This window comes from Mesorhizobium sp. G2-6-1, from assembly GCF_055809095.1.
Window position 1 is genome coordinate 1,953,578 of the sequence record NZ_CM147896.1, and the last position, 55,773, is coordinate 2,009,350.

General features: G+C 56.3%; 60 protein-coding genes, 2 tRNA genes and 2 pseudogenes (2 of these 64 only partly in view). 47 read left to right on the forward strand and 17 right to left on the reverse strand.

Annotated elements, in window-relative coordinates:
• The 3 genes in view from AC0L7S_RS09420 to AC0L7S_RS09430 are tightly spaced (at most 58 nt apart) and all read left to right on the forward strand, a layout consistent with a single transcriptional unit that may run on beyond the window.
• On the forward strand, positions 1-330 hold the final stretch of the coding sequence (locus tag AC0L7S_RS09420) for an HlyD family secretion protein (protein WP_473474076.1). The gene continues 864 nt to the left of window position 1, outside the view; only the last 330 of its 1,194 coding nucleotides appear in the window; the start codon falls outside the window, past its left edge; it ends in the stop codon at positions 328-330.
• Positions 327-1,997, forward strand: coding sequence for a DHA2 family efflux MFS transporter permease subunit (locus tag AC0L7S_RS09425; RefSeq protein ID WP_473474077.1), 1,671 nt, complete (start codon positions 327-329; stop codon positions 1,995-1,997). Before AC0L7S_RS09420 ends, AC0L7S_RS09425 begins: the two co-directional genes overlap by 4 nt.
• A gap of 58 nt (positions 1,998-2,055) precedes the next feature.
• Positions 2,056-2,358: a YciI family protein gene (locus tag AC0L7S_RS09430; protein WP_473474078.1), complete on the forward strand. Its 303-nt coding sequence runs from the start codon at positions 2,056-2,058 to the stop codon at positions 2,356-2,358.
• Between the two features lie 165 nt (positions 2,359-2,523).
• Here AC0L7S_RS09430 and AC0L7S_RS09435 read toward each other — a convergent pair whose 3' ends face one another.
• From AC0L7S_RS09435 to AC0L7S_RS09450, 4 genes are all read right to left on the reverse strand, one after another.
• Entirely contained in the window at positions 2,524-2,772 is a 249-nt protein-coding gene (locus AC0L7S_RS09435) for a hypothetical protein (RefSeq protein WP_473474079.1), read from the reverse strand.
• Between the two features lie 30 nt (positions 2,773-2,802).
• Positions 2,803-3,396, reverse strand: coding sequence for a TetR/AcrR family transcriptional regulator (locus AC0L7S_RS09440; RefSeq protein ID WP_473474080.1), 594 nt, complete (start codon positions 3,394-3,396; stop codon positions 2,803-2,805).
• A 372-nt stretch (positions 3,397-3,768) separates the two neighbouring features.
• Positions 3,769-5,208 carry a hypothetical protein gene (locus tag AC0L7S_RS09445; RefSeq protein WP_473474081.1) on the reverse strand — a complete coding sequence of 480 codons (1,440 nt, stop codon included), beginning with the start codon at positions 5,206-5,208 and terminating at the stop codon, positions 3,769-3,771.
• Positions 5,209-5,329: 121 nt separating this feature from the next.
• A complete protein-coding gene (locus AC0L7S_RS09450) occupies positions 5,330-6,589 on the reverse strand; it encodes a hypothetical protein (RefSeq protein ID WP_473474082.1) in 1,260 nt (419 codons plus the stop codon).
• An 825-nt stretch (positions 6,590-7,414) separates the two neighbouring features.
• Here AC0L7S_RS09450 and AC0L7S_RS09455 point away from each other — a divergent pair.
• The 9 genes from AC0L7S_RS09455 (at position 7,415) to AC0L7S_RS09495 (ending at position 13,608) form a co-directional block, all read left to right on the forward strand.
• Positions 7,415-7,630: a curli assembly protein CsgF gene (locus AC0L7S_RS09455; RefSeq protein WP_473474083.1), complete on the forward strand. Its 216-nt coding sequence runs from the start codon at positions 7,415-7,417 to the stop codon at positions 7,628-7,630.
• A gap of 50 nt (positions 7,631-7,680) precedes the next feature.
• Complete coding sequence (locus AC0L7S_RS09460; protein ID WP_473474085.1) at positions 7,681-7,893, forward strand: curli assembly protein CsgF; 213 nt, start codon at positions 7,681-7,683, stop codon at positions 7,891-7,893.
• Between the two features lie 54 nt (positions 7,894-7,947).
• Entirely contained in the window at positions 7,948-9,129 is a 1,182-nt protein-coding gene (locus tag AC0L7S_RS09465; protein ID WP_473474086.1) for a CsgG/HfaB family protein, read from the forward strand.
• 247 nt (positions 9,130-9,376) lie between these two features.
• The gene (locus AC0L7S_RS09470; protein WP_473474087.1) at positions 9,377-10,933 is read left to right on the forward strand and encodes a hypothetical protein; all 1,557 of its coding nucleotides are present in this window, start codon (positions 9,377-9,379) and stop codon (positions 10,931-10,933) included.
• A 250-nt stretch (positions 10,934-11,183) separates the two neighbouring features.
• Positions 11,184-11,684 carry a hypothetical protein gene (locus tag AC0L7S_RS09475; protein ID WP_473474088.1) on the forward strand — a complete coding sequence of 167 codons (501 nt, stop codon included), beginning with the start codon at positions 11,184-11,186 and terminating at the stop codon, positions 11,682-11,684.
• Positions 11,685-11,728: 44 nt separating this feature from the next.
• The gene (locus AC0L7S_RS09480; protein ID WP_473474089.1) at positions 11,729-12,403 is read left to right on the forward strand and encodes a hypothetical protein; all 675 of its coding nucleotides are present in this window, start codon (positions 11,729-11,731) and stop codon (positions 12,401-12,403) included.
• 57 nt (positions 12,404-12,460) lie between these two features.
• Entirely contained in the window at positions 12,461-12,793 is a 333-nt protein-coding gene (csgH, locus tag AC0L7S_RS09485; RefSeq protein ID WP_473474090.1) for a curli-like amyloid fiber formation chaperone CsgH, read from the forward strand.
• Between the two features lie 84 nt (positions 12,794-12,877).
• Positions 12,878-13,261 carry a hypothetical protein gene (locus AC0L7S_RS09490; RefSeq protein ID WP_473474091.1) on the forward strand — a complete coding sequence of 128 codons (384 nt, stop codon included), beginning with the start codon at positions 12,878-12,880 and terminating at the stop codon, positions 13,259-13,261.
• Positions 13,258-13,608: an SH3 domain-containing protein gene (locus AC0L7S_RS09495; protein WP_473474092.1), complete on the forward strand. Its 351-nt coding sequence runs from the start codon at positions 13,258-13,260 to the stop codon at positions 13,606-13,608. Before AC0L7S_RS09490 ends, AC0L7S_RS09495 begins: the two co-directional genes overlap by 4 nt.
• 454 nt (positions 13,609-14,062) lie before the next feature.
• Here AC0L7S_RS09495 and AC0L7S_RS09500 read toward each other — a convergent pair whose 3' ends face one another.
• From AC0L7S_RS09500 to AC0L7S_RS09510, 3 genes are all read right to left on the reverse strand, one after another.
• Positions 14,063-15,247 carry an MFS transporter gene (locus AC0L7S_RS09500; protein ID WP_473474093.1) on the reverse strand — a complete coding sequence of 395 codons (1,185 nt, stop codon included), beginning with the start codon at positions 15,245-15,247 and terminating at the stop codon, positions 14,063-14,065.
• Positions 15,248-15,401: 154 nt separating this feature from the next.
• Positions 15,402-16,001 carry an enoyl-CoA hydratase/isomerase family protein gene (locus tag AC0L7S_RS09505; RefSeq protein ID WP_473474094.1) on the reverse strand — a complete coding sequence of 200 codons (600 nt, stop codon included), beginning with the start codon at positions 15,999-16,001 and terminating at the stop codon, positions 15,402-15,404.
• Between the two features lie 27 nt (positions 16,002-16,028).
• Positions 16,029-17,345: a phenylacetate--CoA ligase family protein gene (locus AC0L7S_RS09510; protein ID WP_473474095.1), complete on the reverse strand. Its 1,317-nt coding sequence runs from the start codon at positions 17,343-17,345 to the stop codon at positions 16,029-16,031.
• 97 nt (positions 17,346-17,442) lie between these two features.
• Between AC0L7S_RS09510 and AC0L7S_RS09515 the strand changes: the two genes are divergently transcribed.
• Complete coding sequence (locus tag AC0L7S_RS09515; protein WP_473474096.1) at positions 17,443-17,637, forward strand: LysR family transcriptional regulator; 195 nt, start codon at positions 17,443-17,445, stop codon at positions 17,635-17,637.
• A gap of 98 nt (positions 17,638-17,735) precedes the next feature.
• Complete coding sequence (locus AC0L7S_RS09520; RefSeq protein WP_473474097.1) at positions 17,736-18,332, forward strand: LysR substrate-binding domain-containing protein; 597 nt, start codon at positions 17,736-17,738, stop codon at positions 18,330-18,332.
• A 375-nt stretch (positions 18,333-18,707) separates the two neighbouring features.
• Here AC0L7S_RS09520 and AC0L7S_RS09525 read toward each other — a convergent pair.
• Positions 18,708-18,796, reverse strand: a tRNA-Ser gene (locus tag AC0L7S_RS09525).
• A gap of 335 nt (positions 18,797-19,131) precedes the next feature.
• On the opposite strand from AC0L7S_RS09525, the gene AC0L7S_RS09530 reads away from it, so the two are divergent.
• From AC0L7S_RS09530 to AC0L7S_RS09540, 3 genes are all read left to right on the forward strand, one after another.
• Positions 19,132-19,788 carry a 50S ribosomal protein L21 gene (locus AC0L7S_RS09530; RefSeq protein ID WP_473474098.1) on the forward strand — a complete coding sequence of 219 codons (657 nt, stop codon included), beginning with the start codon at positions 19,132-19,134 and terminating at the stop codon, positions 19,786-19,788.
• A gap of 111 nt (positions 19,789-19,899) precedes the next feature.
• Positions 19,900-20,169, forward strand: a complete 270-nt coding sequence (gene rpmA, locus AC0L7S_RS09535) for a 50S ribosomal protein L27 (protein WP_473474099.1) — start codon at positions 19,900-19,902, stop codon at positions 20,167-20,169.
• A gap of 119 nt (positions 20,170-20,288) precedes the next feature.
• Positions 20,289-20,876, forward strand: coding sequence for a GNAT family N-acetyltransferase (locus AC0L7S_RS09540; RefSeq protein ID WP_473474100.1), 588 nt, complete (start codon positions 20,289-20,291; stop codon positions 20,874-20,876).
• A gap of 21 nt (positions 20,877-20,897) precedes the next feature.
• On the opposite strand, the gene AC0L7S_RS09545 is transcribed toward AC0L7S_RS09540, so the two are convergent.
• A complete protein-coding gene (locus AC0L7S_RS09545; RefSeq protein WP_473474101.1) occupies positions 20,898-21,767 on the reverse strand; it encodes an endonuclease/exonuclease/phosphatase family protein in 870 nt (289 codons plus the stop codon).
• A 118-nt stretch (positions 21,768-21,885) separates the two neighbouring features.
• Here AC0L7S_RS09545 and obgE point away from each other — a divergent pair, with 118 nt between their 5' ends.
• From obgE to phoB, 19 genes and pseudogenes are all read left to right on the forward strand, one after another.
• A complete protein-coding gene (obgE, locus tag AC0L7S_RS09550; protein ID WP_473474102.1) occupies positions 21,886-22,917 on the forward strand; it encodes a GTPase ObgE in 1,032 nt (343 codons plus the stop codon).
• A 79-nt stretch (positions 22,918-22,996) separates the two neighbouring features.
• Positions 22,997-24,142, forward strand: a complete 1,146-nt coding sequence (proB, locus tag AC0L7S_RS09555) for a glutamate 5-kinase (protein ID WP_473474246.1) — start codon at positions 22,997-22,999, stop codon at positions 24,140-24,142.
• A 3-nt stretch (positions 24,143-24,145) separates the two neighbouring features.
• Positions 24,146-25,432, forward strand: a complete 1,287-nt coding sequence (locus tag AC0L7S_RS09560; protein ID WP_473474103.1) for a glutamate-5-semialdehyde dehydrogenase — start codon at positions 24,146-24,148, stop codon at positions 25,430-25,432.
• Positions 25,433-25,526: 94 nt separating this feature from the next.
• Positions 25,527-26,114: a nicotinate-nucleotide adenylyltransferase gene (locus tag AC0L7S_RS09565; protein ID WP_473474247.1), complete on the forward strand. Its 588-nt coding sequence runs from the start codon at positions 25,527-25,529 to the stop codon at positions 26,112-26,114.
• 63 nt (positions 26,115-26,177) lie between these two features.
• On the forward strand, positions 26,178-27,464 hold the full coding sequence (locus AC0L7S_RS09570) for an MFS transporter (RefSeq protein ID WP_473474104.1): 1,287 nt from the start codon (positions 26,178-26,180) through the stop codon (positions 27,462-27,464).
• Positions 27,465-27,550: 86 nt separating this feature from the next.
• Positions 27,551-27,625: transfer RNA gene (locus AC0L7S_RS09575), tRNA-Glu, on the forward strand.
• Positions 27,626-27,755: 130 nt separating this feature from the next.
• Positions 27,756-28,241 (forward strand): hypothetical protein, encoded by a 486-nt coding sequence (locus AC0L7S_RS09580; RefSeq protein ID WP_473474105.1) that lies wholly within the window; start codon positions 27,756-27,758, stop codon positions 28,239-28,241.
• Between the two features lie 129 nt (positions 28,242-28,370).
• A complete protein-coding gene (locus AC0L7S_RS09585) occupies positions 28,371-28,955 on the forward strand; it encodes an enoyl-CoA hydratase/isomerase family protein (RefSeq protein ID WP_473474107.1) in 585 nt (194 codons plus the stop codon).
• A 341-nt stretch (positions 28,956-29,296) separates the two neighbouring features.
• Positions 29,297-29,994: pseudogene (locus AC0L7S_RS09590) on the forward strand (3-hydroxyacyl-CoA dehydrogenase family protein); the annotation flags it as partial.
• A gap of 189 nt (positions 29,995-30,183) precedes the next feature.
• Complete coding sequence (locus AC0L7S_RS09595; RefSeq protein WP_473474248.1) at positions 30,184-30,414, forward strand: 3-hydroxyacyl-CoA dehydrogenase family protein; 231 nt, start codon at positions 30,184-30,186, stop codon at positions 30,412-30,414.
• An 84-nt stretch (positions 30,415-30,498) separates the two neighbouring features.
• Positions 30,499-30,735: a hypothetical protein gene (locus tag AC0L7S_RS09600; RefSeq protein WP_473474108.1), complete on the forward strand. Its 237-nt coding sequence runs from the start codon at positions 30,499-30,501 to the stop codon at positions 30,733-30,735.
• Positions 30,736-30,951: 216 nt separating this feature from the next.
• Positions 30,952-31,242, forward strand: coding sequence for a hypothetical protein (locus AC0L7S_RS09605; protein WP_473474109.1), 291 nt, complete (start codon positions 30,952-30,954; stop codon positions 31,240-31,242).
• Between the two features lie 125 nt (positions 31,243-31,367).
• The gene (locus AC0L7S_RS09610) at positions 31,368-34,754 is read left to right on the forward strand and encodes a PAS domain-containing hybrid sensor histidine kinase/response regulator (protein WP_473474110.1); all 3,387 of its coding nucleotides are present in this window, start codon (positions 31,368-31,370) and stop codon (positions 34,752-34,754) included.
• Between the two features lie 247 nt (positions 34,755-35,001).
• A complete protein-coding gene (gene pstS, locus AC0L7S_RS09615) occupies positions 35,002-36,060 on the forward strand; it encodes a phosphate ABC transporter substrate-binding protein PstS (protein WP_473474111.1) in 1,059 nt (352 codons plus the stop codon).
• A gap of 78 nt (positions 36,061-36,138) precedes the next feature.
• Positions 36,139-37,116, forward strand: a complete 978-nt coding sequence (gene pstC / locus AC0L7S_RS09620) for a phosphate ABC transporter permease subunit PstC (RefSeq protein ID WP_473474112.1) — start codon at positions 36,139-36,141, stop codon at positions 37,114-37,116.
• A gap of 3 nt (positions 37,117-37,119) precedes the next feature.
• Positions 37,120-37,959, forward strand: coding sequence for a phosphate ABC transporter permease PstA (pstA, locus tag AC0L7S_RS09625; protein ID WP_473474113.1), 840 nt, complete (start codon positions 37,120-37,122; stop codon positions 37,957-37,959).
• Positions 37,960-37,968: 9 nt separating this feature from the next.
• The gene (gene pstB, locus AC0L7S_RS09630; protein WP_473474114.1) at positions 37,969-38,772 is read left to right on the forward strand and encodes a phosphate ABC transporter ATP-binding protein PstB; all 804 of its coding nucleotides are present in this window, start codon (positions 37,969-37,971) and stop codon (positions 38,770-38,772) included.
• Between the two features lie 40 nt (positions 38,773-38,812).
• Positions 38,813-39,520, forward strand: a complete 708-nt coding sequence (phoU, locus tag AC0L7S_RS09635) for a phosphate signaling complex protein PhoU (RefSeq protein ID WP_473474115.1) — start codon at positions 38,813-38,815, stop codon at positions 39,518-39,520.
• A gap of 25 nt (positions 39,521-39,545) precedes the next feature.
• Positions 39,546-40,235 carry a phosphate regulon transcriptional regulator PhoB gene (phoB, locus tag AC0L7S_RS09640; RefSeq protein ID WP_473474116.1) on the forward strand — a complete coding sequence of 230 codons (690 nt, stop codon included), beginning with the start codon at positions 39,546-39,548 and terminating at the stop codon, positions 40,233-40,235.
• On the opposite strand, the gene AC0L7S_RS09645 is transcribed toward phoB, so the two are convergent.
• Positions 40,214-41,473 carry an ROK family protein gene (locus AC0L7S_RS09645; RefSeq protein ID WP_473474117.1) on the reverse strand — a complete coding sequence of 420 codons (1,260 nt, stop codon included), beginning with the start codon at positions 41,471-41,473 and terminating at the stop codon, positions 40,214-40,216. The genes phoB and AC0L7S_RS09645 overlap by 22 nt on opposite strands.
• Positions 41,474-41,723: 250 nt before the next feature.
• On the opposite strand from AC0L7S_RS09645, the gene xylF reads away from it, so the two are divergent.
• The 4 genes and pseudogenes from xylF to AC0L7S_RS09665 all read left to right on the forward strand — a co-directional run bounded on the left by xylF (position 41,724) and on the right by AC0L7S_RS09665 (position 47,110).
• A complete protein-coding gene (xylF, locus tag AC0L7S_RS09650) occupies positions 41,724-42,764 on the forward strand; it encodes a D-xylose ABC transporter substrate-binding protein (protein WP_473474118.1) in 1,041 nt (346 codons plus the stop codon).
• A 369-nt stretch (positions 42,765-43,133) separates the two neighbouring features.
• Positions 43,134-44,449: pseudogene (locus AC0L7S_RS09655) on the forward strand (sugar ABC transporter permease).
• A gap of 14 nt (positions 44,450-44,463) precedes the next feature.
• Positions 44,464-45,264 (forward strand): ATP-binding cassette domain-containing protein, encoded by an 801-nt coding sequence (locus AC0L7S_RS09660; RefSeq protein WP_473470654.1) that lies wholly within the window; start codon positions 44,464-44,466, stop codon positions 45,262-45,264.
• Positions 45,265-45,487: 223 nt separating this feature from the next.
• Positions 45,488-47,110, forward strand: a complete 1,623-nt coding sequence (locus AC0L7S_RS09665) for a CHASE domain-containing protein (RefSeq protein WP_473470655.1) — start codon at positions 45,488-45,490, stop codon at positions 47,108-47,110.
• A 206-nt stretch (positions 47,111-47,316) separates the two neighbouring features.
• Here the strand turns inward: AC0L7S_RS09665 and AC0L7S_RS09670 are convergent, their stop codons facing one another.
• The 4 genes from AC0L7S_RS09670 to AC0L7S_RS09685 all read right to left on the reverse strand — a co-directional run bounded on the left by AC0L7S_RS09670 (position 47,317) and on the right by AC0L7S_RS09685 (position 50,041).
• Complete coding sequence (locus AC0L7S_RS09670) at positions 47,317-47,565, reverse strand: YMGG-like glycine zipper-containing protein (protein ID WP_473470657.1); 249 nt, start codon at positions 47,563-47,565, stop codon at positions 47,317-47,319.
• 224 nt (positions 47,566-47,789) lie between these two features.
• Positions 47,790-48,815, reverse strand: a complete 1,026-nt coding sequence (locus AC0L7S_RS09675) for a sensor histidine kinase (protein ID WP_473470658.1) — start codon at positions 48,813-48,815, stop codon at positions 47,790-47,792.
• Between the two features lie 188 nt (positions 48,816-49,003).
• A complete protein-coding gene (locus AC0L7S_RS09680) occupies positions 49,004-49,171 on the reverse strand; it encodes a DUF1328 domain-containing protein (protein WP_473470659.1) in 168 nt (55 codons plus the stop codon).
• Positions 49,172-49,246: 75 nt separating this feature from the next.
• Complete coding sequence (locus AC0L7S_RS09685) at positions 49,247-50,041, reverse strand: response regulator (RefSeq protein ID WP_473470660.1); 795 nt, start codon at positions 50,039-50,041, stop codon at positions 49,247-49,249.
• A 217-nt stretch (positions 50,042-50,258) separates the two neighbouring features.
• On the opposite strand from AC0L7S_RS09685, the gene AC0L7S_RS09690 reads away from it, so the two are divergent.
• The gene (locus AC0L7S_RS09690) at positions 50,259-50,477 is read left to right on the forward strand and encodes a NepR family anti-sigma factor (protein WP_473470661.1); all 219 of its coding nucleotides are present in this window, start codon (positions 50,259-50,261) and stop codon (positions 50,475-50,477) included.
• Positions 50,478-50,479: 2 nt separating this feature from the next.
• Positions 50,480-51,028, forward strand: a complete 549-nt coding sequence (locus AC0L7S_RS09695) for a sigma-70 family RNA polymerase sigma factor (protein WP_473470662.1) — start codon at positions 50,480-50,482, stop codon at positions 51,026-51,028.
• Here the strand turns inward: AC0L7S_RS09695 and AC0L7S_RS09700 are convergent.
• Positions 51,001-51,402 carry a response regulator gene (locus AC0L7S_RS09700; protein WP_473470663.1) on the reverse strand — a complete coding sequence of 134 codons (402 nt, stop codon included), beginning with the start codon at positions 51,400-51,402 and terminating at the stop codon, positions 51,001-51,003. The two genes, AC0L7S_RS09695 and AC0L7S_RS09700, sit on opposite strands and share 28 nt — an antisense overlap.
• A gap of 196 nt (positions 51,403-51,598) precedes the next feature.
• Here AC0L7S_RS09700 and AC0L7S_RS09705 point away from each other — a divergent pair, with 196 nt between their 5' ends.
• The 3 genes from AC0L7S_RS09705 (at position 51,599) to AC0L7S_RS09715 (ending at position 53,273) form a co-directional block, all read left to right on the forward strand.
• Complete coding sequence (locus AC0L7S_RS09705) at positions 51,599-52,360, forward strand: Crp/Fnr family transcriptional regulator (RefSeq protein WP_473470664.1); 762 nt, start codon at positions 51,599-51,601, stop codon at positions 52,358-52,360.
• Positions 52,361-52,469: 109 nt separating this feature from the next.
• The gene (locus AC0L7S_RS09710) at positions 52,470-52,796 is read left to right on the forward strand and encodes an ElaB/YgaM/YqjD family protein (protein WP_473470665.1); all 327 of its coding nucleotides are present in this window, start codon (positions 52,470-52,472) and stop codon (positions 52,794-52,796) included.
• Between the two features lie 12 nt (positions 52,797-52,808).
• On the forward strand, positions 52,809-53,273 hold the full coding sequence (locus AC0L7S_RS09715) for a hypothetical protein (protein WP_473470667.1): 465 nt from the start codon (positions 52,809-52,811) through the stop codon (positions 53,271-53,273).
• Positions 53,274-53,280: 7 nt separating this feature from the next.
• On the opposite strand, the gene AC0L7S_RS09720 is transcribed toward AC0L7S_RS09715, so the two are convergent.
• Together AC0L7S_RS09720 and AC0L7S_RS09725 are read right to left on the reverse strand one after the other, a co-directional pair.
• Complete coding sequence (locus AC0L7S_RS09720) at positions 53,281-54,069, reverse strand: diacylglycerol/lipid kinase family protein (protein ID WP_473474249.1); 789 nt, start codon at positions 54,067-54,069, stop codon at positions 53,281-53,283.
• Entirely contained in the window at positions 54,039-54,182 is a 144-nt protein-coding gene (locus tag AC0L7S_RS09725) for a hypothetical protein (RefSeq protein ID WP_473470669.1), read from the reverse strand. The genes AC0L7S_RS09720 and AC0L7S_RS09725 overlap by 31 nt, the downstream gene beginning before the upstream one ends.
• A gap of 15 nt (positions 54,183-54,197) precedes the next feature.
• Between AC0L7S_RS09725 and AC0L7S_RS09730 the strand changes: the two genes are divergently transcribed.
• Positions 54,198-54,407 (forward strand): hypothetical protein, encoded by a 210-nt coding sequence (locus AC0L7S_RS09730; RefSeq protein ID WP_473470670.1) that lies wholly within the window; start codon positions 54,198-54,200, stop codon positions 54,405-54,407.
• Between the two features lie 68 nt (positions 54,408-54,475).
• Positions 54,476-55,773, forward strand: the 5' portion of a protein-coding gene (locus AC0L7S_RS09735) for a PRC-barrel domain-containing protein (protein ID WP_473470671.1). Its footprint extends 148 nt past the window's final position; 1,298 of the gene's 1,446 nt are visible here — the first part of the coding sequence; the start codon lies at positions 54,476-54,478; its stop codon lies off the right edge, out of view.

Below are 55,773 nucleotides of genomic sequence, written 5' to 3' on the forward strand. Positions count from 1 at the left end.
CTGATGAGCCTCGTGCCGATCCGCGACGAATATGTCGTCGCAAACTTCAAGGAGACGCAGATCCAGAATTTCCGCACGGGCATGAGAGCCAAAGTGTCGCTGGATATGTTTGGCGGAAAGAGCATGGCTGCACATATCGAGAGCCTCGCACCGGCGTCGGGATCGCAATTCTCCATCCTGCCGGCCGAGAACGCGACGGGTAATTTCACCAAGATTGTCCAGCGTGTGCCGGTAAAAATCCGCTTCGATCGTCTGTCCGAAGGCGCGCTTGTATTGCGCTCAGGCACATCGGTCGTCGTCAGCATCGATACGAAGGACGTGGAGAAATGACCGCGCATCCTCAAACGTTTCCAGATGAAGCGGGAACCGGTTCCCCGTCCGGAAACGGGGAAAAACAAGAAGATAAAGCAGTTGAGCGACCCGGAAAACAGCGAAAACTCTCTGGCGATGCAAGCGAAGACTTCACGCCCAAGGGTGGCGCTCCGGGTTTCTTCCTCATGGTGCTCGGCATGTTCATGGCGATTCTCGATATCCAGATCGTCGCCAGTTCCCTGCCGCAGATACAGGCTGGCGTTTCGGCCTCGATCGATGAAGTGACATGGGTCCAGACGGCATATCTCGTTGCTGAAGTCGTGATGATTCCACTGTCGGGCTGGCTGGCGCGGGTGATGTCATCACGCTGGCTATTCGTCATGTCGGCCGCTGGTTTCACGCTGATGAGCGTCTGCTGCGCTTTCTCGTGGAGCATTGGTTCGCTGATTGGCTTCAGGGCCTTGCAGGGTTTTATCGGCGGCGCGATGATCCCCACGGTCTTCGCCGCGAACTACAAGCTGTTCCCGCCCAAACGCCAGATGGTCGGAACGGTCATCATCGGACTGACTGCGACGATTGCTCCGGCGATCGGTCCCTCGCTTGGTGGTTACATCACAGAGCATTTTTCGTGGCAATGGCTGTTTCTGATCAATATCATACCGGGGCTGATCGTGACCCTGATTGTTCCGATGATCGTTGATATCGACCGTCCCGAGCCGTCATTGCTCGGCAAGATCGATGTTCCAGGAATTGTCCTGATCGCCGGTTTTCTAGGCTCTCTGGAATTCGTTCTCGATGAAGGGCCGCGCAATGATTGGTTTGATGATCGGCTAATCGTTATATTCACGCTGGTTTCGCTTGTCTCGTGCGTACTTCTCTTTTGGCGCGAATTGACGGCGGAAAACCCGGTGCTCGAACTGAAAGCCTTTCGAAATCGCAATTTCGCAGTCGGCTGCATCCTCACTTTCGTGCTTGGCACCTGCCTCTATGGGCAGAGTTATATTCTTCCGCAGGTTCTTGCCCATGTGCGCCACTACAATTCGCTACAGGTCGGCGATGTGATGTTCGTTACGGGCGTTGCGATGTTCATGACCGCCCCGCTCGCCGGACGCCTGAGCAGCAAGCTCGACCCGCGCAAGGTGCTTACGGTCGGCTTTGTCGTTGTCGCTATTGGCTTGTGGCTCAACGCACGGATGAACACGGAAGTGGCATTCGGGGACCTCTTCTGGCCGCAGGTTGTGCGGGGTTCCGGGCTCGTGCTGTGCATCGTGCCGATCACAGCGGTGGCGCTCGGCACTTTGCCGACCGATCTCGTCAGTGGCGGCAGCGGTCTCTTCAATGTGTTCCGAAACATGGGCGGCGCTGTGGGGCTCGCGATGATCAATACCGGATGGAACGATCGCTTCCACGATCATTACTGGCGTCTGGCTGAAACCCTGTCGGACACGCGCCAGACGGTCACGCATTACGTTGCGACCATTGCCAGGCACCTGTCGACCTTTCCAGACGTCAACGGTGCGCCGCATGCAGCAGCACTGCACGTCCTGTCGCGCCAGATAACGCAACAGGCAGCCGTCATGGCATGGAACGACATCTTCCTGCTTATGGCTACCGGTTTCGCGGTTACGACGCCGCTCGTCCTCATGCTGGCCAAGCCCGAGCACACAGACGTTGCGGCGCATTGAAGGCTTCCGTCACACCGATTTCAAACGCCCGTAAAATTTCAAACCAAGGAGAAGCATAATGTTCGTAGTTTCACTGACATACATCGCACCGCTGTCCGAGATCGACGCGAACCTCGCGGAGCACGTGACCTTCCTGGATCGCCATTTTCGGTCTGGCTGCTTTCTGGCTTCCGGCCCGAAGAACCCGCGTATCGGAGGCGTCATACTTGCAACGGTTTGCGACAGGCAGGCACTGGAAAGCATCCTTGACGAGGACCCCTTCCGCAAGCTTGCGCTTGCGCGATATGAAATCGAGCAGTTTCAGCCGACCCGTTTTCGTGAGGATCTCGACAGTGCAACAAGACGCTTTCTCGAGGCTTGAACGGATGCGTCCTGACCCTAAAGCACATCCCGTCTACAAGGATTCATGCAGGAGCTTCAAGCCTTTGTTTTTGTGCATGTCGTTGTCTGAAAAACCGCTGCACACTTTTGGGCGACATGCATTGGGTAGTGTGCTGTTCCTCATCGGCTATCAACCGGCTGATGATCACTTTTGAGATGATGACCAAGGGGGCCACGGAGAGTAGTGCGACGGCGACGCCGATAAAGGCTTCGTCATAGGAGATGGCGGCGACCTGACGATGGTGTTGTCCAGATCGAGTCGGGCGAGGGTGAGCGCGGCTCTGGCCTGATCGAGGCCCGCATCGGCTTTCGCCTTCGAGGCCTGGGCCTGGTCGAACGATTGTTGGCTGGCGGTGCCGGTTCTGTGCAGCTTGATATAGCGCTCGTTGTTCAACCCGGTGAAACCCGTCGGCTTTTTGTGTTATCATTCACGGAGAAGCCCCATGAAGACCTGATCGATGAAACGATCGACAAACGCTTCATCGATGAGGCCGAAGGGAAGCATCATCCGGTAGTACATTCCGCCTGCGATGTTATCGATGAGGATTTCCGGATCGGCGTCGTCTCTGATTTCGCCGCGTTCGATTGCCCTGTTGATTGCCTTCCAGGCACTGGTTCTGCGCGGTTCGATCCAGTTCTTCCACATTGCCTGCCGAAACTCCGGATCCCGCTGCGCTTCGGCTAGCAGGTAGCCAAGCAACGCTTGTCGCGGTGCAGTCAGGTCTCGGAAAAATCTTTGGGTTGCGGCCCGGAAGACTTCCTTGACCGGTCCAGTATCCGGAACCTCGATGTAGGAGCCGGTCTCCGCAAAAAAGGCATCCGTGATGATGGCGCTGGCATTGGACCAACGGCGGTAAATCGTCGTCTTGGCAATCCCGCTGCGCTTGGCGATCCGCTCGATCGTGGCATGGGCGACGCCGCCTTCATATGCCAGCACCAAAGCCGTGCCGCGAACAAGATCCGTTACCGCAGCTGTTCGTGTGCGGGGGCTTCGAGAGTTTTGTTCTTTTCGGGGCACGGCAAACCCTCCAGTAAAGAAAACCAGGTTTATTAGAAACGATACGTAGCGTATCTAATTGTCAATGGCAAGAGTTGTTGCTGGGGATTGAACAAAGAGCAGATGCAGGGTTCCATATGCGGTGACTTCACGAGAAATTCGGTAAAATTCCGATGTCGCGCTTGATGAACAGATGTCGATATGTCGGTCAAAGCGACATATGCCTGCGTGTCAGGACTGACTGAAATTCGCCGATGGATTCGAGGTGCGGTTGTGAAATCTCACCGAACTGTGGCCGCAGATGATGGGAAATCTGCTAACCGAATTTTCCCGGACTTAGTGGTGGGCTTTCACACTGCGATGTCCATGATGACTGGCGGGAAATAAGCCGCTCTACTGATTGACGCCGATCACGTTGAAATTACCGGTTTGGCTGAAGCTGGTGAAATTGCCGTTTCCGTTTTGCACGACAACCACCTGGTTGCCATTGCCCGCCACCGAACCGTTGATCCCATTGAAATCGCCATGCTGCAGGAAGGCAAAGAGGTTGCCATTGGCGTTGTGTCCAGCCGTTCCAACATCCATCTCGATGGTATTCAACGAACCGTCCTGAACGATGGAACCCGGCGTCAGGGTCGTCCCCAATGCCGTAGCCGCTAAAGCCGCAGTCGCCGCTTTGCCGGTGAAGCCCGTAAAGCCGGGCAGGAACGGATTGTTGTTATTGTTGCCGAAAATGTTCAGCGCCAGGCCGTTGTGAATGCCATTTTGACCGACAGCCAGAAGGTTGCGGTTGCCGGTGACCGTAACATCAGCGTCATTATAAGCGCCAAATTGCTGGATGCCGACCCCGTTGGCATTGCCTATGACAATCGCCGAGGCGTCATTGTGCAAGCCGCCAATAGTTCCATCCTGATTGACGGCGACCTCGTTGCGGTTGCCGGAAATCTCGATATGGGCGCTGTTGAAGCTCCCATTCTGATAGACGCCAAACTGGTTGCCATTGCCGGTCACGCCGCCATCAATGGTATTTTTCAGCAAGCCGATCTGGTTGAAGCCGAAGGCATTGCGATTGCCGCTCACCCCGAAATTGCTGATCGAATTGCCGATCCCGGTTTGCGTGACATTTGCCTCAACGAGACCGCCAAACGCCGAAGCATCAAGCATCACAGGCGCGAAAACCTCAGTGCCGTTGCGCGCACCATCGAAGGTGAGCGTGACATGGTTGGTCGCACCCGTCTGGCTGAGCGTGCCGACATGATTGCCGTTGCCTCCTGCCTGGGTCAGCCCGACTGTGTTGCGAAAACCTTCCTGCTTCAGCTCATCGAGCGAATTATTGTTGCTTTGCTGGGTAATCGTGGCGCTATTGCCCGCCTTTGAATTGGCAAGAAACGTATTCGTGCGCGTCTGCCGCACACTGCCGAGCGAATTGCCGCCGCCGCTTTGGGTGACTTCAAGCGTGTTGCGATCAGCCGAGCCGAACCATGTCTGGTCGATCTGCTGCACCTCGCCAACGCTGTTGCGGTTGGCGGATTGGGTGATCGTTGCGCTGTTGCGCTTGCCATTCTGGTCGAAGCCGAGGCCGGACGTTCCGACTTGGTTGCGCGAACCGCTCTGGGTGATGGTCAGGATGTTGTTGTCGCCGTTTTGCAGCGCCGCGCCGGGCGAGATGCCGTCTTCCGCTCCCAGCTTGTTGAATTGTCCCGGCCCCTGAACAACGACGCCGTCATTGTCCGCGCCGTTCTGCTCGACATTGGCGAAATTGCTGTCGGCACAGGCTGCACCCATCATCAACGCGAGGATGGAGACGGTCGCGAGATGGAGGCGCAGAAGCATTTACAAAATCCTGGGAATTTAACGATGCGAGAATGTGTCAGAGCAAGATAAACCCCGTCCGCAAGCGAGCGCGGACGAGAGAAAATGACCGGGCGGATTGCTCCGCCCGGTGAGTGAGTGATTACTGGCTGACGGCAAGATTGTTGGAGCCGCCTGTCTGGCTAAAGTTGGAGGTATTGGAATTACCAGTTTGTAACACAGCGACCTGATTGTCATTGGAATAGTGCGTGGCGGTCCCGACATCGCCATTGATGGTGTTGTGCCCACCGATCTGCGCGACCGCAAACAGGTTGCGTGATCCGTAGACGTTGTATGCCAGAGTGTTGCCATTCAAGGCCCCGGTCGAATCCTGCAACACAGTTCCCTGAACCAGAGAGTTCGTAGGAAGAGCAGCGAGATTTCCCGCCATACCAGTTAGTGTGCCGACACCGTTGTCATTGCCGTTGAAGTTAGTTGTCGACATGTTGCCGTCGAGTACCTGATTCACGGTTACTTGGTTGCCACTGCCAAATTGTGTCGCCGTGGCGGTGTTGTGCGAACCCTGCTGATCGACAGTCGCGTAGTTTCCGGTCGAATGAGATGAAAGTCCCTGCTGGACATTGAAATTGTTCCAGTTTCCAAATTCATTAACACGTATATAGTTGCCGTCGGACCCCAAGGTCGATGCGATAGAGGATGAGCGCCCGTTATTATTGCCGTTCTGTATGATTTCATGCACTCTATTGAATGCGCCTGGAATCCAAGGGGAAGGATACTGGTGGTTGTCGCTTCCCGTAATGGTTGATTGGCTAACTTTATTGTTTTCCCCCAATTGCTTGATAAATACGGCTGCTGTCGAATCGCCGTGAGCGTAGGGATAGCTGCCCGCTACACCATTTCGACTACCGGTAATGTTAACGGTCCCGACATAATTGTTGTTGCTGACGTGGGCATTGTCTCCTTGGTAAATCGAAATAGTGTTGCGATCGCCTGTCGTAGTGACACTATCTACCGTAGAATTACTGTCTGACGTAAAATTTATACGGGCTGAATTTCCAGTCCCGTGCTGATTAAAGCTGTTGATCCGGTTGTTGCTGGAACTGCCAGCAGCAGCAGACGTGAACAGGTTCTCAGTGCCGCTTTGAGAAGAGCTACGGATATCATTGTTATTATTCGTGCCCCATGATGTAACCTGAAAGTTTAGTCGATTTCTTGTGCCAGTCTGCGTCGCCGGATTATTGGACGTGCCGATATCGCTATCGTCTCCATAGCCCTGATCTATATTCGCTTGGTTGGTTGTTCCATTTTGAATGATGTGGAGCGTGTTGTTGCTGCCCGCCCAGGCGGTTCCCATGCAAAGGCCCAATGCTGTTGCAGTCGCTAATGCAATCTTGAGTTTCATGTTAAAGACTTCCTGTTTGCACAAACACCGATGTTTGCGCATCAAATAAAATTTCAATCGCACCCGAAATGGCCAGCTATCGCGACACGTTTCCGCCAGTGCTGTGATGTGGGGTCGCCGGATTAGCCGGCGTCAAAATGCTGTCTGTCCGTGATCTACCCCTTGACGCTTTCAACCCTGGTGACCGACGCAAGATGGTGCTGCATACGGCCACATCAAACCGGTTCACGCACCACCCACACTCAATTTCAACCCGTGGTCGTATCGGTTCAACCTCGCCACAATGGTCAATTTTGTGCCAATAGACAAGGTGAATTTTCTGTTAAAGTTAAGATTTACAGTGTCCGCGCACAGCAAACCCCAAACATTCAAGCCAAATCATTGTTTTATAGTCGGATGCCAAATGTCATGAAAAATGGGCGTGCCGCGTTTTTTCGCCGGCTAACAGGGCGGAGCCTCGAAACATTGGCCGAATCGCCGCCAAACGCGCTATCGCCCGGTTTTGCGCGGTTTTTGGCGCTCGCGCTTGATTGTCACATGTTGACTTTGAGCCACACCTTGTAGAAAAAAACCGCGCAAACCACGCAGATTCTGTCTTTCGTAATGGTTCTGGCCCACCCTAGTATCCAGCGATTCAGGGGCAAAGACTTGATTAATCTACTCTGAATGTGGGAAAAAGCGTCCTTATTCGGTATTTTAGCAAGTTGTAATATTAGATAATTACTTGATTGATAGAAGATGTCGAGATGGTCTATGTTGCCGGAAAGCCGGGGTACTGGTGTATCAATGAACAGATATTTGCGGCATTTGAGTTTGGAACGGGGTATGATGATGAGAACTGACGGCATCTTCCTGGCGACGGTCTTGGCGGGCATGCTGGGGGGCAGCGCATGGGCCGCTGACATTGTCTATACGCCGATCAATCCGTCCTTCGGCGGCAGCCCGCTCAATTCCTCGCATCTGCTTGGCCTTGCCAATGCCCAGCGAGACGCAACCGCCAGCGATTCAAAAAGAATGCCAGCCTTGGCACCGGCAGCCTGACCGGCGGTGGCTCGACCAGCCAGACCAACGCCGACCTTTTCGTCCAGCAGTTGCAGGGGCGCCTGCTTTCGGCGCTGGCAAGCCAGGTGACCAACGCGATATTTCCGACCGACGGCAGCACGACGCCTGATTCAGGCAAGGTGCAGTTCGGCGATACCACGGTGGAATATGCGCGCACGCTCGATTCCATTTCCTTGAACATCACCGCCAGCGACGGCACGGTGACGACGATCGTTGTGCCGCAATTGGTCAAGATCCAGTAACACCAGCGTTAATCAGTATTGGGGTGGCGCCGCCCGGCGCCTGTGGGGCAAGTAATGAAAGCAGTTTTCAGCATGGCTACGGGGCGTATCCTGGCCGCATTGGCCAGCCTTTCCGTAGTCGCAGGATGTCAGTCGATCGATTCCGGCGTAAATCCGGGCCTTGTGGCCCCCGCACTGGCACCGATCACCGTGCAGAACGACAATTTGCGGGTCTTGCCGCCACCGACCAAGCGCATCGTTGTTGCCGTTTATGATTTTCCCGACCTGACGGGGCAGTTCAAGGACAGCTCGACAGTCCAGACCTTGTCCAAGGCCGTCACCCAGGGCGGCGCACCGATGCTTATCAAGGCGTTGCAGGATGCGGGCGAGCGCCGGTGGTTCACCATTCTCGACAGGGCGCGGCTCGACGATCTTCTCAAGGAGAGGCAGATTCTCACCGAGATGCGCCGGCTCTACCGCAATGAAACCAAGGTCAGCGCCAATGTGCTTCCGCCGCTGCGCCATGCCGGCATCATTCTTGAAGGCGGCATCATCGGCTACGACACCAACACGCTGACCGGTGGCCTCGGCGCGCGCTATCTCGGCATTGGCGGCGATGGCAAGTGGCAGCAGGACACCGTAACGGTGACGCTGCGCGCGGTTTCCACCGACACCGGCGAGGTTCTGGCCACTACCACGGTTCACAAGGCTATCGCGTCCTATGCCGTGTCTGGCGGTGCCTTCCGCTATGTGGCACTCGACAAGATCCTCGAAGCCGAGGCTGGCTTCACACAAAACGAACCAAAACAGATCGCCGTGCAGCAGTCGATTGAAAAAGCCGTGCGGTCGCTGATTATCGAGGGCGCAGAACTTGGCATCTGGTCATTCCAGGACCGCGCTCGCGGTCGTGAACTTATCGATGCCTACAAGAAAGAAAAATATGGCGACAAGCTCACACCGGCAGCCGCCTCGCCGCTGCCGCCGGATACGAAAAATCCTACCAAGGTCGTCGAGACGGTAGCGCTGAAGCAAGCGCACTCGCCACGCGCTGCGAGCAGGCGCGTCGTTCCCGCTGCACCTGCAACCCCGCCGCCCGCCACCAAGAACGAAACGGTCGGCTCGATCACACCGGAGAGAAGCGCGGCACCTTCCAACAATCTGCCGCCACCTGCTGCGGCTAACGAGGTGATCGGCTCATCGAGCAAACCCGCAAGCAACAAGGGCTCGGTTGAAGCAGTCGCGGTCGCCTTTAACTGAAGCGCATCGCGTTCGACCGGACACACAAGAATGTTCTAATATATATTGAGCATCGAGCGGAGATTTTGCTTTCAGCTAAGCAATATTCTCCTTTGAATGGCGCTGATATATGTATCTATAAGATTTTATCTGAGGCGTCGCTTTTACCATAAAGTGGAAAACTCATCCCCTATGCGTTGATTTACTGCGTTTGCTTTTGACATGCCCCATCAACCGGCTTAACAGTTTGTAAACTATGGATGGCTTGGTGGCGCGCAGACGCATGATGAAGGTTCGACTTATCGCGATAATTGGCGTCGCCGCCCCGCTTTTCGCCTCGGCATCCGGGGCCGCCCTGGCGCAAAACGCCACCAACGAGGCATGGATCGGCCAGACCGGCCAAACCAATATGATATCGATCACCCAGGAAGGCAACTCGAACCGCGCCGGTGCCGACAACACCGCACATCGCATCAATCAGGATGGCCGCCACAACACGCTGTCGATCGACCAGTTCGGCTGGTCCAACGCGGCTGGCGCGGGCAATCTCGCCCCGCAATTTCCCGAAGGTCTTAACCAGGTGGGCGACCACAATAGCGTGTCGATCAGCCAGCACGACAATGCGGCGGACGGGTTCAATTTCCTCGGTTCCGTCTATCAGTTGAGCTATACACAGATTGCCGCGCTCGCCAATATGCTTGTTGTGTCGCAAAGCGAGGCCGGAGGCGATGGCCAGGCCAACCACAGCATCGGTGCGATTACGCAGGTCAATACCCGCCGTGGACAGGACGCCAACCGCGCCGTCTTGACGCAGACCGGTGGCGGCAATGCGCTTGGCAACACGATTGGACGCTTGATCCAGTTCGGCTTTGCCAACATCACCGAATTCACCCAATCCGCCAACCGCAACCACATTGCCTTCGCGGGCCAGCAAGGCGACCACAATGCCGCTCGCATCACGCAGGGTAGCGGCGAGCAGAACACGGTCGAATTTCTGAACCAGTACGGCACGAACAATAGCGTGAATATCAGCCAGTCCGGCAACCGAAACCACACCGCATGGGTGCTGCAAAACAACCAGGGTGTTGCGATCTCGGGCAACAGGATGAAAATCACCATTGCCGGCGACGACAATGGCGGAGACAACCAGGCGGGACCGGGCAGCTTCAAAAGCCCGACGCTGTTGCGCTCGCGCGTGTTCCAGGGCGCGTTCGTGCAGATAGGCGACGACAACGATGCCACCTATACGGTGGTTAGCGGCAACGAGAACCTCGCTGGTATCGCGCAATTCGGCAATGGCAACGGTGCCGTCGTCGCCATCAGCTCCGATTCCGCGGTCGGGCCGGATTCGGCAGCCCGCAACGAAGTCGGCATCTTTCAAAACGGCGACGACAACAATCTGTCGCTGGGCATCGGCGGCAAGGAAAACGTCAGCAGCGTCACGATGGACGGCAATAGAAACAAGCTTGCTCTTTCGCAAACCGGCAGCGGCAATCTTTTCGATATTTCCATTCTCGGCAACGACAACAACAACAGCGATGCAGCTTCGGTTGGCGACTTCCGCGACCGACTGGTGGCGCTTGCTTCCGGTGCAGGCCTGTCGCCCGGCTCAGAACAGCAGAACGGCACCGGCAACGTGGTGAAAGTAGGCCTGTTGGGCGATTCCAATCTTTTCGCCATCAAGCAGCACGGAGATGACAATAAAGCGCTTCTGGTCGTCAACGGCACGGTCAACCAAGCAGTGGTTGACCAATCGGAAAATTCCAGCCAGGCGCAGATCAAGCAATCAGGCACCGGCAACAGCATGGCTGTCGTCCAGTTCTAGTCCACGGTGCCCAATAGTGCGCAGGGGTTTTGCTCGACAACAAATTGCTCGAACCTCTCAATGCACGGCCGCCGCACATTTTCATGCGTCTGTTCAACGAACGGGCGTCAACGAATTGTTCACCGAACAAGGAAAATGCTTGGCGAAAAGCGCACTAATTACAGAACTGCATAAAATTCTAGCGAATAGGAAAAGGCGAGTTTAGCTGCATGTGGGCGATGGTTTCCCGGGTTTTTCAGGGGACACCAAAATGAACAAATATCTCGCCATCGCTGCGTTCGCTTCCGCGACACTCTGCGCACAATCCGCCCAGGCAGCCAATGCCATTGATATTTCGACCGTAGATATGGTCGCCAACACGGCGCTCTTACAGATCGAGGGCAATGACAATCGCCTTCAGATCACGCAGGACAGTTCCGGCTTTGCTTCCGGAAATACGTTGACGCTCAACATCGAGGGCGATCTGAACGGCGGCCCGCTCGATGCGAATTTTACCGGCGCGGCGCTGAACCCCGGCCTGCAACCGGGAACGATCATCCAGAATGGCCAGGACAACGCCATTGCCATGGAAGTTTTGGGGTCAAATAACCTTTTCGCTGTCGCCCAAAACGGCAACGGGAATATTGTGACCGCATCGATTACTGGTTCGGCGAACCAGGCAAGTGTATTTCAGGTCGGAAATGGTAATATTGCAGGCTTTTCACAGAACGGTATCGGGAATATAGTAAGCATAATGCAGAAGTCGTGGTAACATTGCCTTTGGCGTGACCGCGCAATCTGGCAAGAGGATTCTCGATGTATACAACCCTGTCTCGCAATCTGGTGGCATCTGCAATTCTGTTGGTAACCGGCTGCGGAGTGGCGCTCGCGGGCAACGGCAATACCATCACGATAGAACAGACCAACACGGGGCTGGGCATTGGCAACAGCTTGACGGTAGACCAGTCGCTGGCCAATGGAAGTGGAGTCGGCGGTGCCAGCTTGAATGGTGATAACCAACTCGTGTTGAGCACTACCGCGAAGCAAACCGGCAGCGGCAATACGGCCAACTTGACGATAGAGCGTCTTGGGAATTCCGATGGCGGTCACATCGGACTGTTACAGGACAACAGCAATTCTTTGATGACGCCAAACAATGCGACAATATCCATTCTGGGTGGAGGGTTGGGCCTCGTTTTCCAAGATGGCGGCAATAATCTTGCGACCCTTAATGTCAATGGTTCAAGCGCGGCGGGTAGCATTTACCAGAGCGGCAATGACAACAAAGCGGGGCTGAGTGTATCCGGCTCTGACGCAAGCGGCTCGGTTACTCAAATCGGGAACAGCAGTGACATACACTTATCGGTTTTAGGGGCAGGGACGTCTGCGAGCTACACCGTAATCGGCAGCAATGTCGCCAGTCCTGTGAACGGCGCTCAAGTCATCTCCAACGGCGCGACCGTCACTATCACTCAGACGACACTTCCTTAAACGCGCTGGAGCAGATTGGTGAAGGGTAAGTCCCTCCTTTGGTCCTCGATGATTGGCATGGCTATGCTAGCGCCTGTACCTGCCCTGGCCAGTTCCGCCATCGCCGTCATCAATGTAACAACCACCCAAAACGGCATCCAGATCGTCGGGCAGGCGCTGGCGTTGGCTGATGCGAAAATCTCAGGCGAGTTGAGCATCAGCCGCAAGGGTTCGTCGGGCTCCGTTACCACCAAGCAGGGCGGCGAGTTCGACATGTCAGTGGGGCAAACGGCCGACATCGCACGCGTCGGTGTTTCCTATCAGACGGGCGATTTGCTCGACGTCACGCTGGTTTTGAAGCAGGGCGGGGTTATCGTCTCGCGAACGACTTTGAAAGCTGGCGAAGAATAACTACAAGATCAAGCGTTGGTACTTCATTGCAAAATGAATGCGTGTTAGGAACGCCATGGGCATTACTTGACGTGGGGGTTGGCCATGAAGTCTTCTATTTTTCAAACATTGGTTGTTTTGGTGTCCAGCGCGGTGGCTACACCGGCCCTGGCGCAAAGCGAAGCCGATTTCGTCAAGGCATTTGCCGGAAACTGGCAAATTTTCGACAGTAGTTTTGCGGCCGGTGGGGCTCGATGCGCTCTGACGCTTTCAGATAAGCCTGACAACGGAGCCTATACACTGCAAATCCAGAATTGCGGCGGTGAACTGTCTGGCGCTGCAAAATGGGGAATTGCCGACAACCAATTGGCGCTTTTCGACGAAAAGGGGGTGTATTGGCCCATCTTGGCGGAAATCAGCGCCGCATCAGTGGAACCACGGCTTCGAAAAAACCGATCGTGGTCGACCGGACCGGCGGTCAGGGCATGAGAGAGGTTCTGGCGGCGGCAGTGAAAGCACGTGGCTGTTATTTCCTCGGATTTTCCAGCAAGTGCGCGGCGGATTCACAGTTGGCAAACCCGTTTTCCGGTTCGCCGGAAGCACAGAAGAAGGTCAATGTGATCGTCAATCTCAACGTTCGCTCGGAAGCCCGCGACGATGCCGGCATTGTCGGCGTCGTTCCGCAGAATTCCTGCCTGTCGGTCGAGCATTGCGTGACCGCATCGGACGGGGTCTGGTGCGAAGCAAAATTCGGAGACAAGGACGGATGGATCCGCAAGGCGGCGCTGCGTCAAAACAAATGGCCGGTGGTTACCTTCACCAATAGCTGCGGTTGAAAATTCCGAACTGACTTTATTGGCCGTGGTGCAAATTCTGACCGGGTGCTTCGTTGTGTCAATCCGGGGGATGGCTATCTGCCCGGAGTGCCTGCCTTCGCGTGATCGATCCAGCATGTTCACGACTGCCAAAATGCGTTCGTCGGCATCTTGACGCGTGCCTCAACTGCCTCCAACCAAGTATCGGTGGTCTCGGCAGGCTCCGTCATGAGACGCACGTTTCGCGCTTACGAAAATGTCAATTTATAGTGCAAAATCAGCTTGATAAACCCGATCTTCTGCCAAAATCCAAGTTGGGTGAAAATTCACATCAATATAACCCACGCGCAGTATGCTGATTGTGAGGCTGCTCTGTGAGAGCGTCCGCCGGAGCCGCGCAAAGCCATGCAGCCATCGGATTTCGACGCTGTTCATTTGCCGCCAACAAAACCAGAATCCGGGGCAACGATCTGGTCTATATACGGCTCGGGCGCGGCTGCAAAACAAACGAACAGATGGCGATGGCAGCGGCTACGGTCAATGCCATCCGGTAGTTCTGTTGCAGGTCATATAACAGTCCAGCCAAACCCGGGCCAAGCAGGCCGGCAGCGGCCCAGGCGGTGAAGACCCGTCCGTATATGATCGTGCCAGCCGCAGGGCCGAAGCTTTTGGAAATGAATGCAGGATAGACCGAAATCGCTCCACCATACGTAAAGCCGATAACAGCAAGCCCGATCATCGTCACGGCAAGCTGCGGCAGAAATGCCATCGCAAGGAGCGCTGACGATGACAGGATGGCGAGCGTGGACAGTATCGTCCGACCTCGAAAGCGGTCCAACATCGTTCCGCATAGAAGGCTTCCGAGCATGTTTGACGCTGCGATGACAATCGGTGACGCGACGATCCATTGTGCACTGGCACCAGCCAATCTGGCGATGCCGGTTGCGTGGGCGATCACCATCAATCCAGCCGTGACGGCGCAACCATAGGAAAGCCACAACAGGGCAATCATCTGCCAACGAACATTGGTAGCATGCAACGCGTCATCAGTGGCCTTGTTGTAACGCATTTGCGAGCGTGTGAGCAGGGCAGCGCTGATACCAGTTATCGAGGCAATACTGAATGCCAGCATCGTCAACGCCGCAGTCCAACCGCCCAGGTTCAGCATGGCGTTCAGCGGGACCGGAAAAACAACCGCGCCGAGGGCGTAAGCGGCAGTGACGGCCCCCATCGCCAAGCCTGCTTTCGCAGGCATGGCTTGTGCTGAAAATTGCAGGGCATAGCCGTATCCCAACCCGTTGGCGGTTCCGAACAACAGGCTGTAGCCAATCCAGACCATTGGCACCGATCCGCCTGTCCCGGCTACAAGACAACCTGCCGCGGCAAGGAAACCTGTTCCCAGTGCATATTTGGCCGGGGAAAGTTTCGAATAGACCCGGTGACCCAGCAAAACCGCAAGAGCCAGTGCCATCAGCGCGAAAGAATAGGTCAGACTGGCGGATGTGCGGCTGGTGCCAAAAGTTGTCTCCAGCGCCGGAAGCAATACGGAGAATGAATGCACGGAACCCAGAACGAAGGACAAAAGCATCGTTCCGGCCAACACCAGGATCGGAGCGCCGGTCTCCTCGCCAAAGCTCTCATCGCCTGCCGGATTGAACATTACTTGCGCCGCGATTCGATGAAGGCTTGCAGTGCGGTCCGGGTTTCCTCAGACCGGAAGCAATCGGAGTCATATGCTTCTTCCAATGTCAGGACCGATCCGAAATCTGCATCAGCCGCCATATAAAATGACCGCTTGATATTGCGTAACCCAGTTAGGGGAAGGTTGCGATACGCTCGGAAAGTTCTTCGACAACTGACAGCAACTTGTCGTCTTCGACCACCCGGCTGACCAATCCCACTCGCCGACTTTCGTCTGCGTCCAGCATGTCGGTGGTCAGCGCCATGTCCATTGCCACGCTGAGGCCCACCATGCGGGTCAGCAGCCAGGTAAGCCCACCAGTCGGGCTGAAGCCCAGATAGGCGTCGGGCAAGCCAAACCTGGCTGATTTTCCCGCAATGCGAATATCGCACATCAATGCGATTTCAAGCCCGCCGCCCAGCGCAAAGCCATTGATTGCGCCGATGATCGGTTTGTCGAGTGCTCGCGCCTCGGCCGCCAGGACCTGGTAGAGTGAAGCCGCCTTGCCGAATTCTTCATCCGACATTTTATCCATCGCCTTGATATCGGCACCCACGCTGAAGGCACGACCGGTGCCAATCAAGGTCACCACCCGCACGTCGGGGTCGGCCTTGGCTTCGCGAAATAGCTGCAAGAGTTCTTCTAGATCGGGAATATCAAACGCATTCAACGCTTCGGGCCGGTCGATTGTTGCCCGTAGAACGCCGCTATGGATTTCCTTGCGAATGGCCATGAGTGTTCCTCCCGGCGTTTTCAGATTTCATAATTGCGCAAGACGCGCCTGGTCTTGTGTTCTGATGCGATTGTCCCTTGCGGCACAAGCTCTACCTGCACGGCAAAAGCCGCCTTCACGCGGATGACGTCCTCGGTCTCCCAGATCAGCGCCTCGTGCTGTGAATTGGGCAAATCGCGGGAAACCTCGACCAGCAGACGCGGCGAATAATCGAAGGGGGAGGAAGTCCAACGCCACTTGAAACTCGCCTGTCAGGCGCGGCTGCAGCTCTTGTAAAACTTCCTGGACCGAGGTCGGAAAGATGTTGACCCCCTTGATCACGAACATATCGTCGCTGCGTCCGCGCGTATGGAAGCGCAAACCGGTGCGCCCACACGCACAGGGGCTCGATTGTACTTCGACAAAATCGTGGCTGCGCAGGCGCAATAATGGCGAGGCCTGACGGCGGATCGCGGTATAGACCAACTCGCCGGTCTCACCATCACGCATCTTCTTGACCGCACCGCTGTCCGGATCGATCAGTTCGGCTATCACATAACCCTGCCCGCAGAAGTGCATCCCGTTGCGATGCTTGCATTCGGCGCTCTGGCAACCAAGTTCGGCTATCCCATAAAGGTCATGTGTGGTCATTCCCCAGGTGTTCTCGATCTTCTGACGATAGCCCGGCACCTGAAGCCCTGCCTCTCCCGAGAAGAAACCCTTTCCAATGTTCAAATCCAGCGGGTTGATCCCCGCCTCTGCGGCGACAGCTGCCAGACGCACCGCATAGGAAGGGGTAGAGTAGAGACATTTTTCGCCCGGTAGGTCGGCGAACATATCCAGCAGCGCACGGGACTTTCCGATGCCATAGGCCATTACGGTCGCGCCCAGATGTTCGAACGACATATGGTCCATCACACCGCCGGCATAGATTGAGTAATTGAAGCAGTTCAGTACCAGATCACCGGGGCGGCAACCCATGATCCAAAGGGCGCGTGCGCCCATTTCGTTGTAGGCTTCCACATCCTGTCGGGTCCAGCCAATGCGCATGGGCTTACCACTCGTGCCGCCGGTGCCGACGAGCCGCACGATATCCTCGATCGGAGCGCATTGGTGCGGCCCAATCAAGGCACCTTCGCGCTGGGTCTGGGCCAACTCCTTCTTTTCCGTGAAAGGCAGCTTTTCCAACGCTTCGTGACAAGAAATGTCGCCCGGCCTGATCCCGGCCCGATCCAATTGCCGGCGATAATATTTCGAGGTGGCGTAGAGATATTCGATCTGGCGTGCCAGCAGCGGCGCTTCATATTTGCGCAGTTCCTCCGCAGGCATCGTTTCCAGTTCTTCGCTCCAGAAAGTCCGTTCCATGGCTGCGCCTCTGTTTGGCGTTTCGATGTCCGGATTTTGTTCAGGAAATACATCTTGTGAAGGTTGAAAAATCTTACATTTCGCATACGCTGAGGTTATGGATAGTTTGTCCCGAAACCTGCCACCGCTGCGCGCCCTGCTGGCGTTTGAGGCCGCCGCACGTCATGGCAGCTTCACCAAAGCGGCATACGAACTCAATGTCAGCCAACCAGCGGTCAGCCGTCAGGTTCGCACCCTCGAAGAGGTACTTGATACGCCTTTGTTTTTCGGGAGCACAGACGGGTCACACTGACCGAAGCCGGAAAAACCTATTGTGAGGCAATCGTTCACGGTTTTAACGGCATTCTCGTCGCGGGCCGCAATATCGCCCAGACCGGGGGAGCGGAGCGGGTGACGTTTTATGCCAATTATGGCCTGGCTTCCTATTGGCTGATGCCGCGTCTAGCCAAATTCCAGGTGGCGCACCCCGAAATCGAGATCGCTGTCAGCACTGTGGAAGAGGAGCGGAACCTTGCCGATACGGAGCCAGAGATCGCTATTCGTTTCGGTCGGGGTCGTTGGCCCGATGGTGCAGCGCGGTTGCTGTTTTCGGAAATCGGCTTTCCGGTGTGCAGTTCCGCCTATCTCGAAGCCGCGCCACGCCTGATCTGCGCCAGCGATTTGCAACAGCACCGGTTGCTGCAGATTCGGGCAGCAAAGCAGCCCTGGCTAGACTGGGCGGTGCTTTTGAAAGGTCTTCACGCTAATTTTTCCAGATGCTCCGGCCCGTCTTACAACAATTATACGTTGGCTATTCAGGCGGCGTTAGCCGGGCAAGGCATTGCCATTGGCTGGAAGTATATTGTCGATGATTTTCTTGAACGGGGCTGGCTTGTGAAGCCACTGGACGTGGAGGTGAAAACCGCGTTTGGCTACTATTCGGTTGCGAGCCAGACGGCACAGAATTCCAACGGCGCGAAAATGGTGCTGGACTGGCTGCATCAATAATAAACGCTTCGCTACACCCCTATGTGGAAAAGCAAAGCCAAATGAGTCGTATCAACGTCCTCCGTCACTTAAGCTAGAGAGGAAATTCAGCCAGCGGCCGCCAGGATGGCAGTGCTGACGACGAGGGGCATTACAGATGTTGCGGCGGCGGGCCCGAGATCAACCAGAATCTGCACTTGGATCTGGATAACCATCACGATCTTGTTCACGCAACCGGAACGATGGTGTTCGCATGGCGCACTTGGGCATGCCCTTCCCCGCTTTCGTATAGATGCCATAGCCAAACCCAGTGTGCCAAAATTGTGCCAAAACTGCTTTTGGATGGATTTCGACTAAAGACGAATGGCGAAATAAGTTATTTAAATCAATAGATTATGGCGGAGAGGAGGGATTCGAACCCCCGATGGGCTTGCACCCATGCCGCATTTCGAGTGCGGTGCATTCGACCACTCTGCCACCTCTCCGCGGGTCATGGTCCGCCACTTGGGCGCGGCGCAGTAGATAACGGGAGAATGTGCAGGTTACAAGACCGAATCCTGATGATGCATATATCTTGTCTAGCAGACTGCGGGAGCTTGCGGGCAACCGTGCCTGCGCTTATGAGCAAGGCTGTTGGTGATGGCGCAGCACCATTCGTGCGGCTGCTTGACTTTAAACCGACCCTCGGCTAGTGACAGCGCGCAATCGGCGTGGACAGATTTCCGCGCCGCTTGTCTTTAGAAACCCGCAGACTGACAAAAAGACGGTCGATCCGCTTTGACGGATCATCAAGGCCGACCGAACAGCGAAAGGCAATAAAATGTTCGCAGTCATCAAAACGGGCGGCAAGCAGTATCGCGTTGCCGCCAACGATCTCCTGAAGATCGAAAAAGTCGAAGGCCAGGTTGGCGATATCGTCGAAATCGGTCACGTTCTGGCACATGGCGAAGGCGACGACGTTGTTATCGGCGCGCCGTTCGTTGACGGTGCGATGGTCACCGCTGAGGTTGTGCTGCAAGGCAAGAACCGTACGGTCATCGCATTCAAGAAGCGCCGCCGGCAGAATTCGCGCCGCAAGATCGGTCACCGCCAATTGCTCACCACGGTGCGCATCTCGGAAATCCTGATCGGCGGAGCCAAGGCTTCCAAGAAGGCCGCGGCAAAGGTTGAGGCGAAAGCAGAACCCAAGAAGGCCGAGCCCAAGGCTGAAGCGGCCCCGGCCAAGAAGGTCGAGCCCAAGGCTGAAGCTGCTGCTGCGCCATTGTTCAAAGCACCCAAGGGCGAGCCAGACGATCTGACGACCATCAAGGGCATCGGCCCGGTCGCGGCTGGCCAGCTTCAGGAACAGGGCATCACCACTTTCGCGCAGGTCGCGAAGCTGTCCGATGCGGATGTTGCGAAGATCGATGAGCATATGCCGTTCAGCGCCGAGCAGATTTCGGATTGGCGCGAGCAGGCCAAGGAACTTGCCAAGTAAAGGTCTGGCGAAGAAGTAAGTCGCCAAATCTGGCTTGATCGGACTTGAAACGGAACGCGTGCGCGTTCATAAGGATTACAGGCGTCTTCAAGGACGCAAAGGAGCACTAAGATGGCACACAAGAAAGCTGGCGGTTCGTCGCGCAATGGCCGCGACTCTCATTCCAAGCGCCTTGGCGTGAAGAAGTTCGGTGGTGAAGCAGTCATCGCCGGCAACATCATTATTCGTCAACGTGGCACCCAGTGGCATCCGGGTGTCAATGTTGGCATGGGCAAGGATCACACTCTATTTGCGCTCGACGCGGGTGCGGTGACCTTCAACAAAAAAGCCAACGGCCGAACCTACGTATCGGTAAACCCGATGACGCAGGCCGCGGAGTAGCCGGTTCCGTAATAGAACACCGGCACCCATCTCGGGAACCGGTGTCTGGCAAAGCCAGAAAATGGATCAAGGGGAGATGGGTTTCCATCTCCCCTTTTCTTTGTCTGGAGGACAATGTCATGGTTGCCGAAAAGGAAGACGAAGACGGCGCAAGTTTGCACATCGATTGTCCGGTGTTGCTTACCGAACGGTTGGTGATGCGCCCACCACATGACGAAGACATCGACGATCTGGCCGAACTGGCCAACAATCGATGTGTTGCTGAAATGCTGGCGCGTATGCCCTACCCTTATGGCAAAGCCGAGGCGCGAGCCTTCATTGACAACAGCAAGGCGGGACATCTTGGTGCAGTCTATGCGCTAACTCTGGCCGATAGCGGCGCTTTTGTCGGCAGTGCCGGTCTCAACCAGACGGATAGAGGTCTTGAACTGGGCTATTGGGTTGGTGAGCCGCATTGGGGCAAGGGCTATGCCACCGAAGCGGCGCACGCATTGGTCGATCTAGCTTTCCGTGCCACCGAAGTGACCGCACTTCAGGCATCATGCCGGGTCATCAATCCCGCATCGCGGCGCGTCATCCATAAATGCGGTTTTCAGTATGCCGGTCAGGGTATGCTGAATTCAATCGTCGCCGGAAAAGTGCCGGTTGAACGCTATCGGCTTGATCGGCGCACCTGGTCCAGCCTTCGAAGCTGGGCGCATTCGTGATGGACAGGCGGGTGGGTTCGATCATCCAAACTCAACCCAGACCGGCAGGTGATCCGAGCCGACCGCCTGCCGGTCGACCCAAAGGCGTTTCAGACGTGGCGCGAGCGCCGCACTGGTAAAGCAGTAGTCGATGCGCTTGTGGCGGCTTTTGTCTGCGGGGCGGTCAGGGTCAACCCAGGTGACGAGATCGCTATCGGATGCGCCAAGGCGGACAGCGGCATCAACAGCAAAGCTGGCCGTCAGAGGCAGGCCGAATTCATGATCCGGGCTGCCGACGATGGCGCAATATTCGGGAGAACCGGCCAGCATATTGAAATCACCCATGACGACAAAGGCATCGGGACAGGGTGGTTCGGGCAGGTTGACTTCGGCCAGGCCCGAAAGCCCTCCGCCTTCAAGGGGATAATCCAGCAGGCGCCGGCGCAGGAATTGAATCTGGCTGGCGCGTTCAACGGGACTTCGATGATCAAGATGGGTGGAATAAAAGCGAATGAAGCCGAGGGGCGTTTCAATCAAGGCCTCAAGCGCGCCGCGTTGGAAATTCATGGCCTCATAGCTGCGGGTTCGTGGCAACAGCAGGTTGCGCGACAAGTGGATCGGCGTTTTGGACAGCACCATATTGCCAAGCTGGAACGTCGAGGTTACGGCGCGCCCCTCCTTCATGTGGGAGCCGATATTGGCCTCGAAATTGCTGCCGTAGACTGCGAAATATTCGGGCAAAACCTCATTGATCTCGGCAACCATGTCACGGCCACCATTATTGGGGTTGTTGCGGCAAACCTCCTGGAGCGCAATGACGTCGGCACCGCGCACAGCATCGGCAATGCGCCCGATGTCGTAGCGGCCGTCGAGCCCGACGCCATACTGGATGTTGTAACTCACCAGTCTCATCGCAATATCTCCGTGGCCTCAGACCAAAATCATGTTCATCGACACTCGCACTCGAGCGCACCATAGTTTAGGGAAGCAGTCTCATGAAACTCCGTAAACGCAGAAGTCGAATAATCCGATGAAATTTCTCGATCAGGCCAAAGTCTATATACGCTCTGGCGACGGCGGTGCCGGATCGGTGTCATTCCGGCGTGAAAAATTCATCGAGTTCGGTGGCCCCGATGGCGGCGACGGCGGGCGCGGTGGCGACGTCTGGATCGAAGTGGTCGACGGATTGAATACGTTGATCGACTACCGCTACCAACAGCATTTCAAGGCCAAGACCGGCATTCACGGCATGGGACGCAACATGACCGGGGCCAAAGGCGCGGACGTGGTGCTGAGGGTGCCTGTCGGCACACAGATCATGGCCGAAGACAATGAGACGCTGATCTGCGATATGATTGAGGTTGGCCAAAAATATTTGCTGGCCAAAGGCGGCAATGGCGGCTTTGGCAACCAGCATTTCAAGACATCGACAAACCAGGCGCCGCGCCGCGCCAATCCCGGCCTTGTGGGCGAGGAAATGAATATCTGGCTACGGCTCAAGCTGATCGCCGATGCGGGGTTGGTCGGTTTGCCAAATGCAGGAAAATCGACCTTTCTGGCAGCGGTGAGTGCGGCCAAGCCGAAAATTGCCGACTATCCCTTTACGACCCTGCATCCCGGACTTGGCGTTGCCCGCATCGACGCGCGCGAGTTTGTCATCGCCGATATTCCCGGCCTGATCGAAGGCGCGCATGAAGGGGTTGGCATTGGCGACCGGTTCCTTGGCCATGTCGAGCGTACGCGGGTGCTTTTACATCTCGTCTCGGCGCTGGAGGACAATCCGGGAAAAGCCTACAAGACCGTGCGAGGGGAACTCGACGCCTATGGCAACGGACTTGCCGAGAAAGTGGAAATTGTGGCGCTGTCGCAGGTCGATACGCTTGATGCCGATGCGCGCAAGAAAAAGATCGCCTCGTTGAAACGCGCCGCCGGGCGTGCGCCGATGCTGCTTTCAGCCGTGAGTGGTGAAGGGGTGGAAGCCGTACTTCGTGCGTTGATGTCGGTCGTGGAAGAGGCGCGAACAACAATTGCCACGCCCGTCGATACGCGCTGGCAAGGCTGAATTTGACGATGTCGAAGCTTTCGCGAAACGCAATTCAGTTGCGCTATGGCACCCACTTTCTCTTTGAGGCGCGTGTATGATGACCGATCTGTCATTGCGCACATACCGCCGCATAACGGTGAAGATCGGTTCTGCGCTGCTTGTCGACAGAGAAACCGGGGTCAAGCGCAAGTGGCTGGCATCGCTGGCGGATGACATTGCCGTTCTGGTCGAGAACGGTGTTGAAATTCTTGTCGTATCATCGGGGGCGATTGCGCTCGGGCGCACCATTCTGGGGCTTGGCAAACGGGCGTTGAAACTGGAGGAAAGTCAGGCCGCCGCCGCTGTCGGCCAGATCGCGCTTGCGGGTGCGTGGTCCGATGCGCTTAGCGGTCACAGGCTGAAGTCGGGGCAGGTACTTCTCACACTTGGCGATACGGAAGAGCGGCGTCGTTATCTCAATGCACGCGCAACCATTTCCACGCTGCTCAAAATGAAGGCCGTGCCGGTCATCAATGAAAACGATACAGTGGCGACGTCGGAAATTCGCTACGGCGACAATGACCGGCTGGCTGCGCGGGTTGCAACGATGATGGGGGCCGATCTACTCGTTCTTTTATCCGACATTGACGGGCTTTATTCCGCGCCGCCAGCACTTGATCCGAATGCCAGGTTCATCCCCCTTGTGGAGCGCATTTCGCCAGATATCGAGACGATGGCAGGTGCAGCTGCATCGGTGTTTTCGCGTGGTGGCATGCGTACCAAGCTGGATGCGGGAAAAATCGCGACTACGGCGGGCACGGCCATGATCATCACCGACGGCACACGACAATCGCCCCTGATGGCCATTGAGCGCGGCGAGCGGGCGACCTTGTTCCAACCCAGTTCCCACCCGGTCAAAGGGTATAAGACATGGATTGCCGGGCAACTCGAACCTGCGGGGCAATTGAGCGTCGACGGTGGTGCGGTCAATGCGTTGATGTCGGGCAAATCACTATTGCCGGCAGGCGTGAAGCGGGTAAGCGGCAATTTTGCGCGCGGCGATACAGTGGCGGTTTTGTCGCCGCAAGGGCGCGAGATCGCGCGTGGCCTGGTTGCCTATGATGCTGCTGATGCCGTAAGAATTGCAGGCTTGAGAACAGCGCAGATTGAAACGGTTCTCGGCTATGAAGCACGTTCGGCGATGATTCATCGCGACGACCTGGTGGTCAGTGAGGTTGCGCACGACAGCGCAAGTGGAGAATAAGCCATGCTCGATATGCATGAACAGTCCACGAAAGATACGGTTGCGCTGATGGCCGGGATCGGGCGGCGGGCGCGCGCTTCGGCGCGGGCCCTGGCGATTGCCACCGCCGAGCGCAAATATGCAGCGCTTGTCGGCATGGCGCAGGCGATCAGCCGTGGCGAGCAGGACATTCTCAATGCCAACGCAATCGACATGTCGAATGGCGAAGAGGCCGGCCTGTCGGCTGCACTGCTCGACCGGTTGAAGCTCAATGCAGCACGCATTCGCGCCATGGCTGACGGCATTCGTGCCATTGCCGAACTGCGCGATCCGGTGGGAGAGGTGATTGCTCAATGGGACCGTCCAAACGGGCTTCATATCGAGCGGGTACGTACGCCGCTTGGCGTTATCGGTGTGATCTATGAAAGCCGCCCGAATGTCACTGCCGATGCCGGTGCGTTGTGCCTGAAGGCGGGTAATCCTGTGGTCTTGCGCGGAGGGTCGGATTCCCTGAATTCATCCGCTGCCATTCATGCCTGTCTGGTTGAGGGGCTGAAAGGCGCAAATCTGCCTGAAGATGCCATTCAACTGGTGCCGGTCACGGATCGTGCCGCTGTTGGCGAAATGCTGGCAGGGCTTGGCGGCAATCTCGACGTTATCATTCCGCGCGGCGGGCGCAGCCTTGTCGAGCGGGTTCAAAGTGAAGCACGCGTGCCGGTCTTTGCGCATCTTGAGGGCATCTGTCACCTGTATATAGACAAATCTGCCGGGCTTGAGATGGCCACGGCCATCGCCGTTAACGCCAAGATGCGGCGCACCGGCATTTGCGGTGCGGCCGAGACACTGCTGATCGACAGGGCAGTGGCAGGTTCGCATCTGGTTCCCATCCTTGAGGCGCTACGCGCTGCGGGCTGCGAAATCCGAGCCGATCAGGAGGTTTTGAAGGCCTTTTCAGGTGCCAATCTGGCTACTGAAGCCGATTGGGTCAGCGAATATCTAGACGCCATCATTTCGGTGAAACTCGTTGACGGAGTGGCTGGTGCGATCGACCATATCGAGGCGTTCTCCTCCCACCATACCGAGGCCATCGTTGCCGAAGACAGCAGGGTAGTCGAACGGTTCTTCAATGAGATCGACTCGGCAATCCTGCTGCACAACGCGTCGACACAGTTCGCCGATGGCGGCGAGTTTGGCATGGGTGCAGAAATCGGCATCGCTACCGGCAAAATGCACGCGAGAGGCCCGGTCGGGGTCGAGCAGCTAACGTCCTTCAAATACCGCGTTCGCGGCACCGGCCAGGTTCGCTCGTGAGCATTTTTGCCAACAAGGCTGAACAACGGGCTGCGTGACAATGCCGCTTTCTGCGCCAGCTTCTACATCTGGGCTCTCACGCCAATTGCTGCGCATGCCCTATGTCGAGAAGGGTATGCAGGTGGGGCTTTTCGGCGGTTCATTCAATCCGCCTCATGCCGGTCATGCGCTGGTCGCGGAGATTGCGCTGAGACGCCTTGCGCTCGATCAGCTCTGGTGGATCGTCACGCCTGGAAACCCGCTGAAAAATTCGCGCGAACTGGCACCGCTCTCCAGGCGTATCGACCTTTCCCGGCAGATCGCCACGGATCCGCGCATCAAGATCACCGCGTTCGAGGCGGCAAACCATGTTCGCTTTACCGCCGACACGCTGGCATTGGTGCGGGCAAGGAACCCCGGTGTCGATTTTGTCTGGATCATGGGAGCCGACAGCCTGCGCGATTTCCATCGCTGGCAACGCTGGCGCCAGATCATGATGACCTTCCCCATCGCGGTTGTTGACCGGCCCGGCTCAACGCTGGCCTTTCTTTCCTCGGCGGTTGCGAAAACCTTCGATTATGCGCGCATCGACGAGGCCGATGCGCCACGTCTTGCACGCATGAAAGCGCCAGCCTGGACGTTTATCCATGGCCCGCGATCAATCTTGTCGTCCAGCGCGATCAGATCGGCCACACCATCATGATTTGACCGTCGACATGTCGCTTTTGTGGCTGTTTTCTGGTGTTTTGTGGTGAATGATTTCGCCATGAATCTGACCGTCGACATTGAGGCTGGAGCGCCAAAGCAAGACCAACCCGGACAGCCCGCGCCGGTTATCGCGATTGCCAGCATTATCCTTTCAATGGGACTTGTGGCGATCGGCAATGGCTTGATGTTTGCCTATATTCCGGTGCGCCTCGGTGCCGAGGGTTTTGACCCGACCTGGGCGGGATTGATCGTGACCGGGCTATCGGCGGGGGGATTGGCCGGCTGTATCTTTACCGGGCCGCTTGTGCGCCGCGTTGGCCATGCACGCGTCTTCATGGTGTTATCGGCACTGATCGTGTTGTCCAACGCGCTGGTCGGCACGGGAACCTATCCTTTGCTGTGGATCGGGGCACGCGCTCTTTACGGCTTTGCCATATGCGGCCTGTTTATCGTTGCGCAGAGTTGGTTGAACGATGTCATCGACAGCTCGATACGCGGGCGGGTCACGGCGGTGTTCTATGTTACCTACACCGTCGGGCTTGGCATTGGTTATTATGCGCTTGCGCTGGTCAATATCGCCTCTGCCGAAGCGTCCTTGATTGGTATTGCTTTTACGGCCCTGTCTATCCTTCCTGTCGGCTTGACGCGGCTGGCGCAACCTCCCGCACCTCTTGCGGCGTCGATCGGTCTCAAGAAGGCGTGGCGAATTTCACCAGTGGGTCTGGCCGCCATGCTTGCGGTTGGCGGAATGTCCATGAGCATTTCCGGTTTTGCTCCCATCCATGCGACCGCCAAGGGATATAGCCAATCCGATGTGGCGCTGCTGCTTTCATGCATGCCGCTGGGCACGCTGTTACTGCAACTGCCGCTCGGCTGGATCTCCGACCGAACCGACAGGCGCTTTGTGCTCATAGGTGCATCCGCTCTTGCGGCCGTTGGCGGCTTTCTGGCCATCGGCTTCGATGGCGCGACGCTGGGGCTGTTGATTGCGATCTATATCGTGTGGGACGGTGCAGCCGAATCCATCTACGCACTTGGCAGCGCCCACGCCAATGATCGTGCCGACAAGGATGATCTGGTCACGCTGTCGAGTTCGCTGCTGTTTGCATGGTCGCTGTCGGGGTTCGTTGTTCCCGCGCTGGTGACATTACTCTCCGTATTCCTGGGCACTTCGGCCTTCATCTATGTTGCCCTCGTCATTGCCTTGGCTTTTCTGGCCTTCGTGGTTTTGCGGGTTGTCACGACAGAACCGGTGCCGGCAGACGAAACCGGCAATTTTGCGCCGATGACGGCCCAGGCGCCGCTTTCTGCGGAACTCGTCTTTCCCGTGGACGAGGAGATTTAGCGCGGGCTCGATTAAATGGCGAAAGCCGGTTGTTGTGATGCCGGTTGCTTTTTGTGAAGCGTCAGCCTATATCGCCGGTCTTGGCTGCGCCCATCGTCTAGCGGTCAGGACGGCGCCCTCTCACGGCGCAAACAGGGGTTCGATTCCCCTTGGGCGTACCAATTTTTTCATGATTTGCAGAATGATCAGTATTTGAACGGTTGATGGCCGCTTGGGGTGGTACGCGGTTACGAGACGTTCATAATCGCTGAGCTACGAAGCTTGCGTCCGATTCGTTGGAACAGGAACGTCATGAACAAAGCCCTTTCATCATTTGCATTGGTTGCAGTGTTTGCCGCCCTTCTCATGGCGCTGAGCCTTACTGTTGCGAGACATGGCTATCCATTCGGCGTGGTCGGGATGAAGCGGCTGGACAGCATTGCCGATGCCGCCACTTTCATGCCTCTTGCCGCTGTCTATTTCTTCTGCGCGATGTTGATGATGGTCTTGCCGATCAGGGTTGCCAGCGTGGTCTTGATACATGCTGCCGATGCTGCCTTCTGGTGTATTGTCTTCCTGTTTGCGGCCATTGTCGGCAGCCTTGCCGCCAAATGGGCGTTTGGCCAAAGCAGCGCGCCATGGACGCTGATGAACTGGCGCTTCCTGTTTGTCGCTGCTGTCGTGGCATGCCATCTTCTGATGAACGCGCTCCGGCGCAACATTCTGCTTCGCAGCCTGTTTTTTGTTGTTTTCGCCGCAGCCATGCTGGCCAGCCTGTTCTGGTCCTTTACGCTTTAAGAGCTTTGTTTTGTGCATGTCGTTGTCCCAAAACCGCTGTACACTTTTGGGCGACATGCACTAGGGGTTCAGGTGACGCGTCGAGGCCGACGAAGATATCTGTGCGATGCTGCCCAGGAGGATATAGTCGTGAGTTTCGTGGAAAGTAGCCGTGATGGCGGGATCGCTGTCCTGACCATCAACAATCCGCCGGTGAACGCGTTGAGCTTTCACGTCCGCGAACCGCTCCTGAAGGCGCTGGACGAGTTGGCGGCAGATCCGTCCGTTTCGGCTCTCGTGTTGACTTGCGCGGGGCGGACTTTCGTTGCGGGTGCCGACATTTCCGAATTCGGCAAGCCGATGCAGGCACCGGAGCTTCGCGATTTGATCGCCGCACTGGAGAGCTTTGGCAAGCCGGTGGTGGCAGCCATTCACGGTACGGCACTTGGTGGCGGTTTGGAACTGGCCCTGGGGTGTCATTTTCGCGTTGCGGATGCCGGGGCAAAACTTGGTCTTCCCGAGGTGAAGCTCGGCCTCTTGCCGGGTGGAGGCGGCACTGTTCGACTTCCGCGCCTTATCGGTGGAACCAAAGCGCTCAAGATGATTGTCTCAGGAGTGCCCGTAGCGGCAGCGGCCGCTTTTCTGACGGGTTGGTCGACGCGGTTTGCGATGGCGATCTTGTTGAAAGTGCCGTTGCTTTTGCGCGTGAAAGAACAATGGATGGCAAGCCGCTAACACCTGTTCGAGATCGCGTCGAGAAAATAGCCAACACCGATCTCGCGGCCTTCGATGCCGAGGTGGCTGAACTCACCAGAAAGGCACGCGGGCTTGAAGCGCCGCTTGCCTGCGCGCAATCCGTGCGCAATGCCTTGACCCTGCCGTTTGATGAAGCGCTTGCCAGGGAACGGGAAAGCTTCGCGAAACTGGTGTCCGGGGAACAATCCAGGGCTCAGCGGCATTTGTTCTTTGCCCAGCGCGAGGCCACCAAAGTCCCCGGACTTGGCAAGGATGTGCAGCCTCGCACTGTTGAGCGTGTCGGGATCATCGGTTCTGGGACGATGGGGGGTGGCATCGCCATGGCCTTCGTCAATGGCGGTATTCCGGTGACGCTTCTCGACGCCAGCCAAGAGGCGCTGGCGCGTGGCAAGTCGATGATCGAGAAGAATTATTCGATTTCGGTGGCGCGCGGCTCGTTGACGCAAGACGTCAAATCGAGCCGCATGGCGCAATTCTCGCTGACCACCGACTATGGCGACCTTGCCGATTGCGACCTTCTGATCGAGGCGGTCTTTGAGGATATGGCTGTCAAGAAAGAGGTTTTCGGCAAGCTTGATGCGGTCGCAAAAGCGGGCGCTGTGCTTGCCACAAACACGTCCTATCTCGACGTCAACGAGATTGCCGCATCGACCGGTCGTCCGCAGGATGTGGTGGGATTACACTTTTTTCGCCTGCCAATGTCATGAAACTGCTCGAAATCGTGCGTGGTGCAAAAACCGCTCCCGAGATACTGGCAACGGCACTTGGCGTTGCCAAACGTATCGGCAAGGCGGCGGTTGTTGTTGGCGTCAGTCACGGGTTCGTCGGCAATCGGATGCTTGTCGCCCGGTCAGCCGAGAACGAACATCTGCTTCTCGAAGGTGCATCGCCTGAAAATATCGACAAGGCCTTTACCGATTTCGGCTGGCCGATGGGTCCATTTCAGATGGGGGATCTGGCGGGGCTGGATATCGGTTGGAAGAACCGCAAGGCGCAGGGCAAGACGGCTATCATCGCAGACAGGTTGTGTGAGGAAGGCCGGTTCGGTCAAAAGACAGGCAAGGGCTGGTATGTCTATGAGGCGGGATCACGCACCCCGGTGCCTGACCCCGCTATCGATACGTTGATCGAGGAAAAAGCACGCGAACAGGGCGTCAGTCGTCGGGCCATATCGGCTGACGAAATCGTTGAGCGCACGCTCTATCCGATGGTCAATGAAGCGGCGAAAATTCTCGAAGAAAATATTGCCGCACGCGCCTCCGACATAGATGTCGTGTGGGTCAATGGCTATGGATTCCCTGTGGGCAAGGGAGGCCCGATGTTCTGGGCCCAAGCGCGCGGCCTGCCGCATATCATTGAACGTCTCCAGTACTGGCATGAACAGACAGGTCGGGAGATTTTCAGACCGACGCCGCATCTGAACCACCTGTCTCGGTAGGAACCGGGCTCTATCGGAGGCTGGCGTTTGGAACCGCTTTGCCTGCCATGCGTTCTTCTCAACCCAGAATGAGGAGCAAACGTCATGGCCACACCAGCGGAAAAGAAGGTTCAGGACATCGTTGATAATGCGAAGCTGACACGCGAGCAAAAAATCGAGAAGTTGCGTGCTATCGAAACCGAAGCGCGGGCTCTGCAGCGGGCAGCGTCGGAAAGTACGATGGACGATGATGATGGCTGGCAAGATGAGTTGCGCCAGGCCCGCGTTGCACTGGACGCATTTGGTGCCGACCAGACCAGGACAGGCGCGGCCTCGCTTTGAGTGTGTTCTGGAACACTTCCAGGAAAACCGTGCAGCCGTTTTCCGTCCGGGAATGCGGAAAAACAAATACTTGGGGAAATTTCGGGAGAGGTGCGCAGCGGTTTCCGCATTTATTGACAAATAACGATCACGCGCCCGCCCGTTTCGTGCGCATTGCCACAATTCAGCGGCTTGGTGGGTCGGGTTTTGCCTGTCGCTTTATTCTGCGAGCGACGGGTGCCATTATTCGCTTTCTTTCCGCTTGTGCTTGGCGTGGGTGGAGCAGCAACCGGAAAGACGTTTGAACCACTGGCGACGGCTGGTGTTTGTGTTGGTGTCGGCCCCTTGTCCCAGGCTCGCCTTACGTCGATCTGCTTTGGAATCATGACGGTGCCGTCGCTGGTGCGCGTGCAGCCAACTGTTGCCAGAAGAAGGTTGGTCATCAGACAGAACGAGATTTTTTCAAATCTGACCATTGATCGCACCGAAACACCGTCGATAACGGTTATTACAAGCAACCCGGCTTAGTGGGCCAGACATGCGCCATGCCTGCTTTTCCTGTCAAGTTTAGCTGATCCTTAAGTGTTCTGCTTCAAATTTCTTCAACGCGTTGCGTGGGGCGACGATTAGCGTGCTTTTTTGGCAATATGGCCATGGGGAATGGGGATGGACCATCCGACAAAGCCGTCGACGGTAAATTTGGCGAGGTGAGTTCGTTGCCAGAACAGACGACTGCGTCGAAACAATATCTGGATTCGGTGGATACTCTTCGAGAATTAATCGAACTCGGTTCCGATTGGCTTTGGGAGACCGATGCCGACCTCAGATTTTCGTGGCTTTCAGAGAATTACCAGGACGCAACAGGGCTCGACCCGGCGGCTGTGCTTGGGCGTTTCCGTTTCGATTTCCTCGAACAGGCCCAACAAGGCAACCCCAGTGCCATTGCCCATATGGAAGATTTACAGGCGCGCCGACCATTTCGTGATTTCATCTATGAACTGAAAGGGGCTCGTCCGGCGTGTCATTGGGTTTCGGTTACAGGCGTCCCACGGTTCGATGCCGATTCAATGTTCATCGGGTATCGTGGCATCGGGCGCAATGTGACGGCGCTGGCCGGCATGATGCCGGAGTTGAAGAGTGCGACGGCGCGCGCTGATGCGCATCATGAGGCCCGACGATTGATGCTGGCGCTCAATGAACTGAGCGATGCGGTCTGCCTTTATGACGAGAATAATGTGCTTGTACTGCACAATGAAGCGATGCTTTCCATGTATGGCGGGCTGGCCGATATGGTCCATCCGGGCGTGAACTTCGAAACGTTGATCGATACCGGCCTGGAGCGCGACCTTTGGGATACCGAAGGGCTGGACGCTTCGGCATGGCGCGGCGTGGTTCTGGGCAAACGTCGTGACCTGTCCGGTTCTTCGTCAATGCTGCGTTTCAAGGATGGTCGCTTGATCATGCATCGTGAAGCACGGGCAGAAGACGGCGGCGTCATATCCATCTGCACGGATGTCACCGAGCTTGAGACCCGTCGCACGGAAGTCTTATTGGCTGAAGAGCGTGGTCACGATTTACTCTGCGATCTTGAACGCGTCATCAACTCCATCAATATGGGCCTTGTGATCGTCGATGCGGATCTCAAGACGGAGATCGTAAATCGCGCTTTTTACGACATTTGGAAGGTGACCAGCGAGCATGTTGCTCCGGGAATCTCGTTTCGCACTTTGCTGGACGAAAACCGCCGGATATGCCTTGGCGATGCTTCCGATCAAGTGTGGGATGATTACATCGCCTCGCGGTTGGCGGAAGTCAGCGCAGGCGACGGACAGCCGCGTGAATTCACACGGGCTGACGGTCGCAGCTTGATCTACTCGGTCACGACGCTCAGTCACGGCAAGCGGTTGATCTCCTATTACGACATCACCGACCTGAAGGCGCGGGAAAAAACGCTGGGCGAGAGTTTGAACCAGGTTGCCCTGTTTCATCATGTCATGGACGAGTTGCCGGTCTCGGCCTTCACCAAATCCGTCGACCGCAAGATCGAATTCGTCAACAAGGCATGGTGCGCACTCACCGGATTTTCCAAGGACGAGGCCATCGGGCGTACCGAAAGCGAGCTATTTGGAAACGAGTATGGGCTTGTCCATGATGGCGCCGATGCAGAAGTGGCGCGCACCGGCATCCTTCAGGAAATCGAAGAGGATTTCACGCAGCGCGATGGCACGGTGCGGCAATTATTGACGCGCAAAAGCCGGCTGGTTGCCAAGGATGGCTCGACGCATCTGGTCGCGTCGAGCGCAGACATTTCCGTGCTCATGCAACGGGAAGCCGAGTTGGATGAGGCGCGTGAGCGGGCCGTTCTCGCCGATCGGGCCAAATCCGAATTCCTTGCCAATATGAGTCATGAAATCCGCACACCCATGAACGGTGTTCTTGGTATGGCGGAACTGTTGGCAAAATCCGATCTCGATCCGAAGCAAAAGACTTTTACCGACATTATCGTCAAGTCGGGCAATACGCTGCTGACCATCATCAACGACATTCTCGATTTCTCGAAGATCGATGCCGGTCAACTCGTTCTTGATTGTGCGCCGCTCAACATCAGCGAAGCGATTGAGGATGCAACAACGCTGATGGCGAGCGCCGCCAAGGAAAAGGACATCGAGATTATCGTTCGTGTCAATCCTGATCTCGAAGGATCGTTCATCGGCGACGCTGCCCGCATTCGCCAGATCGTGATGAATTTGTTGGGCAATGCGGTCAAATTTACCGACAAGGGACATGTCCTTGTCGAGGTCAATGGCGAGGATGCAGGTTCGGATACGAAGCTTTGTATCTCGGTTACAGATACCGGCATCGGTATTGCCAAGGATAAACTCGCCCTGATCTTCGATAAATTCAGCCAGGTTGACGCCTCGTCGACGCGCCGCCACGAAGGTACGGGACTGGGTCTTGCTATTTCCTCGCGTCTCGTCGGCCTCATGGGCGGAGAAATGGGCGTTGACAGCGCAGAGGGTAGAGGATCGACCTTCTGGTTCAACATGACTTTGCCGCGGAGCAATCGCCCGACCCCAAAACGCAATATGCCGGTGGATGTGAGCGGATCGCGAATATTGATCGTCGACAACAATGCCATCAACCGTTCTATCCTGAGCGAGCAGATGGCAGCATGGGCATTCGACGCATGTGCCGCCGAAAGCGCGGAAGAGGGTCTGAAGGTTCTCGAGGTTGCGGCAATCCATGGTGTTCCGGTCGATTGTGTCATTCTCGACTACCAGATGCCCACAATGAACGGGATGGAGATGGCACGCATTATTCGCAGCGCGGCGAGTTATGCAGACACACCGATCCTCTTGCTGACATCGGTTGACCAGCCGCTTGCCAGCGCCGATTATCACGATCTGGGTATCGATGCCCACCTCGTCAAGCCGGCGCGTGCATCTGCTCTTGTGGAAACTCTTGTCGCGCTTATCCAGCGTCGGCGCGCGGCAAAGATTGGGCTGCTTGCAGATGATTTCGCGTATCCAAGCGAAGCTGAGATTTATGAGATAGAGCAGCTTCAGCCGGTTTCGGCGGTAATTGCGAGTGTGTCGCCGTCCAGCGTGGCGCGGCCGCAATCCAGTGACGATGAGGGTTGTGATCTGGATATTCTCGTTGTCGAAGACAATGAGGTAAACCAGCTGGTCTTTACCCAGATCCTGCATGAAAGCGGCTATCGTTTCCAGGTGGTTGATAACGGCCGCAAGGCAATCGACGCCTTTGCAAGACTCAAACCTCGCATGATCCTGATGGATGTTTCGATGCCGGAAATGAATGGGATCGAGGCCACGGGGATCATTCGCCAGCAGGAAAGTGCGCAGGGAGCGCATGTTCCCATTGTCGGCGTCACTGCTCATGCGTTGAAGGATGATCGCGAGCGCTGTCTTGAAGCGGGTATGGACGATTATTTGTCGAAACCCATCAGCCCCAAGGCATTGATGGCGAAAGTCGAGCGCTGGCTTAGCCAGAATGACACAGATCGACACGGTATAGCCTAAAGCACATCGCGGGATCATTTCGCGTCGCCGTCAAAAATTCCAGAATACTGGACAGGAAACCGCTTCGCATTTTCTCCGGAATTTCGCCAATGTAGAGGGCTGCGGTATGCCGTCCTCACCACACTTGTGTTCAAGGTAACAGGATCGACATGAAACTGTCATGCGACTGTTATAAACGGGCGCTATGGCCTCTCCAGGTGCTGATTACAGAGCGCCAAGAGACCATCTTGCGAACAGGAGCAGGCCAATGCAACATTTCATTCGCTCAGCAGCATTTGCGGTCGCAACCGCTGCAGCATCCACCCTTTCTCTTTCCGCTGTTTACGCCGCAGATATTTCGGGTGCGGGCGCAACCTTCCCATATCCGATCTACGCAAAATGGGCCGATGCCTACAAAACCGCGACGGGCAATGGGCTCAACTACCAGTCGATCGGTTCCGGCGGTGGCATCAAGCAGATCAAGAACAAGACCGTCACTTTCGGTGCATCCGACGCACCGCTCAAGGGCGAGGATCTGGAAACCATCGGTCTTGCCCAGTTCCCGATGGTGATGGGCGGTATCGTTCCCGTCGTCAATATCGAGGGGATCAAGCCGGGCGAACTGGTTCTCGACGGGACGACACTGGCCGACATCTTCCTTGGCAACATCACTGATTGGGACGATGAGGCGATCAAGAAGCTCAACCCGGACGCCAAGCTTCCTTCGCAGGCCATTGCAGTTGTACATCGCTCCGATGGATCGGGTACCACTTTCAATTTCAGCTATTATCTCGGCGACGTCAGCGCTGAATGGAAGGAAGAAGTCGGCGTCAACACAGCACTTCAGTGGCCAGTCGGCATCGGCGCCAAAGGTAACGAGGGTGTTGCCAACAATGTCGCCCAGACGAGCGGGGCTATCGGTTATGTCGAATATGCCTATGCCAAGCAAAACGAGCTGACCCATCTGGACATGATGAACAAGGACGGCAAGAAGGTTGCGCCGACTGCAGAGGCGTTTTCTGCGGCTGCTGCCAATGCGGACTGGAGTTCCAAGCCAGGCTACGGCGTCATTCTTGCTAACCAGCCGGGTGCAGAATCGTGGCCAATGACGGCTGCGACCTGGATTTTGCTATACAAGAAGCCGGAAGATACCGCTGCTTCGACAGAAGCGCTCAAGTTCTTTGCCTGGTCTTATGCCAATGGCGATGCAATGGCCGACGAGCTCGACTATGTGGCAATGCCTGACAATGTGGTCAAAAGCATTGAAGAGATGTGGACCAAGGACATTGTCGGCGCTGACGGCAAGTCACTTTTCTCGGCGATGTAGTAACAGGATGCGGGGCCGGTTGTGCCGGCTCCGCATTGATTTTTATTCGTATTCGGCTTCAATCAGGGAATTTCCGGCATGGCGTTGGTTGCTAGCGAGGATCTGGCTCGGCAAAGAGACGCGACCGTTCGTCGTTTTGCGTTTACCGACGCCATTTTTCACGGTCTCACGCGTTTTTCGGCGATACTCGTTCTTCTCATTCTTAGTGGGGTTGCGATCTCGCTTCTGGCCGGGTCATGGGAAGCGCTTACGACCTTCGGGCCTGGCTTCCTCACCACCGAAAGCTGGAACCCCGTCACCGAGAAGTTTGGTGCACTGGCACCAATCTACGGGACGATCGTAACGGCTGCCATTGCCATGCTGATCGCTGTTCCCATCGGTATTGGCGTTGCTGTTTTCCTGACGGAGTTGTGCCCGCGCGCCCTGCGTCGACCGATCGCTATTGCAATCGAACTTCTAGCCGGCATTCCCTCGATCATCTATGGCATATGGGGCCTGTTTGTACTGGCGCCTTTTCTCCAGACCACCGTACAACCCTTCGTCATCGCGCTGTTCAAGGACGTCCCGGTGCTATCAAGCCTGTTCGCGGGGCCACCGTACGGCATCGGCCTTTTGACCTCGGCGCTCATCCTCGCGATCATGGTTCTGCCTTTTATCACCTCCATCACCAAGGATGTTTTCGACACTGTTCCGGCTGTATTGAAAGAGTCTGCCTATGGTATTGGCTGCACCACATGGGAGGTGGTCCGCAGCGTGGTCATTCCTTATACGCGGGTGGGCATCATGGGAGGTGTGATGCTGGGTCTTGGCCGCGCGCTCGGCGAAACAATGGCGGTGACCTTTGTCATTGGTAACGCGCATCGCATCAGTGCATCGCTGTTTGCTCCGGGCACGACAATCTCGGCCTCGATTGCCAATGAATTTACCGAGGCTGATGGCGACCTCTACACATCGTCATTGATCGGGCTTGGCCTGATCCTGTTCGTCATCACCTTCGCGATTCTGGCTGCGGCGCGCTACATGCTGATGCGGATCGAACGCCGGGCTGGAGGCTGAGCCATGTCTTCTTCATTGCAAAGCAGACGCAAGACCAGAAACGGTGTCATGATGATGTTGTGCGTCGTGGCTGCCGGTATCGGGCTTGCCTTGCTGGCGTTGGTTCTGGGTGCCCTGATTTTCAAAGGTGCAGCCGGTCTGTCACTTTCGGTGTTTACTGAAATGACGCCGCCGCCGGGCGATGCAGGCGGCCTGTTGAACGCCATTGCCGGCAGTCTGGTGATGACGGTGTTGGCCATGATTGTCGGCACGCCGATTGGTGTGCTTGCAGGTACATATATGGCTGAATACGGGCGATTTTCACGGCTCACGGTGATCGTGCGTTTCATCAACGATATCCTGCTTTCCGCGCCATCGATCATTATCGGCCTGTTCGTCTACGAACTTGTCGTCAGGCCGATGGGGCATTTTTCGGCTCTGGCGGGATCGGTTGCGCTTGCCATTCTGGTCATTCCGGTTGTCGTGCGCACCACCGAGGACATGCTGTTGCTGGTGCCCAATGCACTGCGTGAAGCTGGAACGGCGATTGGTGCTCCTCGCTGGATCGTCATCCGTTCCGTTGGCTATCGTGCCGCGATGTCGGGCATTGTGACAGGCATCCTGCTGGCGGTTGCGCGCATCTCGGGCGAAACGGCACCGCTACTGTTTACTGCTTTGAACAATCAGTTCTGGAGCAGCAACATAAACGCGCCGATGGCCAGTCTGCCTGTTACCATCTTCCAGTTCGCCCTCAGCCCTTACGAGGAATGGCAGCAACTGGCGTGGACAGGCGCACTTATCATTACGCTGACGGTTTTGGCTTTGAGTATCTTTGCCCGAACCCTAACCGGACGCAGGACCTAGAGAGGACAGATGACACAGATGTTGTCGCTGGAAAAAAACGTGGCCGAACCGGTCGCTGACAAAATGAAGATCGAGGTCGACAACCTCAACTTCTATTATGGTGAAAACAGAGCGTTGAAGGACATTACGCTGTCCTTGCCGGCGCGTAGCGTCACGGCTTTTATCGGGCCGTCGGGTTGCGGAAAGTCGACGCTGTTGCGCGTTTTCAACCGCATCTACGAACTTTATCCAAAACAGCGCGCCGAAGGAAAAATTCTGCTCGACGGTCAAAACATTCTTGACCGCTCGCAGGATCTCAATTTTCTGCGCACGAAGATCGGCATGGTGTTCCAGAAGCCGACACCATTTCCGATGTCGATCTATGAAAACATCGCCTTCGGCATTCGGTTATATGAAACGCTCAGTAAATCGGAACTCGACGGGCGCGTCGAACAGGCGTTGAAACGCGCTGCCCTCTGGAGTGAGGTCAAAGACAAGCTCAACGACAGCGGGTTGAGCCTGTCGGGTGGCCAGCAGCAGAGGCTGTGCATTGCCCGGACCGTTGCGGTCAAACCTGAGGTTATCCTGCTCGACGAACCGGCCTCGGCGCTTGACCCGCTATCGACAGCGAAGATCGAGGAACTGATCGACGAGTTGCAGGCCGACTACACGATTGTCATCGTCACCCACAACATGCAGCAGGCGGCGCGCGTGTCTCGTCAGACAGCCTTCATGTATCTGGGCGAGTTGATTGAATTCGACCAGACCGAGACAATCTTCACGTCACCGCGGGAGAAGCGCACGCAGGACTATATCACCGGACGTTTCGGCTGATCCGGTTCCTGTGAAAAACGTTGGGATGCAAGGATAGATCATGGGTGAACATACGGTTGCGTCTTTTGACGAAGAACTCAATCGGGTCGGCCAGCTTATTGGCGAGATGGGTACTCTGGCCGGTTCAATGGTGGGTGGCGCGACCCGCGCACTGCTCAACTCGGATAACGCACTGGCGCAGCGGATCGTTTCGGACGACGCGATCATGGATACGCGCCAGCGTGAACTTGACGATCGCGCCATCGCGCTGATTGCCAGGCGCCAGCCGATGGCGCAGGATTTGCGGGCGGTGGTCGGTGCCATCCGCATGGCGGGCGATTTTGAACGTATCGGGGACCTGGCCAAGAACATCGCCAAGCGCGTCAGTGCTGTTGGCCAGGGTGTCACGCCGCGCGAATTGGCTTTTTCGATCAATTCTATGGCTGATCTGGTGCTTGAACAGGTGCAGGGCGTGATCGAGGAATATGGCAGGTTGAACGCGCCGGGGCTGGCAAAATTGCGTGACGACGACGAACGTATCGACGTCAAATATACATCGGCCTTTCGTGAATTGCTCACCTATATGATGGAAGACCCGCGCAATATCACGGCTTGCACGCATCTTCTGTTTTGCGCCAAGAACCTTGAGCGTATTGGCGATCATGTCACCAACATCGCCGAAAACGCCTATTATGTACTGACGGGTGAACAATTGCCGTCCAACCGTCCAAAGCTCGATGAGACGGCAATGTCCGTTCCGGCTGCGTGACAAGCGAGACAGGAAACCAGCGCAAATGATTGCACCGCGCATCATGGTGGTAGAAGACGAGGAGCCGCTTGGCGTTTTGCTCCGCTACAATCTGGAATCGGAAGGCTATCACGTCGAGGTCGTGACACGCGGCGATGAAGCCGATCTCAGACTTCAGGAAAATGTGCCCGATCTTTTGGTGCTCGACTGGATGGTTCCTGCCATTTCGGGCATCGAACTGTGCCGGCGTTTGCGTATGCGACCCGAGACGCAACGTTTGCCAATTATCATGCTGACGGCACGTGGCGAAGAAAGCGACCGTGTTCGCGGCCTGTCGACCGGTGCCGACGACTATCTGGTCAAGCCGTTCTCGACGCCGGAATTCATGGCGCGGGTGAAGGCGCTGCTCAGGCGCGCCAAGCCTGAGGTTTTATCCAGTGTGCTCCAGGTTGGCGATATCGTGCTCGACCGGGAATCGCACAGGGTTTACCGCAAGAAGAGCGAGATCAGCCTGGGGCCGACCGAGTTCCGCTTGCTGGAATTCATGATGCGTCATCCGGGGCGTGTTTTTTCGCGCAGCCAGTTGCTCGACAATGTATGGGGCGAAACCATCTATATCGACGAGCGCACCGTCGATGTCCATGTCGGGCGCTTGCGCAAGGCTGTCAATAATGGCCAGACGGCTGACGTCATCCGCACCATTCGCGGCGCCGGTTACGCGATCAGGGAAGAGTGAAGCTGAGGTGACGTTGCCTCCGGCTGCGCTTGAACGCCGCCTGCGAAAATCTCGTGATCGATAAAAGTGAGGGCGCGCACCGCGCAACCTTCACGGATCAGCGACCGCTCATCTGCTTCGATGTCGAACGAGATGGACGTGGAGTGATGGCCACCGGCGGTCTTGGCAATCGCATCACGCAGGGCGGGTTCGATCAGATCGAATGCGGCAGCGCTGGCGCCCACCATGGAAACAGGTGCAGGGTCGATCAACGCAAACAGGCTTCCCAGGCCAATGCCCAGTGCTTCACCGGCCTTGCGATAAGCTTCACGCTCCGGTCCGTCTTTGAGCCGTGCGGCGGTGGCAAGTGCCAGCATGTCGGCGTCGCTGATATTGTCGATCGGATCGTCATTTTCACTGAGCATGTGGGCATTTCGCCAGATGGCGTAGTTGCCGGCATAGGCCTCGATGCAGCCGCGGCGGCCACAGCGGCACAGCGCGCCGTCGGGCTTGTGGATCATGTGGCCAAATTCCCCGCCTGACGAATGCGTGCCGGTGAACAGCGCACCTTTCAGCACCAGCCCCATGCCGATGCCATGAGAAAGCAGGATGGCGATGAGATCGTCGCGGTAGCGATCCGGCTTTCGCCAGCGTAGCGCCACCGCCATCATGTTGCAGTCGTTTTCGACGGTAACGGGGATCGAAAATTCCTTTTCCAGAATGTTGGCAAAGGCAATGTCCGTGTGATGGGTGATGGGCGACCACAACATCGACCGCGATGGCGCATCGGTTATGCCTTGTATGGCGAGCGCAATGCGCATCACCTGACATCCGCCAAGCCTGGGATCGGCCAGTCGTTGGCGCAAGATCGAGATGCACGCCTCTATCAGCTCTTCTCGCGGCATGGCGCGCGTGTCCAGTCGCTGCTGCTCCTCGCATACGGTTTCACCCGCGTAGTCGATGATGGTGGCTGACAGGTAGTTCAACGACAAGACAATGCTGGCGACCATCGCCGCGCGTGGTTCAAGTGTGAGGGCAACCTGCGGACGACCGCGCTTCAGCGTTTGTGAGCCCTGGCGGCCTTCGGCAAGAATTCCCTCGTTGATCAGGCTCGCCGCAATGGCCGAGATTGTCGAATGGCTGAGACCGGTGGTTGCCGCGACCTCGGTTCTCGATGTCTGGCCGCTGCGGCGGACAGCCGAGATCACCATCGCCCTGTTACGCCGGCGCAGATCGTCGTGGCGAATTCCTACCGTCATGGGTTGCAGTCCTCCCCGCCGCCGCAGACGGTGGACTGTCAGATACGGACGGCATATGCGGTGGATATTGGCAGAAGCCGACAAGGCTGTCACTATTTATGTCGAAACTCGAAATAAATCGATTTCCAAAAATAAATCCCGGTTGACAGGTGCCCGGTGTTGCGGCACACTTTTTTCGAGGCTCGAAAAAAGCCTTTGTGCCGACCCTCGGGTCAGATCAGTTGCGCCCGCACGGCGTAGGGAGGAAATCATGAGGAAATTCACGGCCGCCATTCTGGCGGGTGCCGCCTTGTCGCTGACGCTCGTGTCGGTCGCCCAGGCGAAAGACAAGATCATCGGCGTTTCCTGGTCAAACTTCCAGGAAGAGCGCTGGAAGACCGATGAAGCCGCCATGAAGGCCGCAATCGAGGCCGTTGGCGACACCTATATCTCCGCTGATGCTCAGTCGTCGGCGGCCAAGCAGTTGACTGATGTGGAAAGCCTGATCAGTCAGGGTGCCAATTCGCTTATCATTCTGGCGCAGGATGCCTCGGCAATCGGCCCAGCCGTTCAAAAGGCGCTCGATGAGGGCATTCCGGTTGTTGGCTATGACCGCTTGATCGAGAACAGTAATGTTTTCTACCTGACCTTCGACAACAAGGAAGTCGGGCGTATGCAGGCGCGTGAAGTGTTCAAGGTGAAGCCTGAGGGCAATTATGTCTTCATCAAGGGCTCAGGTGCCGATCCAAATGCCGACTTCCTGTTCTCCGGGCAGATGGAAGTGCTGAAGGATGCTATCGATTCCGGCAAGATCAAGAATGTCGGCGAGGCATATACCGACGGCTGGCTGCCGGCCAACGCGCAGAAAAACATGGAACAGTTCCTCACCGCCAATGACAACAAGGTCGATGCGGTGGTGGCCTCAAACGATGGCACGGCAGGTGGTGCCATTGCGGCGCTGACGGCACAGGGCCTTGCTGGAACCGTTCCGGTTTCGGGCCAGGATGGCGACCATGCGGCGCTCAACCGGGTCGCGCTGGGCACACAGACGGTTTCGGTGTGGAAAGATGCACGTGAACTCGGCAAGAATGCTGCCGAAATTGCGGCCGAGCTTGCTGATGGCAAGGCAATGACTGACATTCCCAATGTTCAGGATTTCACCACGCCGGGTGGCAATACCGTCAAATCGGTATTCCTCAAGCCGGTGGCTATCACCAAGGACAACCTCAACGTCGTCATCGATGCGGGCTGGATATCGAAAGATGCAGCTTGCGCCGGCGTTGCGGCAGGCACAGTGGCGGCTTGCGACTGAGGACGTCTTGATCGTCTGCTTATTGACGCCGCGGTTCCTGGAGCCGCGGCGTTTTCCAAACGGCTTTCTATTTCCTACAGGACTGGCCACTTTCGGCAGGAATGGAAAGACAGTACGATTGGGCCGATTCAGCTTTTGATTGAATCGCTTGGCCGCGTTAAAGTACGCCGCGTCTAAAAGGATTCGTGCAGCGTGCTTTTAGCTTTCGTTTTTATGCATGTCGTTGTCCCAAAACCGCTGCACACTTTTGGGCGACATGCATTAAGTTTCGTTCTGCGCGATTCCAGGAAAACCGCTGCATAATTTTCCAGGAATTGTTCAAGAATGCCGCAGGCCATGCGCCGGGCAGTTAGCCGGTGGGAGGGCAATATGACCGACACGGTATCCGACACACCAGCCGATCAGGCGCGTGAGACAGAGCTTGGCCCCATCGCACGCTTTCTCAAGGCGACTGAAGTCGATACCCGCATGTTGGGCATGATCGCGGCACTGATCCTCATCTGGGTTCTTCTCCATGTCCTGTCTGGCGGCCTTTTCCTGACGCCGCGAAACCTGTGGAATCTCTCCGTTCAAACCTCCTCGGTGGCGATCATGGCAACGGGCATGGTTCTGGTGATCGTCATGCGCAATATCGATCTATCGGTTGGCTCGCTTGAGGGCGTGGTCGCTATGGTTATGGGCATCATGCAGGCACAGATATTGATCCGCGTGGTGGGCTTTCAGCTTGGCGATCCGTGGATATGGATCATCGCATTGTTGTGCGGGATCGCGCTTGGCGTGATCATCGGCGCGTTCCAGGGCTACATCATTGCCTATCTGGAAGTGCCGTCATTTATCGTCACGCTGGGGGGCTGCTTGTCTGGCGCGGTGCTGCATGGTGGGTCGCAAGCGGCCAGACGATCGCTCCTCTCGATGCCACTTTCCAGCTTATGGGCGGCGGTCCGAAAGGGTCGATTGGCGCAACATGGAGTTGGGTCATCGGCATTGTTGGCTGCGCCGCCATTGTGCTCATGCTTCTCAATGGGCGTGTGCAACGCAAGCGTTTCGGTTTTCCATTGCGACCGGTCTGGGCTGAAACACTGCTTGGCGCTGTTGGCTGCGCGCTGGTGCTTGGTGCGGTTTGGGTTGCAAATGCCTATCCCTGGCCGATTGGCATCGTCAAAAGATATGCTCAGGCGAACGGCATCACAATTCCCGAGGGAGGATTGTTCATATCGCACGGCATCGCAATTCCCGTTCTGATGGCCGTCGCTGTCGGCATCGTCATGACATTCGTCACCAATCGCACGCGGTTCGGGCGCTATGTATTTGCCATCGGCGGCAACCCGGAAGCGGCCAATCTCGCTGGTATCAATACCCGCTGGGTCACGACGAAGGTCTTCATGATCATGGGGGCGCTTGTTGCCATTAGCGCGGCAATCTCCTCGGCACGCCTTAACGCGTCGACAAATGCACTTGGCACACTCGACGAGTTGCTGGTCATCGCTGCGGCGGTTATTGGCGGCACTTCGCTGGCCGGAGGCGCGGGCACGATCATCGGCGCCATGCTTGGCGCGCTTTTGATGCAATCGCTTCAATCGGGGATGGTATTGCTGGGTGTCGATTCACCGCTGCAAAGCATCGTCGTTGGCACAGTTCTTGTCATCGCCGTCTGGCTCGATACCGTTTACCGCAAGCGCGTCTAGAGGGATATAGGATCATGGCAGTCAAGGAACAGGCAAGCGCCACTCCACTGGTCGACATAAAGAACATCTCGATCGCTTTTGGCGGAATTCGTGCCGTCGACGATGCTTCCGTCGACCTGTTTGCCGGTGAAGTCGTGGCGTTGCTTGGTCACAATGGGGCGGGCAAGTCCACCTTGATCAAGATATTGTCGGGTGCCTACAAGCGCGATGCTGGCCAGATATTCGTCAATGGCAAGGAGGCCGCGATCTCCAACCCGCGCGACGCCAAGAAATACGGGATCGAGACGATCTATCAGACGCTTGCATTGGCAGACAATGTTGACGCCGCCGCCAATCTGTTTCTGGGGCGCGAATTGATGACGCCGTGGAATACGCTGGACGACGCTGCGATGGAGGCAGAAGCGCGCAAGGTCATGGGGCGCCTAAATCCGCGCTTTCAACGTTTCAAGGAACCCGTCATCAAACTGTCCGGCGGTCAACGCCAGTCGGTCGCCATTGCGCGGGCGATTTTGTTCGACGCGCGTATTCTGATCATGGATGAGCCGACAGCGGCACTTGGACCTCAGGAGACCGCACAAGTTGGCGAACTGGTTAAACAACTCAAGAAAGACGGTATCGGCATCTTTTTGATAAGTCACGACATTCATGATGTGTTCGATCTGGCCGACCGCGTATGCGTGATGAAGAACGGACAGGTCGTGGGAACGGCGAAAACGACCGACGTTACCGAAGATGAGGTGCTTGGCATGATCATCCTTGGCAAATGTCCGCCCGGTGCCATTCCCGGCCCTGGTGCCCAGAAAATGGCTGCCTGATCGAAGCTTGGCACTCTTGCAAATCCTGACCTGAATCGATCCGAGGCGGTCGATGATGACCGCTTTTGCGAAGTTCGCTTTGGCGATGCGCGCTTGTCTTGGCGTGTGGACCCGTTAAGAAGGTCCGTGAGCTATTTGCGGAGTCGAGCAAACCGTATTCCATCAAAATGGCGCAAAGTAGAGTTCTGGAACGCTCCAGAGTTGATACAGGCCGCATTGTCAATTGAAGAAGCTTTTCCCTTATTTGACGTTCCTCGCTGTCGCTCTGGTCAGTCTCATGATGGCAGGCTTTGCTTATTATGCGGCGCAGGAAGCATCTCGGATCAAGTTCGGGGCGACAGCCGATGCTGCGATAAACCGCATCGAAAGCCGCCTCGATCTGCAACTTTCACTGCTTCGCTCGACGAAGGCGCTTTTCGAAGCGCGCAATGGAGAAATTTCGCGCACCGAGTTCAAGGCGTTCTTCGACGCACTCGATGTTGACAGCAATTTTTCCGGCTTGCGCGGCATCGGCTTCGTCAAGCTGGTCAAGGCTGGTGATGAGGCTGTAGCCGAGCGGGCGATCACGCTCAATCACGGTTTTGAGCGAAACATCTATCCCGAGACGACACAGAAATTGCGAACGCCTATCGTCTTGTTCGAACCCCTCGATCCTGCCAACCAGTCCAGTATCGGCTACGACATGATGAGCGAACCGGTTCGCCGCGCTGCGATCGAACTTGCGATGAAGGACGATCTGCAACATGCGAGCGGCCGTGTGCTGCTCGGTGAGAAGACCGGCTCTGAACGCGTATTCCCAGGGTTTTTCGTATTTTCGCGCCTTGTCGTGAACACCTCACCCGACGGGGTGAATGCGGACACCTCATCGACCGCCGGATTTTTGTATGCGGCGTTTCGTGCGGGCGATCTGTTTCAGACGGCATTTAGCCGAATGCCAATTCTGCCACTCAATGTAGAGATTTACGACGGCAAGGTTGATCCTGACGAGTTGATATTCCGCTCGGAGACGCCGCCTGTTACGGGCATTGGCAATGATCTTCTCGATACACGCGAACTTAGCGTCGCGGGCCGGCAATGGATCATCCAGTTTCGGCCAACCAGTGCGTTTGCCCGTCCGTCCTCGCGTTCGATACCGATCATGCTGGGCCTGTTCGGTCTGCTGCTTGCCGGGGCTATAGCGCTGGTCGCCCGCTACAAGGAACGCGCCTATGATGTGGCTTCGCAATTGCATGAGACGACTGAGCGGAGCCTGCTTGAGAAAGACCTGATGCTTCAGGAGATGAAGCATCGGATCAAGAATTCGATTACCCGGGTTTTGGCGATCTCGCGTCAAACCGCTTCGCGCTCGGCCGATATCGGCGAATTTTCGGAATCGTTTTCGGCACGCCTGCAAGCGATGGCTGCCTCGCAGGACATGCTGACGCGATCACGCTGGCAAAAAGCCGATCTAGGCGATCTCTTGCGCATTGAACTGGGCCAGGTTTTTGGCAAGGAACTTCCTGACGATATCCTGTCGGGACCGCAAGTGCTGCTTGACGAGTTAACGACGCAGGCGCTTGGCCTGACTTTCCATGAATTGGCGACCAATGCATTGAAATATGGCAACGCCGGCAATTTTGACGACGCGCTCAAGGTCAAATGGAAGATACAAGGGCGCAAAGGGGACAAGGTTCTCGTGCTCAACTGGAGTGAAACCGGCCTCACACAAATGGAAACTCCGGCCAAGCCAGGGTTTGGTACGAAGCTGATAGATATGAACATTTCGCGCGAACTGAACGGCACCATCGAGCGTGATTATCAATCGGACGGCTTGAAGGTTGAAATCAGAATCCCACTGAAGGGTTGAGGCATTTTCGAGCTGTCTGTTGTGCGACACCTCTATTGCACCACACTGCGAAAATGGGAGGCTGACATTGCCAACCTCCCATTGTTTTCCTCATCCCGCTATTAGTTGCACATCGCGTCTTAAGGGATTCATGCAGGGTGCTTTAAGCCCTTGTTTTTGTGCATGTCGTTGTCCCAAAACCGCTGCACACTTTTGGGCGACATGCACTAGTTGCAGCGTCTCGTGTAAATCCGGCCTGTACGCGGGCTGCGGTACTGGCAATAGCCATTACGCAGATTGCGCACCAGAAGACCGGAGCCAGCCCCGACGGCTGCGCCAATCAATGCGCCTTTACCACCGCCGGCAATACCGCCGATGACGGCACCGGCCGCAGTTCCCACGCCCACGTCCTGTTCTGTCGTGGTGCAGCCGCTAAGGGCTGCGAGTGCGGCCACGGCAATGATCATATTACGCATGTAGTCACTCCTCTCGCTATTAACTCACTCGCCTTGGATCGATCTTCCACCACCAGAGCGTATTGCCTATCTCTTTGATTGTACACAATTCCAATCGGAAAACCGAACTTTGTTTCCCAGGAATTTTCCTAGCACAAGATGTCATGCTTTGCGCCATGGAATTCATTTTCGCTTTTCTTTCCATTGAAGGAACGCGCTGGATGTATGATGGTTCCGGTGTTGTTTTACCCGGTCTCGAAGTTGCCGTTGGGAACGCTCAGGCGATATTCGAGCCGATCGCCAACGACATCCAGCTTTGCCTCTCCATTCAGCGAAACCGGCACTACGCGCTCCAATGTCACGCGGCCGAAATGCTTTTGCACGGGCAGTTCCTCACTATTGCCGATCGGTTCGCTCCACAGTAGTTGCAACGCTGGTTTGCCATCGTCGCTTTCGCTCAATTTTGCCGAAACGGTGATCGTTTCACCAGGGTGAGACAAGGCACCGTATGCCAGCGAATTGACAACGAGTTCATGCATGGCCAAACCGATATGCAAGGCGGCATTGGGGCTGAGATAAGGATTGGTGCCCTCGAAGCGCAGCGCGCTTTGGGTGCCGTTGGTATAGCGGCCAATCTGCCCGAGAATGAGTTCGCGCAGTTCTGCACCGCGCCAATTCGACGACGTGACCAAATCTTGCGACGACGCAAGAGATTGCAGCCGGCCCTGAAAGCGTCCCAGAAAATCCGTGATGTTTTGTGAGTAGCGGCCTGTTTGGCTGGCAATGCTTTGTATGATGGCGAGCAGATTCTTTGAGCGATGGCTGACATCGCGCAGCAGCGTTCGCAAAGCCTGCTCGCGACGTTTGCGTTCGGTGATCTCGACCTTGGTCGTCATGACGCCGCACACGCTGTTGTCATCCCTCATGTCAGGGTCGACCCACACTTCAAACCAGCGTATGCCGTCGTTGCCGGGCGCGCTGAACTCAAAATGATCGCTGTTTCCCGTGTCGATGGCTTTGCGCCGTGCGGCGGCGATACGTTCGACCTGAATGGGGTGGAGTATCGTATCATTGTCGGAAGTGCCCGAAGCCCAGGGCGCTGGCATGTTGCGAGCCCACACGGTTTTCAGATCGAGATCCTGATAGAGAACCGACACCCCTGCGTTGCGCAATGCGTGAAGGAGTGCGCGTCCTAACTGTGAATCGGCGCTTGCCGACGGCTCAACGGCCTTGCTGCCTTTATTGGCGTCTGCTCCGGACCTGAGTTCCATTTGCCAGTCTTGCTTTCTCCTCGTGGCTGCGAATGCCCATCTTATGCTCTATTGGTTCAGAAAATGTTCCGCCGGACAGTGTCCATTGAGAACGCTGCCCGGCGGCGACTGGAAACCGTATGAGGGGGCGGTCTCCAGCATTCATTTGCTACTTCTCTCATCTGCGGCAAAGCCAGCGGGCTGCGAAATCATCGGGCGCGCCTGATAAAGCCGGCGATCAGCGAAATGACGAGGAATGCCAGGAAGATGAAGAACAGTATCTTGGCCAACCCCGCAGAAGCGCCGGCGATACCGCCAAAGCCAAGCGCACCGGCAATGATTGCGACAACCAGGAATACAAGCGTCCAATAAAGCATGATCAACTCCTGTGACTGTTGCAGAAAAAACGCGAGCCGGTGACATTTGTTCCAAGATGTTGAAAAAACATCGGGTCAGGCTGCCGCTCTGGCCTGGCGGTCGAAAAACAGGGCCTGGCTGATCAGTGCCTTGACCATGTCCGGGTTGAAGGGCTTGGTAACCAGAAAGGCCGGTTCCGGGCGTTCGCCAGTCAGCAGGCGTTCGGGAAACGCGGTAATGAAAATCACTGGCACTGAAGTCGATGCGAGTATCTCATTGACGGCATCAATGCCGGAACTACCGTCTGCCAGTTGAATGTCGGCCAGCACCATTTTGGGGTGCGTCTTGCCAAACAACGCCACCGCCTCTTCATGTGTGCGCGCTGTGCCGACAACATTGTGGCCAAGGCTCTCGACCATTTCCTCGATATCCAGGGCGATCAAAGGCTCGTCTTCGATGATGAGAATGTCGGTTGCGACCTGACGCGATATCTCGCTGCTGGCCTGGGAGAGAAGTTCGGAAAATTGCGCCTCATCCACATCGAGGATTTCGCTTGCGTCTTCCTCGCTGAACCCTTCAACGGCAACAAGCAGGAATGCCTGGCGTGGTCGTGGCGCAAGTGCGTTGAGATTTGTGGCCGCGCGCTTTTCCCATTCCGACTGCGTTTGATCCTGCGGAATGCGGATGGCGACGGACGTGAACATTTTCGCAAACAGCTTGTAGAGCGCGATGCGGTCGTTTGAAGCTTGGGGAAAAATATCGGCATCTGCAATGATGGCTTCCAGCATGGCAGCGACCAAGGCATCGCCACTTTCCTGAGAACCGGAAACGGCTCGGGAAAAGCGGCGCAGATATGGAAGATTTGGTGCGATAGTGGCGGATAAATTCACGATTTACGTCTCCCTCACATGACGTGTTGTACGAGCGGGCAGATTGCGATGATTTGCAAGCCCCGACATCAAAAACGCCGTTGTCGCTAAAAAGTTCCAACCATCATGGAACCAATGTTACGTTTTCACGTTAAGTGCAGGTCGATCGGCCAGACGGGGTGGCTTTGGTCCTGCGTCCTGTGTGTGGAAGAGGCTTGGGGAACTGGAATATGGGCAAATGAAAAATACTTCCAAGAATGACGAAACTGGCAACAAGGATGAGGCTGGTGCGGACAGGCGTCTCAACGGTGCCGGAAATCCACTTGGGCCAAATTCGGAAATTGGCCGTAAACTCAAGCAATATTACGACGATCTCGTTTCTGATGATGTGCCGGATCGTTTTGCCCAGCTACTTAATCAGCTGGAGCAGAGCGAACCTACTCGGAAGAAGGACTGACCATGGCCGTTTCCGAAGGTTTCAAGGCTGAACTTCTCGGTACCATTCCGAGTTTGCGTGCGTTCGCGGTTTCCCTGTCGCAAAATGTCGACAGGGCGGACGACCTCGTTCAGGAAACGCTCGTGAAGGCATGGGACAAGCATGAAAGCTTCCAGCCGGGTACCAACCTGAAAGCCTGGCTTTTCACGATTCTGCGAAACGAGTTCTATTCGCAAATGCGCAAGCGCGGGCGTGAGGTGCAAGACAGCGATGGTATCATGACTGCCCGGCTCTCGGTTCATCCAGCCCAACACGGACAGCTCGACCTGAAGGATTTTCGCAGTGCGCTTGAGCAATTGCCGGAAGACCAGCGTGAAGCCATCGTTTTGATCGGCGCGTCCGGCTTTTCGTACGAAGAAGCGGCCGAGATTTGCGGTTGCGCTGTCGGGACGATCAAAAGCCGCGTCAGCCGCGCCCGTAGCCGCTTGCAGGAGGTCTTGCACGTTGCCGGTGAAGAGGACTATGGCCCCGATGCGATTTCGGCTCAGGTGATGACGTCGTCGGCGCGTTGAGTGCCTCTGGTTCCATGCGAATGCGCCACCGCGTTGACGATATCAGCGCCTCCGTAAGGCTTCTCGACATATTTCACACCCGGAAACAATTCGCCGATTTCGTCAGTGATCGAATAGCCGGACGCGAAAACGAAGGGCACGCCATGGTCTTGCAGCTGCTTGGCGAATTCCAATGTCGATGCGCCATCCAGCACCATGTCGATGATGGCCACGTCGAATGTATCGGCGAGAGAGATGCCGTCAATTTCAGGCAGGCTTGTTGCAGTCACGACTTCGCTTGCGCCGTGATCCCTGCAGATCTGCTCGACGTCGAGGGCAATAAGAACCTCGTCTTCAAGAACGAGGATACGTAATCCGTCGAGTGAAACTGGCACAGGCTGTAAACTCCGTGGAAGAGGAAGCGTGTCATGAACGCAAATCGGCGTACTGTCATTTAAATAAGACATAGGTTAGTCATTTTGCCACGGAACGTTGAGGGTTCGGATACGTTTAGAGTTTGAGCATCAGAATGGTCGCAACGCTGGCAGCTACGTGTCGGCTGCTGCTCTCGCGCGCTGGAAAAGGGAAGAAATGTCTGGAAAAATTGACCATGCACCTTCCAGCCGCCGTTATTCATGCGAAAATTGTCCGCTTCGGCCATTGTCGGCATTTCGTGCGTTCGAGAAACAGGAACTGGCCTTTATCAGCGATTTCAAGAAAGGCGAACTGGCGGTCGACCGGGGTGCCACCGTGCTGGTTGAAGGCAGCCATAGTGCACATCTTTACACGGTGCTGTCGGGGTGGGGCTTTCGTTACAAGCTATTGCCGGATGGACGTCGTCAAATTCTCAATTATGTCATGCCCGGAGACCTGATCGGCCTGCAAGGCAGCGTCATGGACGAAATGCAGCATTCGGTTGAAGCGCTTTCAAGCCTTCTTCTTTGCGTGTTCGAACGGGAGAACCTGCCCAAGCTGTACCAAAATCACCCCGGTCTTGCCTACGACATCACATGGCTTGCCGCCCGCGAAGAGCGAATGCTCGATGAGAATTTGCTGAGTGTCGGGCGTCGTACTGCGCTGGAACGTGCGGCCTATCTCATCGTATTCATTCACGGACGGGCACAGGTGGTTGGGCTGAACGGAAAGAAGCCGGTGGAAATTCCCATCACCCAGCAGCATGTGGCCGATACGCTTGGCTTGTCGCTGGTTCACACCAACAAGACATTGCGCAAACTCATGGACCGTAAATTGATCTTGTGGCGTGATGGCGGTTGCGAAGTGATCGATGCCGAGGGACTGAAAGATATATCCGGCTGGCAAGGTCCGGATGAAGGGGCGCGCCCTCTGGTATAGACCCGCTCGTCTTAAGTTAGAGGGCGGATGGTGGATGCATTGATGTTGGCTTTTTGGGAACCTTGATGCGTCTTGGGCGTTATCAGGCAATATTTACAAGGAGTTTTATATGGTAACGGCATCCGGGAAAACGGCGAACGGCACAAGAACAACGTCTGATCTTGAAGCGGACATCAAGCTGCTCAAGGCGGATATAGCCAAACTTACCAAGCAACTGGCCGCGACTGGCGAACATGGTGCCGGCACTGCCCGCCGTGCTGCGGCTGAAGGGGTGGAGCAGTTGCGTGAACATGGCGAAGCCGCAATGGATAGTCTGCGCGCCAATGCCCATGATTTTGAAGAACAGATTCTTGCCAATGTGCGCGAAAAACCCATCACGTCTCTGGCGCTTGCCGGGGCGGCCGGGTTTCTGTTTGCCTTGTTGTCGCGACGCTAAGGGTTTATCCTTATGGGGTTTGTCGCATCGCTGATTGCCGGCATGGCGTCGGGTGAAACGGTTGAGGCCATGCGCCGTGCGCGTCTGGCTGCCATCGCTTATTTTCTGGCCGCTTTGGCGGCGTTTTGCGGTTGCGGATTCCTGATCGCGTCCGGCTTCATCTGGACGGCTATGCGCTATGGCCTGTTGCACGCGGCGTTGGGGTTCGGCGTTGGCTTCCTCATTCTGGCTGGTCTTATCGTGTTGATCTTCCGGCTTTCGGGAGGGTCGCGATCACGCCGACGCCGAAGAAGGCGCAAAGCGGACATGACGGCAGTCGGGGTGAGTGCTGCATTTGCTGCCTTGCCAGCACTGTTAGGCAGCAAGAGCGGGGCAGGCGTTTTGCTGGGACCGTTGGCGGCACTTGCCGCCTATGCGATTTATCGTGAAAACACCAAGCCGGACCGCGATGACCCTGGGCATGATGGTCCGCTTTGACCTGTGTTTATGGCGAAGATGGCACGAGGACGTTGAGAGTTTTGGGGTGGATTTCAATTGTTGTTGTCTTTTCCAACTTCGTCAGTTCGCCATCGCGAACCGCGTGAAACGCTTTGCTTGAAGAGCGGATTTTCAAGATCACACGTTCACTTTGATGGATTTCCACATGTTCGCTGCCGCGCCATTTGCCGCGCGCCATGTTGAAGAAGAAATTCAGCAGTTTGCCCTTGTCGTTGGCAACCGTGATGTAAATGCCCAACACACCCCCTGCCGGGTTTGCAGCGTAAGGCAAATGACCCTCGCCGAACAGGTTGTTGGTGATGCCGATGGCAGTTGCGCGGGTGATGATCTCGGCCTTGCCGATAGTCAGCGCCACGTCCAGAGCAGGCGGATTGTTGACCGTTGCCCAGGCCGCTTGGGCGGAAGCGCGGATTTTTCCCAGTCTTGAATCGAAATCCATCTGATCTCGCATATGCACCAACTTGGCGTGCATGCCGATCGAAAATTGATGCACAAATGGTTCGCCATTGGCGCTGGCCATGTCGACGGCCACGATCTTGCCGTTGGCAAAGCTTTCAATTGCCGCATTGAGCGACTGGGGGATGGTGAGGCTTCGTGCAAAAAGGTTCATGGTGCCGGCTGGCAACACCGCCAGTGCCTTTTTCTTGCCCATCAGCCGCGCCGCCGCAGCCGAGACCGTGCCATCGCCGCCGCCGACCAGAACGGCGTTGATGCCGCTTCGCGCGACGGCTTTATCGAGAGCGTTCACCACATCCTTCCCACCGACAACTTCAATGGTGAGGTCATGGCCTGCCGCTTCAAAACCCTCTGCATGCGTCCGGTCAGATCGGTCAGATCTGCGGTGCGCAAGGTGCCGCCATCCCTGTTCAACACGACGGCAAATTTCATATTCGAAGCTCCCGGATGTTCAAGCTGGAGGATTTTCTGGAAAGGCTTTTCTTTTCCTGGGGCTGTCCTGCGAAAATTAAAGCCAAAGCTAAAAACGGCAATGGAGACAGATGGTTCCCTGTTCCCGCGCTTTTCGTTTCAGCGCTGTGTTGGCAGATGCATTTGGCAATTCGTAGATGCAAAATTTTGGAACAAGGCGGGCATGGTCGCGTTGTGGAGATGTGAATACCGCGCCGTGATCTTTACTCGATCAGGGTCCGGTGAAACCGAATTAGCAGATGAGGAGAGATAACATGTTCCGCACATTGATGGCTACTACCGCCCTTGTGTCGTTGCTCGCATCAGGCGCCTATGCGCAAGACACCACCGTGCCCGCAACGACACCGGCGCCCGCGACTGATAACGCGATGCCTGTTGCACCCGTTGCCCGCGCTGATGGTACTCTGGTTGGCAATATCATCGGTGAATCGGTCTATAATGGCCCCGGTGATGATGCCGAAAATATCGGTAAGGTAACCGATGTCGTCTTCGACAAGGACGGCAATGCTCAGTCTGTCGTGATCGGCGTTGGTGGGTTCCTCGGCGTTGGCGCGAAAAACGTAACGTTTGATTTCGGCAAGTTGCAGTGGGCCGAGAAGAACGGTGATCGCTGGCTTGTTGCCCCAACCACAAAGGATGAACTGAAGGCACAGCAGGAATTCGACGTCGTGCCATATCAGCCGCTACCGGCAACTCCGCAGGTTTCGGAGACGATGCCGACGGATACGCTGGCGCCTGAAGGCACCATGACGGCACCGGCCGATGGCACGGTTCCGTCAGCCGATACCGCGCAAAACGAGCCTGCCGACATGAACGCTGCACCGGTTGAACGTGCTGATGGCAAGCTTGCCACCAACATTATCGGTGAAAGCGTTTATAATGGTAGCGGCGACGACGCCGAGAATATCGGTGACGTCAACGACATCATTCTGTCAAAGAACGGTGACGTTGAATCACTGGTGATCGGTGTCGGTGGCTTCCTTGGCCTTGGCGAAAAGAGCGTTGCTTTTGCTTACGACAAGGCACAGTGGGCTGAAAAGGATGGCGACCGCTGGCTGGTTGTGCAGGGCACCAAGGAAGAGTTGGAGGCTTTGCCGGACTTTGATCGTCGCGCCTACGATCCAGCTCCCCCAGTGGCAGCAGCAGATGCAAGCGCGCCTGCAACCACGACGCCGACGACCGATACGGCGCAGACCGAGCCAGACGCGATGGCACCGGCAAATGATGCTGCCGGTGAGCAGACTGCACAGGCACCCTCTACTCCTGAGGCCGCACCTGCCGGTGAGCAGACTGCGCAGGCACCTGCTACACCTGAAGCAGCCATCACAGATGAAACCGAGACGGCGGCGATCGATCGCTCAACGCTCACCGAAATGCCGATGGGTGACATACGCGCCGAAAATCTGGTTGGCACCACCGTTTATGGTGCAGGCGATGCTAATGTCGGCGAGATCGGCGATGTCGTCTTGACGCCGGACAGCAAGGTGGATGCGATCATTATCGACGTTGGCGGCTTTCTCGGCATGGGTGAGAAAGAGGTTGCCGTTGGCAT

Coding starts and splice junctions, on each gene's coding strand:
- AC0L7S_RS09425 (WP_473474077.1), top strand. CDS start 327: ATGACCGCGCATCCTCAAACGTTTCCAGATGAAGCGGGAACCGGTTCC.
- AC0L7S_RS09430 (WP_473474078.1), top strand. CDS start 2,056: ATGTTCGTAGTTTCACTGACATACATCGCACCGCTGTCCGAGATCGAC.
- AC0L7S_RS09445 (WP_473474081.1), bottom strand. CDS start 5,208: ATGCTTCTGCGCCTCCATCTCGCGACCGTCTCCATCCTCGCGTTGATG.
- AC0L7S_RS09450 (WP_473474082.1), bottom strand. CDS start 6,589: ATGAAACTCAAGATTGCATTAGCGACTGCAACAGCATTGGGCCTTTGC.
- AC0L7S_RS09455 (WP_473474083.1), top strand. CDS start 7,415: ATGATGATGAGAACTGACGGCATCTTCCTGGCGACGGTCTTGGCGGGC.
- AC0L7S_RS09465 (WP_473474086.1), top strand. CDS start 7,948: ATGAAAGCAGTTTTCAGCATGGCTACGGGGCGTATCCTGGCCGCATTG.
- AC0L7S_RS09475 (WP_473474088.1), top strand. CDS start 11,184: ATGAACAAATATCTCGCCATCGCTGCGTTCGCTTCCGCGACACTCTGC.
- AC0L7S_RS09480 (WP_473474089.1), top strand. CDS start 11,729: ATGTATACAACCCTGTCTCGCAATCTGGTGGCATCTGCAATTCTGTTG.
- csgH (WP_473474090.1), top strand. CDS start 12,461: ATGGCTATGCTAGCGCCTGTACCTGCCCTGGCCAGTTCCGCCATCGCC.
- AC0L7S_RS09490 (WP_473474091.1), top strand. CDS start 12,878: ATGAAGTCTTCTATTTTTCAAACATTGGTTGTTTTGGTGTCCAGCGCG.
- AC0L7S_RS09495 (WP_473474092.1), top strand. CDS start 13,258: ATGAGAGAGGTTCTGGCGGCGGCAGTGAAAGCACGTGGCTGTTATTTC.
- AC0L7S_RS09500 (WP_473474093.1), bottom strand. CDS start 15,247: ATGTTCAATCCGGCAGGCGATGAGAGCTTTGGCGAGGAGACCGGCGCT.
- AC0L7S_RS09505 (WP_473474094.1), bottom strand. CDS start 16,001: ATGGCCATTCGCAAGGAAATCCATAGCGGCGTTCTACGGGCAACAATC.
- AC0L7S_RS09510 (WP_473474095.1), bottom strand. CDS start 17,345: ATGGAACGGACTTTCTGGAGCGAAGAACTGGAAACGATGCCTGCGGAG.
- AC0L7S_RS09515 (WP_473474096.1), top strand. CDS start 17,443: ATGGATAGTTTGTCCCGAAACCTGCCACCGCTGCGCGCCCTGCTGGCG.
- AC0L7S_RS09530 (WP_473474098.1), top strand. CDS start 19,132: ATGTTCGCAGTCATCAAAACGGGCGGCAAGCAGTATCGCGTTGCCGCC.
- rpmA (WP_473474099.1), top strand. CDS start 19,900: ATGGCACACAAGAAAGCTGGCGGTTCGTCGCGCAATGGCCGCGACTCT.
- AC0L7S_RS09540 (WP_473474100.1), top strand. CDS start 20,289: ATGGTTGCCGAAAAGGAAGACGAAGACGGCGCAAGTTTGCACATCGAT.
- AC0L7S_RS09545 (WP_473474101.1), bottom strand. CDS start 21,767: ATGAGACTGGTGAGTTACAACATCCAGTATGGCGTCGGGCTCGACGGC.
- obgE (WP_473474102.1), top strand. CDS start 21,886: ATGAAATTTCTCGATCAGGCCAAAGTCTATATACGCTCTGGCGACGGC.
- proB (WP_473474246.1), top strand. CDS start 22,997: ATGACCGATCTGTCATTGCGCACATACCGCCGCATAACGGTGAAGATC.
- AC0L7S_RS09560 (WP_473474103.1), top strand. CDS start 24,146: ATGCTCGATATGCATGAACAGTCCACGAAAGATACGGTTGCGCTGATG.
- AC0L7S_RS09565 (WP_473474247.1), top strand. CDS start 25,527: ATGCCCTATGTCGAGAAGGGTATGCAGGTGGGGCTTTTCGGCGGTTCA.
- AC0L7S_RS09570 (WP_473474104.1), top strand. CDS start 26,178: ATGAATCTGACCGTCGACATTGAGGCTGGAGCGCCAAAGCAAGACCAA.
- AC0L7S_RS09580 (WP_473474105.1), top strand. CDS start 27,756: ATGAACAAAGCCCTTTCATCATTTGCATTGGTTGCAGTGTTTGCCGCC.
- AC0L7S_RS09595 (WP_473474248.1), top strand. CDS start 30,184: ATGGTCAATGAAGCGGCGAAAATTCTCGAAGAAAATATTGCCGCACGC.
- AC0L7S_RS09600 (WP_473474108.1), top strand. CDS start 30,499: ATGGCCACACCAGCGGAAAAGAAGGTTCAGGACATCGTTGATAATGCG.
- AC0L7S_RS09610 (WP_473474110.1), top strand. CDS start 31,368: ATGGGGAATGGGGATGGACCATCCGACAAAGCCGTCGACGGTAAATTT.
- pstS (WP_473474111.1), top strand. CDS start 35,002: ATGCAACATTTCATTCGCTCAGCAGCATTTGCGGTCGCAACCGCTGCA.
- pstC (WP_473474112.1), top strand. CDS start 36,139: ATGGCGTTGGTTGCTAGCGAGGATCTGGCTCGGCAAAGAGACGCGACC.
- pstA (WP_473474113.1), top strand. CDS start 37,120: ATGTCTTCTTCATTGCAAAGCAGACGCAAGACCAGAAACGGTGTCATG.
- pstB (WP_473474114.1), top strand. CDS start 37,969: ATGACACAGATGTTGTCGCTGGAAAAAAACGTGGCCGAACCGGTCGCT.
- phoU (WP_473474115.1), top strand. CDS start 38,813: ATGGGTGAACATACGGTTGCGTCTTTTGACGAAGAACTCAATCGGGTC.
- phoB (WP_473474116.1), top strand. CDS start 39,546: ATGATTGCACCGCGCATCATGGTGGTAGAAGACGAGGAGCCGCTTGGC.
- AC0L7S_RS09645 (WP_473474117.1), bottom strand. CDS start 41,473: ATGACGGTAGGAATTCGCCACGACGATCTGCGCCGGCGTAACAGGGCG.
- xylF (WP_473474118.1), top strand. CDS start 41,724: ATGAGGAAATTCACGGCCGCCATTCTGGCGGGTGCCGCCTTGTCGCTG.
- AC0L7S_RS09660 (WP_473470654.1), top strand. CDS start 44,464: ATGGCAGTCAAGGAACAGGCAAGCGCCACTCCACTGGTCGACATAAAG.
- AC0L7S_RS09670 (WP_473470657.1), bottom strand. CDS start 47,565: ATGCGTAATATGATCATTGCCGTGGCCGCACTCGCAGCCCTTAGCGGC.
- AC0L7S_RS09675 (WP_473470658.1), bottom strand. CDS start 48,815: ATGGAACTCAGGTCCGGAGCAGACGCCAATAAAGGCAGCAAGGCCGTT.
- AC0L7S_RS09680 (WP_473470659.1), bottom strand. CDS start 49,171: ATGCTTTATTGGACGCTTGTATTCCTGGTTGTCGCAATCATTGCCGGT.
- AC0L7S_RS09690 (WP_473470661.1), top strand. CDS start 50,259: ATGAAAAATACTTCCAAGAATGACGAAACTGGCAACAAGGATGAGGCT.
- AC0L7S_RS09695 (WP_473470662.1), top strand. CDS start 50,480: ATGGCCGTTTCCGAAGGTTTCAAGGCTGAACTTCTCGGTACCATTCCG.
- AC0L7S_RS09705 (WP_473470664.1), top strand. CDS start 51,599: ATGTCTGGAAAAATTGACCATGCACCTTCCAGCCGCCGTTATTCATGC.
- AC0L7S_RS09710 (WP_473470665.1), top strand. CDS start 52,470: ATGGTAACGGCATCCGGGAAAACGGCGAACGGCACAAGAACAACGTCT.
- AC0L7S_RS09715 (WP_473470667.1), top strand. CDS start 52,809: ATGGGGTTTGTCGCATCGCTGATTGCCGGCATGGCGTCGGGTGAAACG.
- AC0L7S_RS09725 (WP_473470669.1), bottom strand. CDS start 54,182: ATGAAATTTGCCGTCGTGTTGAACAGGGATGGCGGCACCTTGCGCACC.
- AC0L7S_RS09730 (WP_473470670.1), top strand. CDS start 54,198: ATGTTCAAGCTGGAGGATTTTCTGGAAAGGCTTTTCTTTTCCTGGGGC.